The 49,406-nt window shown below is 36.1% G+C and carries 48 protein-coding genes, 1 pseudogene and 2 riboswitches; of the genes and pseudogenes, 33 read left to right on the forward strand and 16 right to left on the reverse strand.

Annotated features, from left to right (window positions below; genetic code table 11):
- Nucleotides 1-262: 262 nt before the first annotated feature.
- Both ACQKIM_RS17285 and ACQKIM_RS17290 read right to left on the reverse strand, forming a co-directional pair.
- On the reverse strand, nucleotides 263-727 hold the full coding sequence (locus tag ACQKIM_RS17285; RefSeq protein WP_427546111.1) for a hypothetical protein: 465 nt from the start codon (nucleotides 725-727) through the stop codon (nucleotides 263-265).
- Nucleotides 728-868: 141 nt separating this feature from the next.
- Nucleotides 869-1,039, reverse strand: coding sequence for a Spo0E family sporulation regulatory protein-aspartic acid phosphatase (locus ACQKIM_RS17290; protein ID WP_427546113.1), 171 nt, complete (start codon nucleotides 1,037-1,039; stop codon nucleotides 869-871).
- Between the two features lie 828 nt (nucleotides 1,040-1,867).
- Between ACQKIM_RS17290 and ACQKIM_RS17295 the strand changes: the two genes are divergently transcribed.
- A complete protein-coding gene (locus ACQKIM_RS17295) occupies nucleotides 1,868-2,020 on the forward strand; it encodes a hypothetical protein (protein WP_427546115.1) in 153 nt (50 codons plus the stop codon).
- A 426-nt stretch (nucleotides 2,021-2,446) separates the two neighbouring features.
- On the opposite strand, the gene ACQKIM_RS17300 is transcribed toward ACQKIM_RS17295, so the two are convergent.
- Complete coding sequence (locus ACQKIM_RS17300; RefSeq protein ID WP_427546117.1) at nucleotides 2,447-2,995, reverse strand: GNAT family N-acetyltransferase; 549 nt, start codon at nucleotides 2,993-2,995, stop codon at nucleotides 2,447-2,449.
- 366 nt (nucleotides 2,996-3,361) lie between these two features.
- On the opposite strand from ACQKIM_RS17300, the gene ACQKIM_RS17305 reads away from it, so the two are divergent.
- The 4 genes from ACQKIM_RS17305 to ACQKIM_RS17320 are packed head-to-tail and all read left to right on the forward strand — an operon-like array spanning nucleotide 3,362 to nucleotide 5,441.
- Nucleotides 3,362-3,895, forward strand: a complete 534-nt coding sequence (locus ACQKIM_RS17305) for a GNAT family N-acetyltransferase (RefSeq protein WP_427546119.1) — start codon at nucleotides 3,362-3,364, stop codon at nucleotides 3,893-3,895.
- Nucleotides 3,896-3,927: 32 nt separating this feature from the next.
- Nucleotides 3,928-4,518: an SMI1/KNR4 family protein gene (locus tag ACQKIM_RS17310; protein ID WP_427546121.1), complete on the forward strand. Its 591-nt coding sequence runs from the start codon at nucleotides 3,928-3,930 to the stop codon at nucleotides 4,516-4,518.
- Between the two features lie 14 nt (nucleotides 4,519-4,532).
- Nucleotides 4,533-5,003 (forward strand): GNAT family N-acetyltransferase, encoded by a 471-nt coding sequence (locus ACQKIM_RS17315; protein ID WP_427546123.1) that lies wholly within the window; start codon nucleotides 4,533-4,535, stop codon nucleotides 5,001-5,003.
- A gap of 15 nt (nucleotides 5,004-5,018) precedes the next feature.
- Entirely contained in the window at nucleotides 5,019-5,441 is a 423-nt protein-coding gene (locus ACQKIM_RS17320) for a GNAT family N-acetyltransferase (protein ID WP_427546125.1), read from the forward strand.
- A gap of 55 nt (nucleotides 5,442-5,496) precedes the next feature.
- On the opposite strand, the gene ACQKIM_RS17325 is transcribed toward ACQKIM_RS17320, so the two are convergent.
- Nucleotides 5,497-6,234, reverse strand: coding sequence for a class I SAM-dependent methyltransferase (locus ACQKIM_RS17325; protein WP_427546127.1), 738 nt, complete (start codon nucleotides 6,232-6,234; stop codon nucleotides 5,497-5,499).
- A gap of 666 nt (nucleotides 6,235-6,900) precedes the next feature.
- Here ACQKIM_RS17325 and ccsB point away from each other — a divergent pair.
- The gene (gene ccsB / locus ACQKIM_RS17330) at nucleotides 6,901-8,070 is read left to right on the forward strand and encodes a c-type cytochrome biogenesis protein CcsB (protein WP_427546129.1); all 1,170 of its coding nucleotides are present in this window, start codon (nucleotides 6,901-6,903) and stop codon (nucleotides 8,068-8,070) included.
- 11 nt (nucleotides 8,071-8,081) lie between these two features.
- Entirely contained in the window at nucleotides 8,082-8,510 is a 429-nt protein-coding gene (locus ACQKIM_RS17335) for a hypothetical protein (protein ID WP_427546130.1), read from the forward strand.
- Between the two features lie 70 nt (nucleotides 8,511-8,580).
- On the opposite strand, the gene ACQKIM_RS17340 is transcribed toward ACQKIM_RS17335, so the two are convergent.
- The 3 genes from ACQKIM_RS17340 to ACQKIM_RS17350 all read right to left on the reverse strand — a co-directional run bounded on the left by ACQKIM_RS17340 (nucleotide 8,581) and on the right by ACQKIM_RS17350 (nucleotide 11,832).
- On the reverse strand, nucleotides 8,581-8,781 hold the full coding sequence (locus ACQKIM_RS17340; RefSeq protein WP_054771532.1) for a cold-shock protein: 201 nt from the start codon (nucleotides 8,779-8,781) through the stop codon (nucleotides 8,581-8,583).
- Nucleotides 8,782-9,020: 239 nt separating this feature from the next.
- Nucleotides 9,021-9,647, reverse strand: coding sequence for a response regulator (locus ACQKIM_RS17345; protein ID WP_427546132.1), 627 nt, complete (start codon nucleotides 9,645-9,647; stop codon nucleotides 9,021-9,023).
- A complete protein-coding gene (locus ACQKIM_RS17350; RefSeq protein WP_427546134.1) occupies nucleotides 9,640-11,832 on the reverse strand; it encodes an ATP-binding protein in 2,193 nt (730 codons plus the stop codon). Before ACQKIM_RS17350 ends, ACQKIM_RS17345 begins: the two co-directional genes overlap by 8 nt.
- 207 nt (nucleotides 11,833-12,039) lie before the next feature.
- Here ACQKIM_RS17350 and ACQKIM_RS17355 point away from each other — a divergent pair, with 207 nt between their 5' ends.
- The 13 genes from ACQKIM_RS17355 (at nucleotide 12,040) to ACQKIM_RS17415 (ending at nucleotide 27,760) form a co-directional block, all read left to right on the forward strand.
- A complete protein-coding gene (locus tag ACQKIM_RS17355; RefSeq protein ID WP_427546136.1) occupies nucleotides 12,040-12,960 on the forward strand; it encodes a hypothetical protein in 921 nt (306 codons plus the stop codon).
- 90 nt (nucleotides 12,961-13,050) lie between these two features.
- Nucleotides 13,051-14,028, forward strand: coding sequence for a thymidylate synthase (locus ACQKIM_RS17360; protein WP_427546138.1), 978 nt, complete (start codon nucleotides 13,051-13,053; stop codon nucleotides 14,026-14,028).
- A 218-nt stretch (nucleotides 14,029-14,246) separates the two neighbouring features.
- Nucleotides 14,247-14,441 (forward strand): hypothetical protein, encoded by a 195-nt coding sequence (locus tag ACQKIM_RS17365; protein ID WP_427546140.1) that lies wholly within the window; start codon nucleotides 14,247-14,249, stop codon nucleotides 14,439-14,441.
- Between the two features lie 44 nt (nucleotides 14,442-14,485).
- Complete coding sequence (locus tag ACQKIM_RS17370) at nucleotides 14,486-14,692, forward strand: thymidylate synthase (protein ID WP_427546142.1); 207 nt, start codon at nucleotides 14,486-14,488, stop codon at nucleotides 14,690-14,692.
- Between the two features lie 403 nt (nucleotides 14,693-15,095).
- Nucleotides 15,096-15,509, forward strand: coding sequence for an Rrf2 family transcriptional regulator (locus tag ACQKIM_RS17375; RefSeq protein WP_427546144.1), 414 nt, complete (start codon nucleotides 15,096-15,098; stop codon nucleotides 15,507-15,509).
- Nucleotides 15,510-15,578: 69 nt separating this feature from the next.
- Nucleotides 15,579-16,208 (forward strand): NAD(P)-dependent oxidoreductase, encoded by a 630-nt coding sequence (locus ACQKIM_RS17380; protein WP_427546146.1) that lies wholly within the window; start codon nucleotides 15,579-15,581, stop codon nucleotides 16,206-16,208.
- Between the two features lie 233 nt (nucleotides 16,209-16,441).
- Nucleotides 16,442-17,863: an aspartate ammonia-lyase gene (gene aspA, locus ACQKIM_RS17385; protein WP_427546148.1), complete on the forward strand. Its 1,422-nt coding sequence runs from the start codon at nucleotides 16,442-16,444 to the stop codon at nucleotides 17,861-17,863.
- 144 nt (nucleotides 17,864-18,007) lie between these two features.
- Nucleotides 18,008-19,252 carry a methyl-accepting chemotaxis protein gene (locus ACQKIM_RS17390; protein ID WP_427546150.1) on the forward strand — a complete coding sequence of 415 codons (1,245 nt, stop codon included), beginning with the start codon at nucleotides 18,008-18,010 and terminating at the stop codon, nucleotides 19,250-19,252.
- Between the two features lie 665 nt (nucleotides 19,253-19,917).
- Nucleotides 19,918-21,123, forward strand: a complete 1,206-nt coding sequence (locus ACQKIM_RS17395; RefSeq protein ID WP_427546152.1) for a DUF2399 domain-containing protein — start codon at nucleotides 19,918-19,920, stop codon at nucleotides 21,121-21,123.
- Nucleotides 21,105-22,514 carry a hypothetical protein gene (locus ACQKIM_RS17400; protein ID WP_427546154.1) on the forward strand — a complete coding sequence of 470 codons (1,410 nt, stop codon included), beginning with the start codon at nucleotides 21,105-21,107 and terminating at the stop codon, nucleotides 22,512-22,514. Before ACQKIM_RS17395 ends, ACQKIM_RS17400 begins: the two co-directional genes overlap by 19 nt.
- Nucleotides 22,468-23,133, forward strand: a complete 666-nt coding sequence (locus tag ACQKIM_RS17405; RefSeq protein WP_427546156.1) for a hypothetical protein — start codon at nucleotides 22,468-22,470, stop codon at nucleotides 23,131-23,133. Before ACQKIM_RS17400 ends, ACQKIM_RS17405 begins: the two co-directional genes overlap by 47 nt.
- Nucleotides 23,133-26,330 (forward strand): hypothetical protein, encoded by a 3,198-nt coding sequence (locus tag ACQKIM_RS17410; protein WP_427546158.1) that lies wholly within the window; start codon nucleotides 23,133-23,135, stop codon nucleotides 26,328-26,330. Before ACQKIM_RS17405 ends, ACQKIM_RS17410 begins: the two co-directional genes overlap by 1 nt.
- A gap of 240 nt (nucleotides 26,331-26,570) precedes the next feature.
- Nucleotides 26,571-26,753: riboswitch (cobalamin riboswitch) on the forward strand.
- Nucleotides 26,754-26,998: 245 nt separating this feature from the next.
- Nucleotides 26,999-27,760, forward strand: a complete 762-nt coding sequence (locus ACQKIM_RS17415) for a hypothetical protein (RefSeq protein WP_427546160.1) — start codon at nucleotides 26,999-27,001, stop codon at nucleotides 27,758-27,760.
- A 412-nt stretch (nucleotides 27,761-28,172) separates the two neighbouring features.
- Here the strand turns inward: ACQKIM_RS17415 and ACQKIM_RS17420 are convergent, their stop codons facing one another.
- A complete protein-coding gene (locus tag ACQKIM_RS17420; RefSeq protein ID WP_427546162.1) occupies nucleotides 28,173-30,113 on the reverse strand; it encodes a GTP-binding protein in 1,941 nt (646 codons plus the stop codon).
- Between the two features lie 252 nt (nucleotides 30,114-30,365).
- A riboswitch (cobalamin riboswitch) is annotated at nucleotides 30,366-30,552 on the forward strand.
- 181 nt (nucleotides 30,553-30,733) lie between these two features.
- Between ACQKIM_RS17420 and ACQKIM_RS17425 the strand changes: the two genes are divergently transcribed.
- From ACQKIM_RS17425 to ACQKIM_RS17435, 3 genes are all read left to right on the forward strand, one after another.
- On the forward strand, nucleotides 30,734-31,729 hold the full coding sequence (locus ACQKIM_RS17425) for an ABC transporter substrate-binding protein (RefSeq protein ID WP_427546164.1): 996 nt from the start codon (nucleotides 30,734-30,736) through the stop codon (nucleotides 31,727-31,729).
- 50 nt (nucleotides 31,730-31,779) lie between these two features.
- Nucleotides 31,780-32,457 carry a precorrin-3B methylase gene (locus ACQKIM_RS17430; RefSeq protein ID WP_427546166.1) on the forward strand — a complete coding sequence of 226 codons (678 nt, stop codon included), beginning with the start codon at nucleotides 31,780-31,782 and terminating at the stop codon, nucleotides 32,455-32,457.
- A 164-nt stretch (nucleotides 32,458-32,621) separates the two neighbouring features.
- Nucleotides 32,622-34,610, forward strand: a complete 1,989-nt coding sequence (locus ACQKIM_RS17435) for a S9 family peptidase (RefSeq protein ID WP_427546199.1) — start codon at nucleotides 32,622-32,624, stop codon at nucleotides 34,608-34,610.
- Nucleotides 34,611-34,684: 74 nt separating this feature from the next.
- Here ACQKIM_RS17435 and ACQKIM_RS17440 read toward each other — a convergent pair whose 3' ends face one another.
- The 3 genes from ACQKIM_RS17440 to ACQKIM_RS17450 form a co-directional block, all read right to left on the reverse strand.
- Nucleotides 34,685-35,227, reverse strand: coding sequence for a GNAT family N-acetyltransferase (locus tag ACQKIM_RS17440; RefSeq protein ID WP_427546167.1), 543 nt, complete (start codon nucleotides 35,225-35,227; stop codon nucleotides 34,685-34,687).
- A 108-nt stretch (nucleotides 35,228-35,335) separates the two neighbouring features.
- Entirely contained in the window at nucleotides 35,336-36,532 is a 1,197-nt protein-coding gene (locus ACQKIM_RS17445) for a class I SAM-dependent rRNA methyltransferase (protein ID WP_427546169.1), read from the reverse strand.
- 62 nt (nucleotides 36,533-36,594) lie between these two features.
- Entirely contained in the window at nucleotides 36,595-37,518 is a 924-nt protein-coding gene (locus ACQKIM_RS17450; RefSeq protein WP_427546171.1) for an alpha/beta hydrolase, read from the reverse strand.
- A 174-nt stretch (nucleotides 37,519-37,692) separates the two neighbouring features.
- Here ACQKIM_RS17450 and ACQKIM_RS17455 point away from each other — a divergent pair, with 174 nt between their 5' ends.
- Nucleotides 37,693-38,172, forward strand: a complete 480-nt coding sequence (locus ACQKIM_RS17455; RefSeq protein WP_427546173.1) for a dihydrofolate reductase — start codon at nucleotides 37,693-37,695, stop codon at nucleotides 38,170-38,172.
- A gap of 192 nt (nucleotides 38,173-38,364) precedes the next feature.
- On the forward strand, nucleotides 38,365-38,781 hold the full coding sequence (locus ACQKIM_RS17460) for a hypothetical protein (RefSeq protein ID WP_427546175.1): 417 nt from the start codon (nucleotides 38,365-38,367) through the stop codon (nucleotides 38,779-38,781).
- A gap of 162 nt (nucleotides 38,782-38,943) precedes the next feature.
- Here the strand turns inward: ACQKIM_RS17460 and trhA are convergent, their stop codons facing one another.
- Nucleotides 38,944-39,579, reverse strand: coding sequence for a PAQR family membrane homeostasis protein TrhA (gene trhA / locus ACQKIM_RS17465; protein ID WP_427546177.1), 636 nt, complete (start codon nucleotides 39,577-39,579; stop codon nucleotides 38,944-38,946).
- 274 nt (nucleotides 39,580-39,853) lie between these two features.
- Between trhA and ACQKIM_RS17470 the strand changes: the two genes are divergently transcribed.
- From ACQKIM_RS17470 to msrB, 5 genes are all read left to right on the forward strand, one after another.
- Nucleotides 39,854-40,696 carry a DegV family protein gene (locus ACQKIM_RS17470; RefSeq protein WP_427546179.1) on the forward strand — a complete coding sequence of 281 codons (843 nt, stop codon included), beginning with the start codon at nucleotides 39,854-39,856 and terminating at the stop codon, nucleotides 40,694-40,696.
- A gap of 158 nt (nucleotides 40,697-40,854) precedes the next feature.
- The gene (locus ACQKIM_RS17475) at nucleotides 40,855-41,805 is read left to right on the forward strand and encodes a GDSL-type esterase/lipase family protein (RefSeq protein WP_427546181.1); all 951 of its coding nucleotides are present in this window, start codon (nucleotides 40,855-40,857) and stop codon (nucleotides 41,803-41,805) included.
- Between the two features lie 4 nt (nucleotides 41,806-41,809).
- Nucleotides 41,810-42,391, forward strand: a complete 582-nt coding sequence (locus tag ACQKIM_RS17480; RefSeq protein WP_286926659.1) for a YpmS family protein — start codon at nucleotides 41,810-41,812, stop codon at nucleotides 42,389-42,391.
- Between the two features lie 12 nt (nucleotides 42,392-42,403).
- Nucleotides 42,404-42,934, forward strand: a complete 531-nt coding sequence (gene msrA / locus ACQKIM_RS17485; RefSeq protein ID WP_427546183.1) for a peptide-methionine (S)-S-oxide reductase MsrA — start codon at nucleotides 42,404-42,406, stop codon at nucleotides 42,932-42,934.
- Nucleotides 42,931-43,359 (forward strand): peptide-methionine (R)-S-oxide reductase MsrB, encoded by a 429-nt coding sequence (gene msrB, locus ACQKIM_RS17490; protein ID WP_427546185.1) that lies wholly within the window; start codon nucleotides 42,931-42,933, stop codon nucleotides 43,357-43,359. The genes msrA and msrB overlap by 4 nt, the downstream gene beginning before the upstream one ends.
- Nucleotides 43,360-43,446: 87 nt before the next feature.
- Here msrB and ACQKIM_RS17495 read toward each other — a convergent pair whose 3' ends face one another.
- The gene (locus ACQKIM_RS17495) at nucleotides 43,447-45,288 is read right to left on the reverse strand and encodes a methyl-accepting chemotaxis protein (protein WP_427546187.1); all 1,842 of its coding nucleotides are present in this window, start codon (nucleotides 45,286-45,288) and stop codon (nucleotides 43,447-43,449) included.
- Between the two features lie 260 nt (nucleotides 45,289-45,548).
- On the opposite strand from ACQKIM_RS17495, the gene ACQKIM_RS17500 reads away from it, so the two are divergent.
- Nucleotides 45,549-45,767: a YozE family protein gene (locus ACQKIM_RS17500; protein ID WP_427546189.1), complete on the forward strand. Its 219-nt coding sequence runs from the start codon at nucleotides 45,549-45,551 to the stop codon at nucleotides 45,765-45,767.
- 94 nt (nucleotides 45,768-45,861) lie between these two features.
- On the forward strand, nucleotides 45,862-46,569 hold the full coding sequence (deoD, locus tag ACQKIM_RS17505; RefSeq protein WP_427546191.1) for a purine-nucleoside phosphorylase: 708 nt from the start codon (nucleotides 45,862-45,864) through the stop codon (nucleotides 46,567-46,569).
- A gap of 72 nt (nucleotides 46,570-46,641) precedes the next feature.
- Here deoD and ACQKIM_RS17510 read toward each other — a convergent pair whose 3' ends face one another.
- From ACQKIM_RS17510 to ACQKIM_RS17520, 3 genes are all read right to left on the reverse strand, one after another.
- Nucleotides 46,642-46,944, reverse strand: coding sequence for a tyrosine-type recombinase/integrase (locus ACQKIM_RS17510; protein WP_427546193.1), 303 nt, complete (start codon nucleotides 46,942-46,944; stop codon nucleotides 46,642-46,644).
- 235 nt (nucleotides 46,945-47,179) lie between these two features.
- The gene (locus ACQKIM_RS17515) at nucleotides 47,180-48,229 is read right to left on the reverse strand and encodes an Ig-like domain-containing protein (protein ID WP_427546195.1); all 1,050 of its coding nucleotides are present in this window, start codon (nucleotides 48,227-48,229) and stop codon (nucleotides 47,180-47,182) included.
- A 109-nt stretch (nucleotides 48,230-48,338) separates the two neighbouring features.
- Complete coding sequence (locus ACQKIM_RS17520) at nucleotides 48,339-48,470, reverse strand: hypothetical protein (RefSeq protein WP_427546197.1); 132 nt, start codon at nucleotides 48,468-48,470, stop codon at nucleotides 48,339-48,341.
- Between the two features lie 265 nt (nucleotides 48,471-48,735).
- Here ACQKIM_RS17520 and ACQKIM_RS17525 point away from each other — a divergent pair.
- Nucleotides 48,736-49,406: pseudogene (locus ACQKIM_RS17525) on the forward strand (transposase); the annotation flags it as partial.

Raw genomic sequence — 49,406 nt, forward strand, 5'->3', positions numbered from 1 at the left:
GTTCAAAATAGCCAGCTATCTGAAAAAAACTCAGATAGCTGGCCATTCGTCATGCGTACCGATAAGGTGCGCTTATTTTTGTATTTCGGGCTTACCTTATGACCAAGGGTATGTGTCTTAGGGTAATTATTAAGCGATAGAATTTGAATTTTTTGTTAAAAATATTTTTGGGATTTACTTAAAAAATTCCATTATTTCATCATATTTGCTACTATTTCATAACTTTCAAGCATACAATGAAATAAATGACGAGTAATTGAAATTATGGAGCAATATGATTGTAATGGCTGTTTCCTAATAAAATGGATTGTGTCTCAGCGTCGATGACAAAATATTTATGATAGGTCTCCTGTTCAGTTTGTTTAAAGGATGCTAAAAAATATACTTGTCGATTGGGATGAATAAAAATATGTTGAGTGAGGTCTATTTGTTCACCTATAAAATTAGTTTTTACATGAAATGTTTCTTCAACCTTTGGAATGTCTTTAAAGGCTATTTTTTGACGAATGTTCAAGCTAGCATCAGAATATTCCTCATATAGTGCTGGATTAATTTTTTGATAAAACTCGTCCTCATTTTGAAATGACTGATATTGATTATTTGGATACTTATAGGAAGTAGCTGCAATAGGTGTACAGAGTGTGGGTGCAGAGTTTTCTACTAGATGTTGAGGCTGCTGTAGTAAAAAGCTTGAAACAAACATCAATGACATGAATAATACCTGCATCATTTGTCCTCCTTTTATAAATTATATTTCCCAATTACTTGTTATGTATACGTATCATGACAATAACATCAGGATTTGGATTGAAATTTATAAAGGGAACCTAATACAGGTTAATAGCTTGGGTATTTATTATAATGCTGGTTAGGAAACTTGCGCCTGTTTTGAATATCTATTTAATAATACATCCAATTCTTGACTACAATCTACCACAATAGGATGGGTGAAACCTAGATCCTTTGCCTTTCTATACATAGTTCTTCTCTTCATTTCGATTTTCACCTTCAAGAATTGTTTAAGCGATAATTGTACCAAGATACTTTCCTCCTAATTTTTTCTCCATTTTCTTGTCATAAAATCCATATGACCTCGATTCAACTTTCTCATTGTATACCACATAAAATAAAAAACATGTCATATTGTGTTTAGTATGCTAAATTCGTAATTTAGTCATAGAAGATCACCTTAATTCTCAGTGAGGGATAAAAAACTAAAATTTTGAATTAAATCTTTTCGCCTATTTTAATTTACTTTAATTGTAATATGTTTAAAATTTAAGACCCTGAATCCAAAGAGGTCAAGGTTTGGTTCATATGGCTTTTTAGAAAATATTTAGATCTCGATTAACTGAATTTGCATCTTTTTTACTAGTGAGTTTACTAGCTGCAATATTTGCACTTTTCTTTCACTTTTCTCAAATTTCGTATCTTGTCGTAATTTATCAAATAAACCTCTTTGTTGTTTTTTGCTGAGGATATTTTCAATTATTTGAAAAAATGTTAGGGATTTTTAAAAAATAAAGTAAAATAATGAAGACATTGATGTTGAAAGTAAAAAAGCTAAGGTGAACGAATTAATAGAGGCTATTAAAAGGTGTCTTCAAGGAAGATCAATAAATTGGATTAGGTCATAATTACATTATGCATGATTAATCGGAAAGATCTTAAAGGAAAGAATGCGCTCTCAAGCTATACTTTTTTGAATCAAAATATGTAAACGCCCACTCTATCAGATGTGGGCGTTTCATGTTGTTGAAATACTATTATGTCAAAGAAATCAAGGTGACAAATTAAAAAGTATAGCCCTTTTTCAAAACGAGGGGTTGATCTCCGTTCCGACTGAGTGCTTTCCTGGGGGCGTCCGATGAGCCGCTTCACTCGCGTTGCTCGCTCCAGGGTCTCATCTGTGACGCTGAATCCCCGAGGAGTCACTCAGTCTACACTCCAATCAACCTTTGCTCATAGTATTTTTTCTGGCAATTCACACAAATATATAGTGATAAATTTGAAGTCTTAGCCATCATTATATTGTGCAAAAATGGAGCTTTGATAACATTTTTCTATGCGAAAACAGAGGAGTACTTTATGTAAAGTGAAAAAGTAGTTTTACGCATAAAATGTAGGTTAATAGCTGTAGAATTGTACCAATATTCTATCCATTTAATGATGGTGAGTAACATGCTTTTACTTTACTTTTCTTTTGAGGGAAGAAAATATTTAAAGTTCTACACTATTGCTGATTGGAGTGCAAGGCTACTCGACTCCCGCTCGCCCACAGGAAGCCTTGCTCTGCGCGAAAGCGAAGCGTCAGCAGCAAAGCGAGTAGCCTGGAACGGAAATCACCTTCATTTTAACTAAATATTCACAAAAAATCCCTTGACTATTTAATTTTTCAACACTATGAAACGCCCACTCTATCAGATGTGGGCGTTTATTATTTATCTTAATGTGTCCATTCTTCTCGTAATAGACCAAATAATAATAGATCATAAAACTTACCGAATCGGAAAATCTCATTTCTTAAAATACCTTCTTTTGAAAAGCCGCATTTTTCATAGGATCGAATAGCTGCTGTATTAAAGCTGAAAACCTGCAGTTTAATTTTATTGATAGCAATGTAATTAAAAATAAAATCGATAAGGGTTTTCATAGCATCTGTTCCAAGTCCTTTGCCTTGCCATTGCTCACCAATCGAAATGCCTACAAAGCAAGTACTATTTTGCCAATTAATTGAAAATACAGCACATGTACCAATAAGTTCATTTGTAGATTTTTCAAATATACCGAAGAAAAAATCTTCCTTCTTTGCACTAATACTTTGGAAGAATGATGAGTGATCCTCGAAGGTTTTTGGAAAGGGGATTTCGTCATTAGCTAATAATAACGACTTCTTTTCACTTTCAATCTTGACAAACGTCTCTAAGTCAGACGAGGTCATTTGCTGTAAAGTAATTGTTTGACCTGTAAGAAAGTTTTTCATGTAATGATCCATTTGTGTGTTCTCCCTTATTCAAGGGCTGCAGCTAATATGACATCCCTTGTTTGATCTGTTGAATAACCAAAACGTCTACTGCACTTGCCGCACTCATTGGCACAACTCCTTTTAATTGAATACTTTTATAGTAGCATTTTTAAGGATTAGTAGAAATAAATATTTAAAATAAGAAGGACTTCAATTAGTTTCGTTTCTTCTGAACATTTAATCTTGTATTTTATCAAACAGCCCACATATCAATAGTTCAAATTTCTGATAGTGTTTGCTGATAGAGTATTTTACAATGGTTTAAAAGAAAATTCCAAATTATAATGATTAGCTCAATGGAGTTATGAAACATAACGAAAAAAGAGGAGTATTACAATGAGTATTCAGCTAAAACAATGTACACTAGAAGACTTAGATGATCTTCAAAAAATCAGTAAAGACACTTATATGGATACCTATTATGATAAGCAATTTAGACATATGATTAGTCTGGAAACGATTAACACTCATTTAGAGCGAGCATTTAATAAAAATCAGCTAAAAAGTGAGCTTTTCAATGTATCCTCTAGATTTTACTTTATCTATTTCAATGATGAATTGGCGGGCTATATAAAAATAAATGTGGACGATGCTCAATCAGATTCACTTGGGGATCAGGCACTTGAAATAGAACGTATCTATGTAGGACAATCCTTTCAAGGACGTGGACTTGGAAAAGTACTATTAAATACAGCGTTAGAACTTGCACAGCAGCTAGATAAGAAGGTTGTCTGGCTAGGGGTTTGGGAGAAAAATTTATCAGCTATCCAATTTTATGAAAATACAGGGTTTTCTCGATTTAGTACCCATGATTTTCAATTTGGAAATGACGTACATACCGATTTTATTATGCGTAAATTAATGGATTAACTTACAATAACAATTAGAAAGAGGAGAATTCAATGTGTTTATTTACAACTTATTTTAATGGCTTGATGGCAAACTTACCTGAAGAGGAGCAAATCCAGCTGCAACAAGCAAAAGGAGCAACTGATTCTCAAATTCAAACATTATTAGATATATTTCCAGAATGTCCAAAATCTTTGATTAAACTACTGCAAGATATTAATGGAACCTATTATTGTAAGCATGGAGAAACAACGATTAGTGTACTAGTATTAGGCTCAGATCTAGGTGATTATCCATATTATTTAAAGTCTATTGAGCAAATGATAAAAGATGCCCAAGTAGTGAATAGTGAAAGTATTTATGAACGTTATCGAGATTTTTTAGAGCATGTTGAAGTGGATGGTAGAATTCAGATGCATATACCATTAAATAAGCATTTATGCTTTGCGGATTGTATGAACAATGGCGGTACATCTAGCCTATATATAGATTTTCATCCCAATGATGGTGGACAGATAGGGCAGGTCGTTCGATATGTTCATGACCCAGATAGCTATGAGGTTATTGCACCATCCTTTGATGACTATTTACAACAGCTAATAGATGGAGAGTATGAATTTACAGCAATCTATGAGGAGGAATAGGAGGGAGGGCATTTATGAGATTAAAATTTTATGAAACGTGTGATGACCCGTTAATAGAGAGATATGCAATAACAACAGAGCAGTTAAGTTTTACAAAGTCTCCAAAAGAAAGTATTGAACTGGCGAAATTGGACAGAAATCGTCATGCCATATTGGTGCTTGCAGAAGATAAGCTAGTTTCTTTCTTTGTATTACATGAAAAAGATGGGGTAATACCATATTCAACAAATGAAGCTGCCTTGTTAATTCGCTCCTTTTCTACTGATTATCATGAGCAAGGGAAAGGCTATGCAAAAGCAGCATTACAGCTCTTACCAGAATTTGTTCAGACGCATTTTCCTCATATTAATGAGCTCGTGTTAGGAGTTAATGTCCCAAACAAATCCGCACAGGCACTTTATACTAAATGTGGCTTTGTTGATGAGGGAAGGCAAGTAACCGGATTTAATGATGAGCTTATTGTAATGAGTTATTATATCAAGTAGTGTTAGGAGATTCTGATGACATTGGTAATGAACGCAGGGATAGAGCAGTTGGATGAAATATGTGCGATAGATAAAGAAGTACTAGGTGATTTTTCAAGAAGCAAACAAATAAGTATAGCCATTCAAGAAAAACGCTGTATCATCCAACAAAATGAACAAGGGATTGCGGGCTTTCTGATATTTACAAATAATTTTTTTGAACATGGCTTTATCGACTTAGTGATAGTAAAGCCATCTGAACGGAGAAGGGGAGTTGCTGCCTCTTTAATAGAGACTTATGTAGAATTAGCTATCACGCCAAAGATTTTTTCCTCTACTAATCAATCAAATACGGCTATGCATCAAGTATTTGACAAGACAGGATTTATAAAAAGTGGGTTTATTGAGAATTTGGACGAGGATGATCCAGAAATTATTTATGTGAAACTAAGTAAATAAAGTATGAGAGGTCTCGAAGATGAATAATTACTTCGAGACCTCAAGGTTTTTTTGATTATTTTTTCGCTCTAATTACTAAAAAGGAAGGACGACGAATTTCTTTTTCTAGAGAGGGAAGTTTCTCTATTGCCTCCAAATTAGGAAGCGGTTCTACCATTTTTTCGATAGTGAGGCCATGTGCAATTAATGAATTGATAATCGTAGAGATACATCGATGATATTTAACTACACCATCCACAAACCATGTCTGTTCACGTAAGCCCTCATCCTGGTAATTGTCAATTGCATAATGATTTCTATGACCGTTATCATCATACATCCAATTATCCTCGAATGTTTTCCTAGCTGTTGCAATTGGATGTTCTATGGAAAATATAAAGATGCCATTTGAACGAAGTATGCTTGCAATTTTACTGATCACAGCATCAAAATTTTCAATGTAATGCAAGGAGAGGGAGCTTGTAATACAATCAAAGCTTTCTGGAGCTATATGATAATTCTCTATTGCATGCAAACAATAATCGATATTTGGATGTGCATATTCACGACGTACAATCGCCAGCATATTTCTGGAGACATCGATGGCAGTAACATGTTTTGCATCGTTTTCTATACAATAATACGCAAATTCGCCCATTCCACAGCCGATATCAAGCATCTGTAAATTCTGTAAATTTGGCAGTAAGGATTTTATCGCGGGCTGCTCCAGCAAATTATTATAATTATAAGATCTTTGACGTAAAGCTTGATACTGACAGAAAAATTCAGGATTGTCATAAATATTTTGTTTCATGTAAAACCTCCACTTGTTTTACATAACGTTATGTAGCATTTGCGCATAATCATTGTCTCACAGCTATGAAAATAGAAATAGACTTTTTATTCTATTTTTAGTAGGATGTAGATAGAGGCATGTCAACTTTAATATTTTAAATGACCATCTATTTACATAGTGTTGAAAAACTAAATGGTCAAGGGACTCTTTGTGAACACTACTAAGTCAAATGAAGGTGATTTCCGTTCCAGGCTACTCGCTTTCCAGTGGGCGAGCGACGAGCCGCTTCCTGCGCTGACGCTCCGTGCAGGGTCTCGTCTGTCTCGCTATCCCACGGGAGTCGAGTAGCCTTGCACTCCAATCAGCAATAGTGTAGAACTTTAAATATTTTCTTCCTTCAAAAGTAAAGTAAAAGTATGTTACTCACCATCATTAAATGGATATAATGGCACAATTCTATAGTTGTTGCCCTACACTTTATGTATAGAATCATTTTGTTGCTTTACATAAAGCCACTTATTGCTATTTCTCTAAACTTTGACCTTTTACGCCATAAGTTTGTAACAAATTGCAAAAATTAAAATATTTAATGGCATATGTTGGCACTTCTTTTTATGTTCGACGTTCTTTTTAGTGGAAGCAATATTACCGTTTCCTAAAAAAAGACGTTGGGGGATTTTTAAAGTGAGTACAGAAGCATTGTTAAATCTAAGTAGTAATTCATTGTTCATCGCTTTTATTTTATTGCTAGTCGCCATTTTACCGATTGGGCTGGCTGTAAAAGCGAAAAGAAAATTGTTTGGCATAGTAGGGATATTACTAACCTACAGTGCCTTTACTTTACAATTAGTATATTTCATTTTAAGGTGGATAGCTGTTGATCATGCACCGGTAAGTAATATGTATGAGTTTATGACATTTTTTGGAATTATGCTTACAGGAAGCTATTTAATTATTCATTTCCTCTATAAACAAATCGTAGTGGGCTTGTTTACTATTCCTGTATCCTTAATTATTCTTGGGTATGGAAGCGTTTTTACAAAGGAGGTTTCACCACTAGTACCATCTCTACAAAGTCATTGGCTAACAATCCATGTAATGACCGTGGCTTTTTCAAGTGCTATCTTATCGATTTCGTTTGCAACAGGCATTATCTATTTATTAAGAACATTAGACGTTACAAAGAAATCAATCAGTACCTTTGCTTTGGAATTTGTCATGTATTGTCTAATTGTCGTAATTGGCTTTATTGGTGTGTCTACGTACTTTAATCTCACAACAGATGATGTGAAGGTACATTTTGAAAATTCGCAAGGAAAAGAAGAAACAGAAGTTTATACAATGAAGCCTCTTATTGTCAATGATGCTGCTCAAACCACTGATGGAGAACAAATAGGTGTTTTACAGATTACTAACAAGGTAGATGCAAAGAAATTAAACTCAATTGTGTGGGCATTTCTAATTGGAACGATATTATATGCGGTACTGATGCTGATTACAAGAAGACCATTAATTGTTTTATTAAAGCCATTAACAAATCGAGTACAACCGGCTTTAATGGATGAAATTACATATCGGGCTGTGGTCATAGGTTTTCCGTTGTTTGCTCTAGGAGGACTATTATTTGCCATGATTTGGGCACAAATTGCTTGGAGTAGATATTGGGGCTGGGACCCTAAAGAAGTATGGGCACTCATAACATTTTTATTTTATGCAGCTTTCCTTCATTTTCGACTATCAAAGGGGTGGGAGGGTGAAAAAACAGCTTGGTTAGCGATTATTGGCTTTGGCATTATCATCTTTAATCAAGTATTTGTAAATTTAGTGATTGCTGGTTTACATTCGTATGCATAAGGAGCTAAGAAATGAGTTATTTTCTTAAGCTGAATCTAGTGAGTATACTATATGGACAGATGTTCTTTATTTCGATGGAATTAAATTTGAATTATTATCGAATGCTAAGACTTACTGGCTGGGAGGGGCAGCAGATTGATATTTTTTTATTACTGGTGCACTCAATCAGTTGGATAGTAGCGAGTATTGTTATGTATAAATTAACAGCTAAATGGATTGCCCGTCGCCGATTAGTTTATGTAACAACCATACTTTGGCTGCCTTATACAATCATCTTTACTTTTCTATTTGCAAGTATTTTTCCAATCACCAATCAAGGTGATTCACCAGCACCTGTGCAAGGATTAACCCTTTTTGCAATGATCTTTTTATTTCCGTTCTATATTGCTATTTTGAATTTTCTGTGTCGTTTTTTAAACGTTGATCATGCACAGGAGTAATAACTAGAAAAAGAGACATCCAAATAAAGGATGTCTCTTGAATTTTGCACTATAAATGCTAAGGCTAACATTAAATCTTTACAACATTAGTTGCTTGTGGTCCACGGTTACCTTCTTCTACGCCGAATTCCACTTTTTGGCCTTCTTCTAAAGTTTTAAAGCCATCTGATTGAATAGCAGAAAAATGTACAAATACATCATTTCCACCTTCAACTGCGATAAAGCCAAAACCTTTTTCTGCGTTAAACCATTTTACTGTACCTTGTGTCATGAGTGAACACCCTCCCAAAAAAATTCAACAATCATATTCCTTCTATCACTTGCAAAGAATCACATATTCAAAAGCTCGTATTACCTTTTGAATACGTGATTTTAATGACATAAAAGAAGTAATGTAATTATTATTTTTAATTATATAACAGTTTTATACATTTATCCAGTATATTCCGTTTTTAGAAAGGGAAAATTTACTTTTTGTTCTATTTAAAATTTTACGAAGTTGATTCTCGTTTAATCAATCCATGCTTTCTCTTTCGCTACAATTACTGCCTCAGCTCTCGATTCTACATTGAGCTTAACAAATAACTTAGATAAATAGTTTTCTACAGTTCTCTGTGTTACGCCAATGGCAGATGCAATGGCTTTATTCGTACAGCCTTGTGCAACCAGCTGTAAAATTTCTTGTTCTTTGTCACTGAGTAAAACTTCCTGCTGCCTATTTGGCATATTTGTGCGCTGCTGAACGAAATCTAAAAAATCTGCTGACAGTAGGATTTCACCTCTTAATGCAGCTAGAATGGTTTGAATCACTTGTTCTTTGGTGGCTAGCTTTGAGAGTAGTCCGTCAATTTTTTTTTCCACTAGTAATTCGTAATAATCGGATAGCTCGTATCCTGTATACAGTAAGATAATGCCTTCAGGGTGTTTTTTCTTAATCATCTCAGAAAGTTGAATGCCATTAGTTGGTTTCATATTTATATCGATTAAAAATAATTGGAAAGCTTGAGCATCCATTCTAGATAATACTGCCTCACAATTCTGCTCTGTTTCGATATTAACATCTGTTAAATCCTGTAATAGCGTTTTGGTACCATCTAAAACTACAGGATGGTCATCTACAATAAGAATATTAATCATACGAATCTCCGTCCTCTTGTATTTGTATAAATATATGCATTCCTTCATTATGGCTGGATGCTATGTTGATCTCACCATTAAATGCGCGTACACGCTCACGAATTCCGTTTATACCCATTGAAGCTGAGGATTGCATTAAATCTTCAATATTACAGCCAATGCCATTATCATCGTATTGTAGGATAAAACCATGTGGAATAGCTTGTAACTTTAATGATACTTCAGTTGCCTCAGCATGCTTTATTGCATTATTTAACAATTCTTGTACTAGGCGATAAACGACTAAATGTAAGGTGACATCCTGAAATTGGACACGTTCTATATGAGCATTTAACAGAAAATCTGCCCGTATTTTGACCTTTTGTATTAATTTTTTTAAAGCCATTTGTAATCCAAATGTGTCAAGTAAAGGAGGGCTTAGATTTTCGCAATATTCTCGTAAATCTTTTGTGGCATTCAGCAATTGCTCTCGAATATCTAATACCTTTTCTTTTTTTATAATCGGTGATCCAGCAAGCACGTCTAGCTCTCTCGCTAAATGAAGCTGTTCCTGTAAAATGGTGTCATGTAATTCTTGCGCTAAAATACTTTTTTCTTTTTCGATAATATTCCACAATAATTTATCAAGCCAAGGTAGCTGCGTATCATTGGAATCCTTCATATGTTGGATTTCTTGCACTAAATCTTCGATGAGCTTTAAATTATCTATAAACATAGAGACATAAAGTGATAATAACTCTAACCAAAGAAGTTCTTCTTTCTGTAGGGAGTGTCTTATCTTTAAAACAACTTTTTCTTCACCTGTATCGTGTAGCAGCAGTTGAATCGTGCCCATTTTTTCAATAATCTCACCGCGAACGAATGGTACAATTTCTGTTACAGTTGTAATCGTAAAGGCTGTGGTGCCGAGTTTTTCGGTAATTTCATATTTGAATAGTTGTAATAATTCTTGTTGATTTATTGCTTTTCCCATTCTGTTAACCGCTGCATATAAATTATGTACATAATTGCCAGTGGATGAAAAAATAATTTTTCGATACTTAAAATCAAGCTGCTCTTTTATATAGAAACTCGCTATGATAACGATAAAAATAAGAATAAAGATACTCGTCATTTTAAAAAGCGAAATTTCCCTTAAAAATACGAAAAATATACTTGAAGTCAGTATTACAGCACTAAAAAAAGCAAGGGTAGAATAATAACGAAATCGAGATAATTGGTATTCAATATCGAATAGCCGCTCATTCACTTGAATGAAGATAAAGGAAAATGGAATAAATAATAAAAACAGAGCGGCTAACTCCGCATGTAAAATGGGTTTGTGATCTAAAATTTCAGGTATAACAAAAAAAAGTAAAAATGGTAAAAACGGTGTGATGAAGGCCATAGCAATTAGACGGATTTTTGCCAATTTTGTGCGTAAATAACTTGTAAGTAATATATAGATAGCATAAAGGACAAGTACTGTAAATAAGCCTAAAATAAAAGAGGCAGTTAATCCTCTCAAACCTTGATCAAAGAATACAATGACATAACTACATAGAACTGCAAATGGAATAACATAAAGCCATTTCGTATTAAGATATCGCCATTCTATATGTAAGTAGCGGAAATATAGTTGCAAAAAGTGAATAAAAAGCACCAAGCATAAAATGATGCCTATTCCTATAACTAACATACCGAGAAGATTCTCTCTAGAGGAAGCGCCTGAACTAATATAGGCTAGAGAGCAGGTTAATAGAAATAGTATTAGTAGCCTTGTTTGTTGATTGTCTTTATTTTTTCTCCACAAATATAGTGCAATCCCAAAAGATAACACGAAATAAAATATTGGAAAAATAATTTGCAAAAATAATTCCTCAGGTATATCCTGATGCTGGACTGTTATGGAATGAACAACGCCACTAGGCTTGATAATCGTTAACTCTCTGCCACTTTTTGCGACTGAGTGTAATTGAATGGACCTATTATCTTGTGCAGGTTCTCCATCGATTGTCAGTAAAATATCACCTGTTTCAAGATTTTGCTGCTGTGCCCAATCAGGATAATAGAGATTTTCTATAACTAATTGCCCGCTAGATGCGTCCACCAAAATGCCGATAAAAGGAACCTTTATTGTTACTGCGAGTACATAAATTCCTAGTACTAAATATGCGATGAAAATACTATATATCCATTTATTCATCTTTTTCTCTCATTTATTTTCATCGAATAAACCCCGTTTCATTAAATAGTATGCTATACATTATCCATAATTAATGGCAATTATGGAATACCGAAATCAGGTCTTTCGGAAAACCACTATTGCTTTTTCGGAATAACGAAATAGTCTTTTCGGTAAAAGCTATGATAGTGTAAATCTAGCATATATGACGGAAAGGGGGAGCATTGCGTGAAAAAGTGCGGATTGTCACTAATCCTGTTTTTCCTAGTCGCCATAATGTTGTATCCAATGACAGCAATTGCTAATGCCTTTGAAAAAGATAAGGTTGAAGTTGATATTTGTATTATCGGGAGTGATAATCATTTTGTCTATAAAATTCCTAAACGTTTACATAAAGATAAGCCTTATGTTGAGATGAGGAATAAAATTGAATCCTCGTTAGCAAGTCATTGGAAGGTAGAGGATGCTCGTTATGAAGCGATCCAATCAGATGTTGCGTATACTTTCTTCATTAAGGATTTATTTCAAGAAAAGCAAAGCGGACAAATGAAAGTATCGATTCCATATAGCATCCTAGTAGGAATGTTTGGTGAAGATGAAGCTATTCAATTACGTATTTTAGCTAGTAAATTAACGAATTGGAAAGTCAATGCAAATGAATGGGCAGCATTCGGCTTCGTAGCACCTCTCACGCTTTTAAGCGACCAGGAATATGTCTATGAGGGAGCTGTCTACGAGCTTTTACAGCAGCGGGTAGGTCATTTTGATGGCACCGTCATGAAAGGTCAATTGGTGCTGAATAGTGTTATCTATTTTAGCTTTACTTTAGTGCAATTAATGACTTGTATAGTAATGTCAAGACGCTTGAAAAAGAGAATCGTTAATGATCCAGAAAATATGCATCAGTTCCGAAAGTTAAACTATCTGTATCAAATAGTTCCGTTAATGGTAATCACTGCACAAATTGTTTTTCTAATTATGTCTGGGCTGTTGACTGCATTTGGTCTTTATTTTAATCCAGGCATTGATTTATTATTTATTGTTGGACCAGTTTTATTGAATATTATTTTGCTACCTACGTTTTTCGTCACGACAGAGAGTGAAATTTCTAAAGAATTAAACAATAATTCCTTTGATTCAGGTATGTGATAGTACGATTTATTTTGAAGGTGTTTTTTCCTTTTGCTCATTAGATGTTATAATGGTCAACAGCAAACATGAAGGAGCTGTTGAGAAACGATGACGCATCCAGAAACTGCGTACTTACATTTATTACAACATATATTAGAGAATGGCATTAAAAAGGAAGATCGTACAGGTACAGGAACATATAGTGTATTTGGCTATCAAATGCGATTTGACCTTAGTAAAGGCTTCCCGATTTTAACGACAAAACGTATCCCGTTTAAACTTGTAGCCAGTGAACTCCTTTGGTTTATTAAAGGTGATACTAATATTCGATATTTGTTACAGAATAATAATCATATTTGGGACGAATGGGCCTTTAAAAAGTGGATTGAATCTGACGACTATTTAGGTCCTGATATGACCGATTTTGGTAGACGTTGTTTAATAGATGAATCGTTTAACGCGATTTATCAAAAAGAGCTAGCATCATTTTGCGAGCGTGTATTATCAGACAATGAATTTGCACGTAAATATGGAGAACTAGGGAATGTTTATGGCAAGCAATGGCGCAATTGGACAACATCGACAGGGGAGAGCCTTGATCAATTGCAGGATGTAATCCATCAAATTAAACATAATCCTGATTCAAGACGAATCATTGTCAATGCATGGAATCCAGAAGATGTGATTGACGCTGGAGCAAAAGGCAGTAAAGCGGCATTACCTCCATGTCATGTGATGTTCCAATTTTATGTTGCAGATGGTAAGCTGAGCTGTCAATTGATGCAAAGAAGTCTGGATACGCTATTAGGCTGTCCATTTAATATTGCTTCCTACGCATTATTGACACATTTAATTGCTCATGAGTGTGGATTAGAAGTTGGCGAGTTTATTCATAGCATTGGGGATGCTCATATATATATAAATCACGTGGAGCAGGTAAAAGAACAGCTTTCTCGTGAACCAAAGGACCTACCAACCTTGAAAATTAATCCGAATAAAACGTCAATTTTTGATATGGAGCTTGAAGATTTAACAATTGAGGGCTATGATCCACATCCAGCAATTAAAGCACCCATCGCCGTTTAACTGTAGCAGCAGCCGATTTGGTTGCTGTTTTTTTAACTGAAATTTCCGGAAAATAGTAATGCCATTAGTAGAAAAAGTTGACAAAAGTTTTGGAAGAGAATTTTCCATTATATTGAATATGGCAATTATAGGATATATACTAATAATAGTTAGGAATGTTGAGTACTCTTTAGGACTCAAATAAAAATGTAGAGGTGAATAGTGTGAGGAGATTAATGATGTTTCAAATAGATGGAAGAGGAGAAAAACCATGTAGAAAGAAGTTGCCTATCCATTCGCCTCAACCAGAAATAAATGCTATTCGACAACATGAGCAATCCTATATCTCTACAAAATTAACACAGGAGCAAATTAAAAAAATGATGCGGGTGATTGATGAAATTCGTCTTAGAAGACATGAGGATATATTATAAATGTAAGCGCCTTCTAAGTTATAATTGCCTAGGAGGTGTTTTAGATGAACGTGATATTTGTAGAAACGTTTACAGGTACAGAGCTTTTACATATTGTGTCACAGGATGTGGCTGGCATATTAGCAGCAGCACAAGGGGAGAGTGTAACATTCCCATTAGGTCACTTTAAGTATGATTTTCATAACTTAGATTTTTATGAGGACAATGGAGAAATCCGGCAAGAGCTAGTTATTTACGTAAAGAAAATTTAAAGTTGAATTTCAATTTGTAGCCCAATTCACTTGAACCTTTACATGCGGTAAATGTCTTACTCTATTTTTAGGTTAAATTTTATCTTCATTCAGCAGTAGACTCCCACCTCTGCAGGTGGTGAGATGAATAAGGTATTGGTTTCTTTTCAGTGGGTGTCCTAACACCTACTGAATGAAGATAATGCCTCCGGCGGATGTCACGGATTTTCAAAGGGATGAATTGTGTGGGCACAATTCAAAATCCGGACGCAATTACGCCAAGGCGAAATTGATTTCGTGTTTACACGAGTGAAAAGAATAATAAGCATTCAAATGGAAAAAATAAAGGCAGGTGTATATAAAGCAGTTTACTTGCTTTTATCTACACCTGTAACTATAATAGTTACAACAGGTGGTGATACATATGGTGAACAGTCGATTTTCGGTAGCGATCCATATACTTTCGCTCATTGCAACTACATCTGATAAAAGTCAGTTAACATCTGATTTTATGGCAGGGAGTGTCAATACAAACCCAGTTGTGGTAAGACGCATGATAGGTACTCTCAAAAAAGCAGGATTGCTGTCATCACAAACAGGCATCGCTGGTTATGAGCTATTAGTAGAGCCAAAAGATTTAACATTATTAGCTATCTACCAGGCAATTGATGGACCAGAGCAGCTTTTTGCGATTCATGATGAGCCAAATCCAGCCTGTTTGGTGGGTCGAAAAATCCAACATACATTGGAGGGTGTTTATACATCTATTTGGCATGCAATGGAAGAACAGTTACAAGCACAAACTTTACAGGATGTGCTAGATCAACTTCGTCTATAAACGAAGTCGATCTTTTGTACCCTACCTGTAACTTAATTGGTTACAACTATAAACTAGGAGGAACACATAATGAAGATTGGTGTAATTGGAGCAACAGGGAAAGCAGGACAAAGAATAGTAGAGGAAGCATTGCAACGTGGTCATGATGTAACAGCCATCGTACGCTCTGCATCGAAAGTGGTAAATAATATTTCTATTATGGAGAAAGATGTATTTGCCTTAACGCAAGAGGATGTAAAAGGCTTTGATGTTGTTATTAATGCGTTTGGCGCTCCATTTGGTCAGGAAGAATTACATGTAAAAGCAGGTCGTCATTTAATTGATATTCTGACTGGCATAGATACAACATTATTTGTTGTCGGTGGAGCAGGCAGCTTGTATGTAGACCCAGAAAAAACGGTGCGCGTAATGGATACACAAGACTTTCCTGAAATGTTTTATGCAACAGCTAAAAACCAAGGTGAAAATCTATATGATTTACAACAATCATCAATTACTTGGACTTTTTTAAGTCCATCTGCATTCTTTGATCCAGAAGGTCCAAGAACAGGAAGCTACAAAGCGGGTGCTGATCACTTATTGGTGAACTCTGCTGGTGAAAGCTATGTGAGCTATGCGGACTATGCGATAGCTGTAGTAGATGAAATTGAAAATCCAACACATAAAAATAGTCGTTTTACTGTCGCTTCAGATAAATAATAAAAGAAAGCTTGGATTTATCGGTAAGGTTGGGCAGTTGATCACTTGCTTCTTTTATTATTACACTCACATTTTAATATGGAATAATGGACCGAGCGTACAGAATGCGCTCGGTTTTTAGCGAATAATTTACTTTTTTAAAGGATTTTTTTATTTTACTGAAAAATGACTGTTTACAATCCGCCATTAATTAGCTACTATCAAGTGTGAGTATTGCATAAAAGGAGACGACAATGATGTCAACACAACGTATAGAAAAAGATTTTTTAGGTGAACGCGTATTACCAGCAAATGCTTATTATGGGATTCAAACGCTACGTGCGACTGAAAATTTTCCTATTACAGGCTACACAATTCACTCTGCTTTAATTAAAGCAATGGGAATTGTTAAAAAAGCTGCGGCATTGGGCAATATGGAAGTACACCTACTATCAAAAGAAATTGGTGAGGCAATTGTCGAAGCAGCACAAGAAGTGATTGATGGAAACTGGGATGCAGAATTTATTGTAGACCCAATCCAGGGCGGTGCGGGTACATCGATCAACATGAATGCCAATGAAGTAATTGCAAACCGTGCCCTAGAAATTTTAGGGAAAGAAAAAGGGGACTATCAATCAATCAGTCCGAATAGCCATGTGAATATGTCTCAATCAACTAATGATGCTTTCCCAACAGCTATTCATATCGCTGTTTTAAATTTAATAGATGAATTACTGCTAACAATGGATAATATGCAAGCGGTATTCCACCAAAAAGCAGAGCAATTTGCACATGTGATTAAGATGGGACGTACACATTTACAAGACGCAGTGCCAATTCGATTAGGACAAGAATTTGAAGCTTATTGCCGCGTTATCAACCGTGATATTGTGCGCATCCGTCAAACTCGCCCTAATCTATATGATGTGAATATGGGTGCAACAGCAGTTGGTACAGGTTTAAATGCATTCCCTGATTACATTAAGTCTGTTGATGAGCATCTTGCTGAAATTTCAGGATTACCGTTAAAAGGTGCAACACATTTAGTAGACGCTACACAAAATACGGATGCTTATACTGAAGTATCTGGCGCATTAAAAATCTGTATGATCAACATATCTAAAATCGCGAATGATCTTCGCTTAATGGCTTCTGGTCCACGTGCTGGCTTAGGAGAAATTATCCTACCTGCTCGCCAACCAGGATCTTCGATTATGCCAGGTAAGGTAAATCCAGTGATGCCAGAAGTTTTAAATCAAGTTGCCTTCCAAGTAATCGGTAATGATCATACAATTTCTCTTGCATCTGAAGCAGGGCAATTAGAATTAAACGTGATGGAGCCTGTATTAGTATTTAACTTAATTCAATCCATCAGCATTATGAATAATGTATTCCGTGCATTTACTGAAAACTGCTTAAAAGATATTGAAGCAAATGAAGAACGTATGAAAGAATATGTGGAGAAAAGTGTTGGTGTCCTAACAGCTGTAAATCCACATATCGGTTATGAAGTGGCTGCTCGTCTTGCACGTGAAGCAATCCTTTCAGGTCGTTCAATTCGTGAACTATGTTTAGAAGCAGGGGTACTAACAACTGAACAATTGGACTTAATTTTAGATCCATATGAAATGACACATCCTGGTATTGCAGGGTCAAGTATTATGAAATTGAAATAATAGATTATGAAAGCACTTTGCCAAGCGTAAAGTGCTTTTAATATGACTTAAATCTTACAATAGTGGGGCTTTTTTCTGTGAATCGAAGGAAAATTCAACTATAATAACTACATTGGAATATTATTATAGTTGGGGGAAATTAGTATGAGTTTACGAAAAAGAAGTATAATTGGTTTTTCTGCTTTAAATGTTCTAATGATTATTATATTAGTCATAGACCTAGCAAATCTTACATCATTGGATTGGTTATCCACATTATTAACAATACTAGGAATTGCAATGACACTTTCCTATATTGTCTATGTACAGTATAAAATTATTAAGCCCATCAACCAATTAGCAGCATCTGCTCAGGCAATTGCTGAGGGAAATTTGCATACTGCTCCTATTGAAGTGAATTCCAATGATGAAATTTCAGCGTTAACAAAAGCATTCATAGAGATGAAAGAACAATTACAAATTATCACTCAAAAAATTGCCAATAGCTCTTCAGACTTATCTGCAAGTATAGAGGAGCTATCTGCCAGTACAAATGAAATTACGATGGCTGTTGATGAAGTCGATTCTCAAATGGAAAAAACATCAGATGGTCTTAAACATGCGGCTCAATCAGCCAGTGAAAGTGCGGTGGCTATGCAAGAAACAGCTGATGGCATCGAACGAATTACTGTAGCAACGCAAGATGTTTTCGATCATGCGAAGGAAGCAAATGATGTTGCAGGGAACGGTGCAGAAATTTTACATGTGGCTAAAAATCAGATGCAATTTATCTCGAATTCAACTGAAAAAACAAGTCAGTTAATGCAACAGTTAACAAATAAAATGATGGATATCAAATCTATGATTGATATGATTACAACTATTACAGATCAAACGAATTTACTAGCATTAAATGCAGCGATTGAAGCAGCACGGGCTGGAGAACATGGTCAGGGCTTTGCAGTGGTAGCAGAGGAAGTTCGTAAATTAGCAGAGCAATCCAAACATTCAGCGCATCAAATTGTTGAACTAGTTGTTGGAATTGAAAATGATACAGCACAGGTTGCGTCATCAGTTGAAGAGGATTTAAAAAATGTTCAGCAGGGTGTCTATGTCATTGATGAAGCAACAAAGTCATTTGGTACGATTTCTCAGCATGTAAGTAAAATGACGAGTCAGCTGGAGGATATTTCTGCTACGGCTGAGGAGCTTTCAGGCAGTGCTGTTGAGGTGACAAAATCTGTTATGACAATTGCAACTGGAATGGATAAGTTATCACAATATACAGAAGTTGTTCTACAATCGGTGGATGAGCAAAGCGCCTCCATGCAAGCAGTCAATACAGTATCACAAGATTTATGTGTGCAAGCAGAAAATTTACAGAAGCTTACACAGCGATTTCAAGCTTAATCACATAATATAAGAAACTAAGGAAATGTGAATTTTGAGATTCTGCTATAAAGAATAACGAATGAAGTTTATAGCGTTTTTATAATGATAAATAGAATGGTCCATTACCTTTAACACATTTATGATTATGAAAAGCCCGTATTTATGCGAGAACACTAAAAAAGTCGATTTGTCACAAAAAATGTGATGCAAATCGACTTTTTTAGTTTTAAAGTGCCCTCCATTTATGAGAGGCTTTTTTGTTGTGCAAAAGAAATAGGGGTGAAAAATGGAAAGATCCTTTGTGAAGAGTGTAAAGAATTGTGCTGTTGATTTGTTCAAATCACAGAAAATAAAAATGAGAATTAACAAAGAGATTCAAGTACATGAATTTTTTATAATCTCAGTAAGGATCTATGTTTCGGCAAAATCTGAAATTCGTTACGTTTTATCAGGACTATTTCATAAATATCAATTTGAAGGTAACCAAGGTTCACAGGGATTCTCTACTTTAAATGGAGAGTCTAGCAACTTGACAAGGTCTGTTTTAGATTACTAGTTAAATATAGAAAGCAACTCTTGATAAAATAACTCCCAATGCAGAATCTCCCAAAGAAATAATTTCAGCAAAATAGTATAATAAAACAATATATTGTATCATGGAAGCTTTAAAAGGAGGATATTTGATGCAATACGAAGAAAAAAAAGTGATTGATTTTATTCACCAAGTAGTTTTGAAGGCAGGTGAGAAAATTGATAAGGTTGAAGACCAAGGGAGCATTCAAACATTAACTGTTGTGAAACAATCTGCACGTATTTACAAAAAAGTTTCTCAAATAAAAGTGACAAAGCAGCCATCTTATGAAATAGACATACCACAAGAGCTTATGAAATACAAATTTTCTCCGAAAGCTAAACGTCAGCTGGATGAACCATTTGAAACGATTCATAATTGGCTTCAGGCGGGATGGGTTATTCGTGAAATTTGTTACCATGTAGACGGCATAAGCGTCAAAGATGATGTTTATCGAATGGGACCAAACTATATCTACGCACTTGAACAATGTAAAAATAAAGAACAGCAGCAATATGAGTTACAACTAGAGCAGTTATGGAGACAAGCAGAAGTTTTGCAAATGACTAAACAGTTTCGATCTGCACTATCAATCGAATTACTGCCTAGCCAGTGGAGTCGTGTAAAACAATTTAAGTTTATGCAGTTTTGTATCGCATTTTATCAACTTACACAGCAAAAGGACTTATTTGATTTTAAAGAGATTGGTGCGACATATGAGGATCGAATCGGTGGTTCAAAAATGTTTGACCAGGAACGAGAGGAGTTTTTGGCGCACCTTGCACAATTGGGTATTGATGCACCGTCATATGGACTTGTTAGTTCTGGAAAAATTGTGCCGATTTATTTTGCTGGGCATGCACAATCAGAAATTGCTACCTATCAACTGGGAGCAGTGCATGCAACGACAGATAATGCAATATTACAGACAACATATACAACTGCTAGCACAACGCTATGGCTTGTAGAAAATCGAGCTATTTTAACACGAATGGCGACAGAAAGTGCATTTTTACGAGAGAGTCAATCATTTGTGCTTTGCTTGGATGGGCAAATTCGTTCTGCTCATAAGCAGTTTATCAAACAGCTTCTTAATAGTTCGATTCAGCAAGTATTGATTTGGACGGATTATGATGGGGCTGGGTTAACGATTGCCAAAAATGCAATTAATCTTCTTACTTGTTCATATAAAATTATTGGACGAAATTCGCAAATATTTACGGATATTGTGTCTTATGAGCAATGGCTTCAGCATGAAAACCTACATGAGCAGGAGCAGCAATTGGGGGGAGTGAAAGAATGGAAAATGTGGATATAAATGCATCAATTTCGATATTCCATAGTGATTATTTTTCCGCTGAATTTATGAAATCAATGCGAGATTTAGCGTCACTGTCATCAGTGTTGAAGGATTTAAGCACAGAAAAGATGTATGATTCACCAATGGAAATTATTCGCTTTTTAAATATTATACAATTATTGAACGAGGCATCATTAGGCATTGGTGACTCTATCGACAATGAAGATACCCTTTATTACCGGTATCGCCATACATATGGAGATGATTTGGAGCCACCAACAATTCAATACATTCAGCGTGTGCTGCATATTTTAGAGCGCAATAATTGGGTTGTAAGGCAGACACGACAAATTAAGTTAATGGACCGCGGCAAGCGTATGATGGATGGCTTAATTCGTATGGGTAACGATGCACTTGCTTATTATTTACAAGATGATATTGGACGTTCATTATTCCAAGCGAGGCGAGATGCAGAGATTAGTGCAGCGTATGATGATAAAGGAATTTCAGGTGGCAATAAGATTGCGTCGATGATCTATAATGTAGATCAAGCAATCGAGCAATTAGAAAAAAGGCAGCTTGAATTTTTGGCTGACCGAAATGCATTACCGCAGTTAGAAAAAATAAATCAATTGATGCTGGAACTAGAAGAGAAAATGACGGAGCGCTTAGCACAATTCCAAACTGTAGAGGAAAGCCTAGTGATGAGTAATTTGATGCATCGTGGGACGGCAGCTATTACAAAGGGCACAACATTAAGTTTAAGTATACTAACAAAATATGTGCGTTTCGTTAATATGCAATTAACGCCAACGGAAGAGGCTATTTCCCCTGAAAAGGTACGAAATTTTATTTTGTCAATGTATAATCCACCGCTACATGCTAATATTCCGACAGCACATGATATATTTAGCTTTATGGAGCAAAATCAGTATGAGGGGGAAACATTCGATGGCTTATGGATGCCGATAAAATTTGCTGCGCCAATTGGGGGGCAGGATATTCAAGATGCTGTGCATTATTTAGAAAATTACGAGCCAAAGCGTGAGGGCGATATTGTCGAGCTAGACGATCCAGCCTATAGTGACGTTGAAGTGGTAGGCAACTCGATTGAGGAAATGTTTGAGATAGCAGCATGGCAAATGACGAAGGCGCAAATTGATACGACGCAAATTGATAATTATTTAGACAAACATGGAGAGAGTGAAATCGAGGAATTGATTGTACAATCTAGCTCGAATAAATGGCATGATGCAATCTTATCAATGCTCGCCGTTTCTGCATTGACGAGTAGTAAAAAAATAGACAGAACACCTAAAACTGAAACGAAAAATTTTGAGAAAGAATGGGAATGGGTTGACGATGACGACAAACGATATACCGTACATAAACTCTCTAGCGATGATTGATCATCTTAAGGGTTATTTAACGACAGAGGAAGAATTGACCTTTATGCAACTGCTATTTTCCTCATCTGCCTCCATTAAAGGAGCGAATTATGGATTACGTCGAAAAGAGTTAGAAAAATTATTAGGCATTAAAAATGATGACAGTGCTTTTCAATCCTTTATAGACCGGATAAATGGGGCTTTAAATCGCTATTTCAAAATTGTTTATGATGAGCGTCGTGATCGCATTGTTGTTATGATGCGCATCACAGCGAATAACGCAAAATCTACATTGAGTAGCGAGGCATTGGCGATTTTACTGTATATGTTTTACCAGCAAGAAGTGTTAGGGCATGCATTTACATTATTGCATCAAATTTTAGTCGATTTTGGGCATGAATCATTAAATGCAAATCGAAAAATGAAGAGCAATATTGATCAATTGAAAAAGGTAGGCGCTGTCGAAGATTATGAAGCATCTTCAGAAGAGGCATACCAGTTAACAACAATTGGTGTACATCTATTTTCTGAATCATTTTTACGTCGCACAGTGGAATTTGCGCAGGAGACAAAGCTAAATAAAGAAGAAGTGATGAAATTTTTTAATCGCTATAATTTACATGTTGAGGAGGAGGATTAATGATTCCTTACGTGTTAAAAATACAAGGTGTACGTGATTACTCGCCGACACGGATTGTGCTTGGTGAAAGCGATGAACACATATTAATAACAGGACCGAATGGTGTTGGAAAATCGACATTAACATTTTGTATCGGTGCTATCTTGTATTCTGCAAAAGTAGATGTAGAGGGTTTGCGTTCAAGTAATTTACAGACGAATGAAGCATGGAACGCAAAATTGTCTTTACTGTTTAAAAATGAAGGAGCGACACGCATCGATGCACCTCCGTTTATTGCGTTTGAACTCATTGTGCATCAAGCTGTCAAAAATGGTGCTTTACAAAAAGAATACCGAATAGTAACAGGAGAAACTGAGGATACGTTAACCAACTGTATCACCTATACTTCTGGACAAACTGTAGGGCGCAATTTTAGTGCTTATAAGGAAGATTTACAAATTAAATATAAAATTGACCCAGATTTATATCATCTCATTTGGTATCAACAAGAAGTCAATCAATTTGCTGCGATGAACCCAGAGGAACGATTTCGACAATTTAGCAATATGTTTAATATTGCAGAGATGCAAAAAGATTGGGAGGTAGCTTTAGAAAATGTGAAGGAAGTGGAGCGGGAAATTCAGCATTTGATGTCTATTGTGAAAACAGCTAAATATAATTTAACGATAGCAGAAAATGAGCTTACTGCTTTTTTAAACAATAAAAAACGACTTATTGATTATGGTCGTCAGCATTATTCTTATACGAGTGTACTACTACAAAAATATATAAATGAATGGGAGGTTTCACAGGCCAACCGTCAGCAATTGCAGGAAGAGCATGAAAATATGCTGATAGAGCAGCAAACGAGCATTCAAGAACAACATATGGTGCAAAAAAATTTAGAGCAGCTGCGAGAAGAAGTAGTAAAAATAGAAGAGTTGCTTACATGGAAGAAAAATCAATTCAAAGAATTACAGGAGCAGGAAAAAAGCTTACAAAATGACTATCATCAGCTAGGGAATCAATTAGAGACGGTTTCTGATAAGGCAAAGCAATTACGTTTTGATGAAAAAACAACATTTGAAATGCGTGACGCAACAAAACAATTGCTCTACCAATTAGAAGAAGAGCGAAATAAGCTAAAGACGCAGGAACAGCAATTAAAAGAAAACGACAAAAGAGTGAGAGATGAAAAAGCACGCGTAACTGTGCATTTTGAGAATTTACAGCAGGATATTGTAGACGCACGTAAAGCGGTGCATTTATATAAGAACAGCAACTATATTACAGGTCAATTAGATGCAGCAAACAAAAAGCAGCATCAGTTATTAGAACAAAACCAATTGTTAACGTCAGAAATAAATACACTTCAAAAAACAATCCAACAGCTTCAGCAAAATCGAGTAAGGTCTGAACGCCAGCAACAAGGCTTAAATCATTTACAGAAGCTGGGCATTGAAGCGTATACATTACGCGATTTAATTGAATTGATGCCTGGTGTGCCTTTAAAGCTAGAAGAAAAAATAGAAACTATTAAATATGCTATATTTTACAATGCTTCAAGCTATCAACCATTGAATGATGTATATTATGTATCGTTAAAGCAGCTCATTCCAAATCGTATCGTTGTCAATATCCCTCATTTAGGCTTGCAGATGCGTAATGAACTAGCAGAGTCTCTACAAAACTATGCCAATAAAGCATTATGGTGGATTGAGCAATTTTTCACTTCAATGCCACAAATTGAGTCAGGGGTACTTGTTGATAAGCGCGGTCGTAGAGGAGCACAAGAACCATTGCAATTTATTTTAAGTGATGTAGCGATTCAGCAAACATTGCAGGAGCAACTGGGTAGGCTAGAAGCACTACAACAACGACAAATACAAGTAAATAGGCAATACGATGATACAATAGAGCAAATCAATCAATTACATGGCTATTTGCGAATAATTAGGCAAGCAGAAAGTATATTGCTAAAAGAGAATGAGCTACATGCTTTTAAAAGTCAAATAAACGATTTTGTAAAGCAATTATTGGATATTGATGACGAGCAAAATAGCGTTGAAGCGCATCTAGAGAATATAAGAAAGAATATCGCAGGGAATTTATATGAACTCAATGAATTGGAGAAGGCCTGTCTCGTCTATGAAGAGTTAGGAGCAGTAGCAGAACAACAAATTGAGTTGCAGCAATTAGCTACAGCTTTGCGAGAATTGCAGCAATCGATACGCAAGCTTAAAGTAGAGCTCAGTCAGTTAACAACAGAATTTGAAGAGAAAAACAGTATTATACGTCAGCAAAACTTAAACTTACAAAGTAAGAGAATGGAAGCTGAATTAATTCGTGGTGATTTAACCGCTTATCAATTGAAAATGAAAGAAACAAACGAAAAGATGGAGCAATTAGATGCTGATAAAACAAGTTTGATGATTAAAATAAACGAATTAGAGCATATTTTACCAGGCGAATCGTGTGTAGTGGATGAAACGATTTCAATGAATTGGTCTAAAACAAAATTAATTAGTGATAATGAGAAAGCTGTAGCAGCGTTCGAAGCAGCACGTTCGGAAAAAGTGAATATATATGCTGAAACAAATTATGAAAAAATGAAAGAAGATTATGAGCGTAAAAATGCAGATCTAGCAAGTGCAGAAATACTTCTTGAAACAAACGCGATTCGTGCGACAGAGCTAGAGGATAAGCTAGAAACCACGATTAATATGTATTTAACAAAAATCAATTTGCTGTTCCAAAAATATATGGACATCTTTCATTTTGAGGGACTTATTGACAAGGAGAGAATTGAAGAGAAATCAGGACGCATAAAATATTTACTTTATGTTAAAGCGCGAAAAATCGGTCATCAGGGCACGATGGAGGATGTGAGCTTAAAAGCACGCAATGGCAAAGTGGGTAAAGGTGTTTCTGGTGGAGAAGAATCTTTAAGTTCGCTGCTTTTTGCCCTTGCATTATTACAAAATTTATCAATTGCACCTAGCTATATAGTACTTGATGAATTTGACAGCGCATTAGATGATGAACGAAAGGACAAAGTATTTCATTTATACGCCAAAGAGCTAAATCGAAAGCTAATCATTCTATCTCCAAAAGCACATGACAAATCCTACTATGATCATTTTTCTAAGGTATTTGTTATTGAGCATAATTCCTCTATTCCGCAAAGCAGGATTGTTGGGTTTCAGAAGGTGAAATAGAGAAGGAAAATTGGGCATAGAAAGGGAATTTGAGCTTATTAAAGAAACTTGTGAAAAAAGGCTGATATTGCCTCAATGAAGAACGGTGATGAACTTTGCATAATTTTCGGGTAATACCTTAATATGATTTAATGATATGATTAAATATTCTCTTGAAAACTAACAATAATTGACTTCTAAATTACTCTCCTTTACAATTGATTTTAATAATCTAATAGGAAACTCAATTCCTATACAACTGAATAGCGTGTAATAATAGGTGTAAATTGCGTGCAATTTGCTGAAAAGGGAAGTCGGTGCAATTCCGACACTGTCCCGCAACTGTAAATGTGAGCGACTTTTCAAATACCACTGTTTTCAACGGGAAGGGGAAAAGAAGCGATGACCATGAGTCAGGATACCTGCCTATTATGAGTACACACCATAACCCTACGAGGAATAGGAGGTGGCATGTTGACAAAACAGAATGCTCTGTTTGTCACAGTACGTCAAACGCCCAAATTAAATAAAGGTATGTGGATAAATTCCCATACATTTAGATTTGGGTACTGTTTGACCTTTTGTGATGAACGATAACAATAAATTGAAGGATTTCCTCGAATTGAAGGAAATCCTTTTTTTACTGATAACTTCCGTTTTGAAAATATGTACGAAAAGAGGATGCACATATGACGAATATTCATGTATGGCCAGCACAGGAAATGCACTTTGAGGATATGAAAATTTGTAAGCAACCACGCACTGAAGTTGCCAAGCAAGCAAAGACAAGAATGGTTGTGGAATCTCTTATTGATCAATTACTTGCAACCAGTCTTATAAGTAATCAGCGACTATTTGAACAAATTTTATATAACAAGGATATTATTTGGATTCAAAATGAAGAATATAATGGACATCTTTTCGCAAAGGCAGAGATAACAGAAAACCTGAAAACGAAAACAAATAGCTTTAAGATGTATATGCCCACGAATCCAATTGTGTATGAGGTAGATGGTGAACTTTATCATTTGATTACACGTATCGATTCAACCCGTGCCAAACCAAATCTAGAACGCCTTTCTATAGAGCCTAAGCCTATATTAAGTGCTGCTCGTGTCAATGATTTATTGTGCTCGATTGTTATGCGCTTTTATGAAACTTATTTGGACGATTTATCACGAATCGCTCAGGATAACAAACTTATTAGTTTTGTAGAGCGTGAGTATAGGCATTTTTTACAGGCTGTGAAGGAACTAAATGATTATCATTTAAACTGGCATCCGCGTGGTAATGGTCATGAGCTGTTGCTGCAATTAATTGATAATTTGCAACTTTTGAAAAGTCGGCCAGGCAAAGTGTTGACAAATTTTTCTGATTCACATAGCTATGCTGTTGTAGAACCTTCTTATAGTCTTTTTAAAGAAACAAGGCAAACTGTACGAGCTTTATAGGAAAAAGGAGCTACTTAAATCCAAGAGGAAACGGCTCAAGTTCAGGAGCAAACCGCTCCGGCCCACCCAAGAACAGCTCGGGTTCAAGCGAAAACTGCTCCGGTTCACCCAAGAATAGCTCATGTTCAAGAGGGATCCGCTCAGGTCAACCCAAATATAGCTCGGGTTCAAGAGCAAACTGCTCCGATCAGTCAAAGAACAGCTCGGGTTCAAGCAAAAACTGCTCTGGTCAGCTCAAGAAAAGCTCGGATACAAGAGCAATACGCTCCGACCAGCCAAAGAACAGCTAGGGTCCAAGTGCAAACCGCTCATATTAGTCAATATCTTCTCAATGAAGAAACAATTAATAGAATCTCAGTACAGAAACAGGACATGGTATCAATTCCACATGTCCTGTTTCTACTATTCTAAATTATTTGATACAATGCATTGCTGCTTGTGCCTCATGCCATGGAACGGAATAGCCTTTCCCCTTTGCACAAAAAATGCTGGCGGAAGTATATTCAGGGTCGGCATTTTTATCGTAGCCGACTTGCATAATTATTTCTTCAGCATTATGACACACATCGTAGCCATCAAATTGCAGAGAAAGCACACCCTTACCATTGGTGTAGGCAGCAAAGATCGTACTATAGCTCATAAATGTCGCGACAGGGGCACGACCAGTAATAATGACAGCATCTTCAGAAATAATTGGTGGGTCAAATGTACCGGATGCTTGCTGAATATCTGTCATCATGCGACCGATAAAATCGGTAGATGCTTTTAACTTAAAGCGGTAGTAGGGCTCCAGAAGGACAGACTCTGCTTGCTCGAGCCCTTGCCGTAATGCCCGGAATGTAGCCTCGCGAAAATCGCCGCCCTCGGTATGCTTAATATGTGCACGCCCCGTTAAAAGCGTGAAACGAATATCGGTCACAGGAAAGCCTGTTAGTAATCCATGATGTTCGCGCTCGAATAGATGTTTTTCAATTAGTCGTTGATGCCCAACGGATAAATCGTCCGTATGACATGCATTAACAAATGTATTACCAGTACCGCGTGAACTTGGCTCCATTAATAAATGCACTTCCGCATAGTGCTTTAAAGGTTCAAAATGACCATAGCCTGTAACAGTTGATGCAATTGTTTCCATATATAATATCTGTGGCTCTCCGAATGAAATGGCAAGTGAAAAACGCTTGTTGAGCACTTCGATAAGAACCTCAAGCTGGATAAGACCCATAATATGTACTTGAATCTCTTGAAATTTTTCATGCCATATTACACGTAATGACGGCTCTTCCGCTTCAAGGATACGAAAGATTTTTAGGACTTCCTTGATATGCTGGTCACCCTCGTATTGTACTTTGGCCTGCAGGGTTGGCACTAACTCATAGGGCTGTGGGTTACTGGAGCTTCCAAGGATTGCACCAATATTTGCTAAACTAAGCCCTTTCACAGCGAAAATTTCTCCAGCTGTAACTTCTTGTACGGTATCAAAACGATGTCCGTTATATAACCGTATCTCCGTCACTTTTTCGGTTACATCGCCAAATGAAAATTCATCTCGAATATGCAGGGTTCCCTGTAATGCTTTGATAAAAGTTAAGCGTTGATGGCCATCATGTCGAATTTTAAAGACTTCACCTTGAAATGATGCAGCAGCATCGAAATGTGTTTCAGTAAGCAGTGGAAGCTGTGCTAGGAGTTCCTGTATCCCCATATCTTTTAATGCAGAGCCAGTAAAGCATAAAAAGGCCTTTTCCTGTTTAATCATCACTTGGAGGTGGGCAAGACAGCGAGCACTATCTAATGTTTCATTAAGAAAAGCATCCAAAAGATTGTCATCACGTTCAGCTAGCCATTCCATTATGTTAGAAGGAATATAATCCGAATGGAACATTTCATTTACTAGTAGTACATCCTCAGAGCAATCTTTTTGAAGCTGTGCCATAACATGATTCACCACTGCACCTTCACGATCAATTTTATTGATAAAAAAGAAGGTTGGAATGTGATACTGACGTAATAGGTGCCAAACTGTTTCAGTATGCCCCTGTAGCCCCTCAACTGCACTAATCACAATGATGGCATAATCCATAACACGAATCGCACGCTCCATCTCAGGGGAGAAATCGACGTGTCCAGGTGTATCGATTAATGTATATGTGTCGTTGCCAATTGTCATACGACCTTGCTCCGCAAAAATAGTGATGCCGCGTTGTCGCTCTAGCTCATGATTATCTAGGAATGTATTCTGATGATCTACCCGCCCGCGAGCCTGAATACTTTTGGTATGAAATAATAATTGCTCTGAGAATGTTGTTTTTCCTGCATCCACATGAGCAAGGATCCCAATAGTTTTGTACATAAATTAATCCTCGTTTCTATAAATCCGTCTATTTTATTGTAACAGAATTTTAATAAATTCAAGGTAAATAGTTTTAGAATATGTCATAATAGTGTTCCAAATCTAATGATTGCGAAAATAATTTAATGTAAAATAGTTCTCGTTTATGTATGAATATTTCTGTAATAATAAATATATTTAGTAAATGGATTATTTTGTGAGATTGCGAACGGAAATTACTTTTGCTAGTCTATCAATAATATTTATAACAATACATAATACCTTTATATTGGTGCAAATGGCCTTTGTCATTTGCTTAAAAGGGAAATCGGTGAGAATCCGATGCTGTCCCGCAACTGTAAATGGGGAGTCTATACAATATGCCACTGTAATCACACTATGGGAAGGCGTACAGATGATGAACCTAAGCCAGGATACCTGCCAATAATATTCTTTACTTCAACCACGAGGATGGGGATAGTGAATCAGGTCAAAAGCCGTCTTTTCACTATGCGTACCTCTTGGAAACAAGGGGATTTTTTTATGCCCTTTTTCAATTTGTTATACAGTTCATCACGAATCATGGTAGCAAAGAAGTCTACTGATTTCTTACTATATATAACATCAAAGGAGATAAAGACATGAAGAAATGGAACAGCATGTGGCTTGTCTTTGCACTGGCATTGATGGCTATTTTAGGTGCATGCAGCGCGAAGGAAGATAATGAATCAGCAGCACAAGGGGAAAAGGTTGAACCATCACAAGCGGCAACGACAGAAGTAACGATTGACAATAATGGGACAACGCAAGTTTATAAAGAAGCTCCCAAAAAAGCGATTAGCTTAAACCAACATGTAACAGAAATTATGCTAGCTTTAGGCTTAGAAGATTCAATGGTTGGCACAGCCTATTTAGATGATAAAATTTATGAGCCTTTACAAGCTGCTTACGACAAGGTACCTGTATTAGCTGACCAATATCCTACAAAGGAGCAGGTAATTGATGCAGAGGCAGATTTTTTATATGGGGGATGGAAAAGTGCCTTTGGTGAAAAAGGTGTCGGCACTCCAGAAGAGCTTGAGGCATTAGGGATTCACACATATCTACATACAGCATCCAATATGACAAAGCCAACTTTAGAGGATATTTTCATAGATATTCGTAATATCGCAAAAATATTCCGTGTCGAAGATCGTGGAGAAGCTTTAATCGATCAAATGACGAAGGATGTAGAGGCTATTCGGGCGAAATTACCCCAGGATGGCAAAGAGCTGCCTGTTTTAGTTTTTGACAGCGGTGATAAGGATGTCTTTACAGCAGCGCAAAACTTTATGAATGAGTTGGTAACGATTGCTGGAGGCAAAAACGTTTTTGGTGATGTCGAATCTGGGTGGACAACCGTTTCAAAGGAAGAGGCAGTTGCGCGTAATCCAGAGGTGATTGTTGTTATTGATTATGGAGAGACATCTGCTGAAGAAAAAATTAATTTCTTAAAGAATGACCCAGCATTAAAAGAAACAGAAGCCGTGAAAAATGAACATTTTGTTATTTTACCACTATCTGCAGCATCTGAAGGAGTTCGTGCCGCAGAAGCCATTCAAATTTTGGCAAAAGGCTTTTATCCAGATAACTTTTAAAATTTGAGCTAGCATTTTGCTAGCTCCTTTTTCATAAGGAGACATTATACATGAATGCATTTAATATGAACATACCAGAGAAAACCTTTGAAAAGCTAAATCAGCAGGGAGATTTTACTCGACTTGCAGTAAGCCCTGGAATTATTAATAAGCATTATACGCCAACACAATTTCAAATAATTGCAGAGGTCGTTGGGGAGACTGGTGCTATTAAATATTCTGCATCCTACAGTATTTTATTATCAATTCCAACTGTTGATGTGGCGGAGTCCATTAACGAATTACGAAAAGCTGGCCTGTACGTGGCAAAGCAGGGTCCCATCGTTGCCATGAAGGCATGTGATTTCTGTGATGGTGATAAAATGGAGGCCGCCCCTATAACAGAGCAATTATATTCTTCATTAGAAGGGATGACAGTTCCTGCAAGATTACGTTTAAATGTCAATGGCTGTGCATCAGCTTGCTATAATGCTGTCTATGATGATATCGGTCTAGTTTATCAAAAGGATAGCTTTGATGTTTATTTGGGGGCGGTACCGATGGGGGCAAATGCTCAAGCAGGAACATTGTTTGCTAAACGAATCCCAGTTAATCGTATTGAAAGCTATCTCCATGCGATTATTCTACTCTACAAGGAACATGCTCGACCAAATGAACCTTTTTATAAATTTTATCGTAGAACAAAAACGACTGACTATTGGGACAAGCACTTGAATTCTGAAAACTAGTTATCGTTATATATTCCGGTCCTTTGATACTAACCACCTTATCGTAAAATACTTCTTCACATATAAAAGATTAATGAGCTTAAAAATATTTCTCTTTTAAGCAGGGAAAATCCTTAGTGTATCGAAATAAAGTACTATGTAAGAATTTCAACAAGAAGGAGCGAATAATAGTGAGGCATGGGATTCAACCAGAAGATTTATATCGATTAAAATCAGTATCAGATCCACAAGTATCACCAGACGGAACAGAAGTTGTTTATGTAGAAACTTATATTGATGAAAAGAAGAAAGATTATGTATCTAATTTATTTTATATAAATTTCAATGAAAAAAATCCTCAACAATGGACATTCGGTGATGATAAAACGAATTCACCTGTATGGTCTACTGACGGAAGTAAAATTGCGTTTGTCTCAACGAGAACTGGTAAGCCACAAATTTTTGTGCTTGCTAAAGCAGGTGGAGAGGCCAAACAAATTACAAATTGTAAAAACGGTGCGACATCACCTGTATGGTCTCCGTGTGGTAAGAAAATTGCCTTCTCTGTAAAGCTTGGTAAAAATGAAGACATCTTTGATAAAGTCGAAGGTGAAAAGAAAGAGGAAAATGAACTCAAACCACTTGAAATAAACAACATGAAGCATAAATCAGATGCAGCCGGATTTCTGGATATGGAGCAATATACTCACATTGCCATCGTTCATCTTGAATCAGGAGAGTTGGAACAAGTGACTAAAGGAAACCATCATTTCCATCTGGATACATGGTCACCAAACGGAAAATATCTGGCTTATATGGCTGATTTAACAGAGGATGTAGACTTTTCATTCAATAGCGATATTTACTTATTGGATGTAGAAATGAAACAAACACGCAAGCTAACAGAAGGAACAGGGATGTTCTACCAAACTTCATGGTCTCCGAACAGCCGCTTCATCGCTTTTCTTGGAGGTGAGAGAGAATTTGAAAACGCAACACAAGCAAAGCTATGGATGTATGATTTAGAACAGACTAATTTAACCAGTGTAACTAGTGATTTTGACGCCCCTATTGGTGATTGTGTAGTCGGAGATTTTCTACAAGGTGTCATGGCTCCACGTGTCCAATGGATGGAGGATAATCACAGCTTTTACTTCCAAGTATCAGATCACGGAAATACAGCCATTTATTTTGGAAATACTGCTGGTGAAATATATCCAGCAATTCATGACGATCAGTATGTCTATGGTTTTTCACTTGATTCACAAAATGATAAAGCAGTCGTTGCCATCAGCACGACAACAAATCCTGGTGATTTATTTTACGTTAATTTACAAACTGGTGAAAAGGAACAGCTCACTAAAGTTAATGAAGAGTTTTTAAAGTCGAGAAAATTATCTGTTCCAGAAGCCATTGAATATGAAGGGGCAGATGGCTGGAAGGTAAACGGCTGGATAATGAAGCCCGTCGGATATGAGGAAGGGGAAAAATATCCACTTATACTTGAAATCCATGGCGGTCCGCACGCAATGTATGCCAACACCTATTTTAACGAATTCCAAATTCTTGCTGCACAAGGTTTTGCGGTACTGTATACGAATCCTCGCGGAAGCCATGGATATGGTCAAAAATTTGTGGATGCTGTCCGTGGTGATTATGGTGGCAATGATTATAATGATTTAATGGCCGCTGTTGATTACGCATTGGAGCATTATGATTACATTGATCAAAACCGACTCGGTGTTACAGGCGGAAGTTATGGGGGCTTTATGACAAACTGGATTGTTGGTCATACGAACCGTTTTAAAGCGGCCGTTACGCAACGTTCCATCTCCAACTGGACTAGCTTTTATGGTGTAAGTGATATTGGCTATTACTTTACAGACTGGCAAATCCAAGCGGGACTAGAAGATATTGAAAAGCTATGGCATCATTCACCGCTGAAATATGTGGAAAATGTGCAGACGCCACTGTTAATTTTACACAGTGAAAAAGACTATCGCTGCCCAATAGAACAGGCAGAACAATTGTTTATCGCCTTAAAGCATCGTAAAAAAGACACAAAATTTATTCGCTTCCCAGAATCTAACCATGAACTTTCAAGGAGCGGAAAACCAACGTTAAGAATAAAGAGATTAGAATATATTAGAGATTGGTTTGTCAAATACCTATAAGAATCATAGAGGGTGGTGGCTTAAGGGCTAAAAAAGCTTCTTAGGCCACTTTTTTAAAGAACAAAATTACTAAACTATTGATTAATAATTCCATAAAATACTAAATCCTCGTATTTACCGTCTTTTATAATATGATCCTTTAATATTCCTTCCTGTGTCATACCAATTTTCTTCATTACTTTTCCAGAAGCAGGGTTCGATGAAAAAAATCGAGCAAACACTTTGTGCAGTTTCTTTTCTTCAAAAGCATATTGGACAATCGACTGCGCTGCCTCTGTTGCATAGCCTTTTCCCCAGTATTGCTCACCAATCCAATAAGCAATTTCTCCTTGATTAAAACGTTTGTTATTCGATAATGCTATTGCTCCATATAATTCTCCAGTTTCTTTATCAGTTACTGCAAATTCGTACGAAATATCCTCCATAAAATGATCGTAATGGCGTTCTATCCATGACAACGCATCATTCAAACTATACGGATAGGGCAGGTACAATGTACTTTTATAAATATTATAATTATTGCAAAGCTGTGTCACCGCTTCTGCGTCTGATGCTTGAAATAATCTAAGGACTAGTCTTTCAGTTGTAATCATTAACTTTTCACGACTATACGCCATTCAATCAGCTCCCATTACCTATAATTTGTAAGTACATTATATAATAAACGAGAATTTTATCCGAACAAAAAGACAGAATCATAGGAAAGTGATTCTGTCTCATTACATTTAGTCCAGTTTCTTAATAAAAACTACCTTTAAGTAATTAAATTCAGGATATTCACGTGGTACACGGAAATCCTTCGGCAAGCTGTATTCTTCAACAATTTTATAGCGTGTACGGGTTTCCTTAAAGGCCTGATCAATAAAGCTTTTAAACTTTTTCATTCCAAAGCTTGCATTATTGGTTGAAGCAACGATGATACCATTTTTCTCTGTGATGGCTATCGTATCAATTAGCAATTTTGGATAGTCTTTCGCTGTTGAAAATGTTCTTTCCTTCGTCCGTGCAAAGCTAGGAGGATCTAAAACAATAAGATCGTATTTTAATTGATGGCGCTGTGCATATTTAAAATAGTTAAAGACATCCATGACTTTAATATCCTGCGTTTCATAGTCAATTTGATTGACACTAAATTGTTCAATTGTTTTGGCTAGACTACGTTTTGCTACATCAACACTTGTCGTTTTGATTGCTCCTCCGAGTGCTGCCGCAACAGAAAATGCGCCAGTATAGGAGAACGTATTGAGCATGTTCCTATGGTCTGCGTAACGTTCACGAATCGCAAGCCTTATTTCTCGTTGATCGAGGAAAATACCTGTCATTGCTCCATCGTTTAAATGAACAGCATAGCTCATGCCATTTTCCAAAATAATGATTGGAAATTCGCCAGGCGTTCCCATAACGAAATCGTCCTGTTCCATATATTGCCCTTTAAGATCAAATCGCTTTTTCTCATAAATGGCTGCATAGCTTACCGTCTCAGCAAGTGCTTCGTATATCATATCCTTCCATAAATAGATCCCTGCACTATACCAGCTCACTAGAAAGTAAGAATCAAAATAGTCAATGGTGATACCACCTATGCCATCGCCCTCACCATTAAAAATACGAAATGCTGTTGTATTAGAATTGTCAAAGAAGGTCTGACGATTTGCCAATGCCTTGGTAAATTTTTTAATAAAAAAAGCTTTGTCTATTTTTTCGTTAGCATCAGTTGTTAGCACCCAACCAATGCCTTTATTTTGTACACCATAGTATCCTATGCCAAGAAAACGTTGATGGCTATCCAGCAGTCTTAATAGGGAACCTTCTTCTTTAGGAAGCTGACCCGCGTCAACAGCATCCTTTGAAATAAGAGGATAGCCTTTTTTTAATTGATCCGCAAAGGGATTTTTAATTTGTAAAACAATCATTTGTGTCATGTTGTCATCCTTTAAAAAGCATTTTGCTCTATTATCGCACTCTTTTATGGTGATAGACAAACTTATTTCACAAAATTAGCAATTTTTTCAGCTGTTTGTATTGTTGCCTCTTCAAAAAAGTTCATTTTGCTAAAATAGCTATGGATTAATCCAGTCATGTTGATATGCTCAACGGTTACGCCTGCGTCAGTAAGTTTTTGTGCATAAGCAAGACCTTCATCATAGAGAACGTCTGCTTCTGCGGCAATAATAATTGTTTTTGGCAAAACACTTACATCCTCAATCTGAAGTGGCGAAACAAGTGGATCTTTAAAGTTTTGTCCATCTGTGTAAAGTCCTGCAAACCATTGCATCCCTAGTTTGTCTAAACCGTAGTGTTCTCCATAAGCATTGTAAGATGCTGTTGTAAAATCTACATTCACGACTGGATAAATAAGTGCCTGTGCCTGAATTGCTGGGCCATTTAATGTGGAAGCTAGATAGGCAACAACCGTTGCTAAGTTTCCACCTGCACTATCACCAGCTACGCTTAAACTTGTTGCATCCCCACCAACTTGCTGAATGTTTTCGTAAACCCATACTAAACTGTCATAGGCATCGTGAAGCGGAACAGGGAATGGGTACTCTGGCGCTAAACGATAATCAACTGACACAACAATTGCCTGAGCCTTTTCTGCCAATACCTGGCACCCCGCATCAGAAGATTCTAAATTGCCAAATACCCAACCACCTCCATGATAATAGACAACGACAGGGAGTATTTTGTCAAAAGTAGGTTTATAAATACGAACATTTATTTTTGCGCCATCTCGTACAGTTATTTTTCTATCCGTAATAGAAGAAAGCTGAGGAGCATGTGCCGACTCCCATTTTGGCACTGTTCGAATAGCACGAGCCTCAGCAGGTGTTAAATTATAATACGGAATAGAAGAATCATTAGCTTCAATATAGTGAATCGCCTCATTTGTTAGTTTTGTCATCATCATCCATCTCATCCATCCTTTTTTTATATTCGATAACATCATTATAAACTATTCTTATAAAATTACTATGATTTAGTGTCGAAAAAGAAGATTATTTTATGAATGAGCAGAAAAATGCTAATTGTCACGGTAAAATTTGATTATAATAAGATGAATGAAAGTATTTGGAGGGACAATATGATTTCTTTAATTGTGGCACATGATATTAATTATGTGATTGGTTATGAAAATGGTATGCCATGGCATTTACCAGGAGATTTACAATATTTTAAAAACAAAACGATGGGCAAGCCTATGATAATGGGACGTAAAACATTTGAATCGATTGGCAGACCATTACCTGGGCGTCGTAATATCGTGATTTCTCGTGACGAAAGCTATCATGCAGAAGGGATTGAAACAGCGATAAGTTTAGAGGATGCCCTCGACCTTGCTGGAGATGTTCCTGAAATTATGATTATAGGGGGCGAACAAATTTTCCGCCTGTCGATGGCTATCGCTGACCGTTTGTATATTACACAAATTAATCATTCCTTTAATGGGGATACCTATTTCCCGAAATATGAACAGGATTTTGTACAAATATCCTCAGAAAAGCCAGAAACGGCACCAGAAGGTTATACATTCGAATATCAGATTTTTGAACGTAAAAAATAGGAAATATGCTGAATAGGGAGATTCCAGTAAAAATATTGATTTGGGCAATAGCGGGTGAATTCATTGAAACAAATTGAGTTACAAAATATATCTACAATCGAAGAGGCTCATAAGTATTGATTAAAAGAATGAACCTTGTTTTTGTGAAAAAAGAATTATCTAAATATAAATTTTGATGACGATATAAAATATATGAAAATTGGGTGTTTTAAAGATTGGGGGATGAATGTTCTGAATGTTCAATTAGGGAGCAGTAGTTATTTTAGTGTATTAAAAAAAGATGGATCTAATAGGTTATCGGATGATTTATTTCTTAGAAACAATAAAAAGAAAGCAACATATGAAATAAAAAAAGAAAATGGTTATATACGCCATATAGTAACGAAAGAAAATGGGGATAAAATAATTATTAGAGAAGTGAAATTATCAAAGAAGGAAGAAAAAGAAGTGTCTTCTGGCGATATAAAAGATATGATTACGCAAAAATTAGCAAATCAATTGTTAAAATCATTTGAAGATACACAGAACCATCAGAAACTTCTTAAAACTGGTATAGCTGGTCAAAAGGAAAAAGAACAGCAAATCTCAAAATACATCATGAATGTATAATATTAGATAAAGGACAGAATGATGCTATTGAATTACAATGATTTAGAGTATCATACGGATGGTGCTCCGATATAAATAGATGAACAAATTTGGACAATCTAATACACATTAACGTGAAAAATCGCTCCTTTATCAAAAAAGAGCGATTTTCATGTTGAATATTTATAAGTAAAAATAAACACAAGCATACATTGATCCACAGCCAGCTAATACAAATAAATGCCAGATTGTATGGTTGTAGGGAAGGGAGCGCCAAGCGTAAAAAATGGCACCAATTGTATAGAAAAGCCCACCTGCTAACAGTAAAGCAAAGCCATTAAATCCTAAGTATAGGTAGATGGGCTTTATTGCAAAAATAATCAACCAGCCCATACCGATATAAAAGATTAAAGAAAGTATTTCAAAGCGATTAATAAAGAAGCATTTAAACATAACGCCTAATAGGGCAAGGGACCAAATAATACATAATAAAGTAATGCCTAATGTGCCGCCAATCGCAATTAAAAGAAAAGGTGTATAGGTTCCTGCAATTAAAATATAAATAGAAGAATGATCAAGTATAGAGAAGAAGTACTTGTATTTTTCAGGCATACTATGAAGCAGTGTTGACATTAAAAATAAAATGATAACAGAGGCACCGAAAATACTAAAAGTTGTAATTTGAAGCGCTCCACCTGTTTGTACAGCAGCTAAAATAAGAACAATTAGTGCTGGAATACTCGCGATAAATCCAATACCATGTGTAATGGCATTCCACAATTCTTCTCTCCATGTTTTATAGTCAAATGAATCCATCATTTTAAACACTCCTTTCGTTCATATTTTTACTATACCCCAATAATTTTCATCCTACTATTTACATTTGTCATATTTTCAGTATCAAAAGTGTCATATAATTGTCTAAATCCATGAAGGACATTGTTAGACAAGTATTCGACAAAGCGCTATAGTAGCAAAGGTAGCGTTTTCAAAATAAATACCATCGTATGATACCTAATGACAAATGTCATGTTTACATAATGTTTCATTAGTCTATATAATAAATTTTAATGAAGTAAAAGGATGTGTCGAAGTGGGACGAATTCATATTGTAACGGACTCAACTTGTGATTTAACAAAGGAAGAAGTAGCACAGCATGGGATACATATTGTGCCTTTAACGATTCAAATTGATGGGCAAACATATATAGATGGTGTTGACTTAGAGCCACAGTCTTTTTTAGGTTTAATGAAAAATGCTAAAAATTTACCAAAAAGCTCCCAGCCTGCACCAGGGAAGTTTAAAGAATTGTACGATGAGTTAGGACAAAATGGGGATCAAATCATTTCTATTCATATGACCGGTGGTATGAGTGGGACAGTTGAATCAGCTCGTCAGGCAGCACAAATGACAGATACAGATGTCACAGTAATTGATTCACGCTTTATTGCAATTGGACTAGCCATTCAATTACGTGAGACAATTAAAATGCGTGATGCAGGTGCTACTGTCGAGGAAATTGTGACTCGTCTAGAAAAAGTGCGTGAAAATACTTATTTATATGTAATAGTCGACACACTGGAAAACTTAATTAAGGGCGGACGAATTGGAAAAGGAACAGGCTTTATTGGATCATTACTCAATATTAAAGTAATTGCAAATTTAGAGGGCGGGGTATACAACCCTGTTTCTAAGGTAAGAAGTCATAAACAGGTTGTAAATTACTTATTTAAACAATTTCAAGCTGATACTGCTGGTAAAACCGTAAAGGCAGTAGGAATCTCTCATGCTGATGGGCTAACAACTATGGGTGAACCATTAAAAGCGTTTATTGAAGGAACAGGCTTCAATGACGTAGAAATTGCCTTTACCTCACCTATTATCTCAACACATACTGGCCCAGGCGCAATTGGTTTTATTTATTTTGCAGAATAATAGATATGAGCTGCTACATAAGTATTGTAGTGGCTTTTTATTTTCATAATGCTGGAAAAGTAGACATTACAGTAAAAACACTTATTTTTTTATGGAATACCTAGGTATCGTCACTTTTCTTTGCGGTATGAACTATTCTATAATAGAAGAAACAGCAAATGATGGAAGGTGGTCAAATGGGCATTTGGCGAATATTTATTTTGTCATGTTTGACCGTCTTAGTACTAAGTGGTTGTGCTATATCAATAGATGAACCGAATCCGCAAGCAGAACCTGAAGGTGAGCAAGCAGGGACGGAGCAAGATATGAAACAGGATGAGCAACAAACAGAAGATGAGGGAAAAACCTCTAAGAATATGTTGACGCAAATTTTTGAGCATTTTTTTGAGCCATCACCAGAGGATTTACGGAAAATTGATAATGAAAACGCAAAGCAACTACATTACTTGGCACTGGGAGATTCATTAACAGATGGTGTCGGTGATGAGTATAGTCAAGACGGTTTTGTAGGCAGATTAAAAGATTCATTGCTAGCTTGGCCCTCAATTTCTGATGTAGAGGTCGACAATCGGGGGAAAAGGGGAAGACGCAGTGATCAGCTATTAAAATTAGTGAAAAAAGGGCATTATGATGAAGAGTTGCAAAATGCACAGCTTATTTCAGTAACAATGGGCGGAAATGATGTCATGAAGGTAGTTAGACAGGATTTGTTTAACTTGAAAAGGGATGCTTTTGATAAAGAATTGCTGGCGTATAAGGAACGTTATAGTAAAATCGTAGCTGGCATTCGTGCGAAAAACCCAACGGTGCCATTATTGCTGATTGGTTTTTATAATCCATTCTCTATCGTGACAAATGAGGCCAATGAATTTGATACAATTATCACGGAGTGGAATAATGTCATTAAAGACATCGCAAGTGAGGATACGAATGCATGCTATATCTCTGTAGAGGATTTATTTGATTCAAACAAAGAGCTCGTATACCATACCGATTTCTTTCATCCAAACGCAAAAGGTTATGAAAAAATGACGGAGCGAATACTAGCAGCAATGGAGCAGTGTGAAATGGAACAAAAAATTAACAAGGAAATAGGCTTCGGGGAGTGACAAAATGAATAAATGGAAAATCGCATTTTTCGCCTTAGCAGGCACAGTGCTGTTTGCAATCCTCCTCGTCGTGTATTTAGCAACAAAACCTGTTGATGGAGTAATTGTAGCAAAGAGTTCAGAAGGTGAAAGTGAAGTAAAAGGGAATGTCCTTGTTGTTCAAACAACAACGAAGGAGTTAGAATCGATATCAAAGAAATATTTAAAGGATGCGGCAAAAGGATCGCCTCTGCCCTTGGATTTTACGATTGGTGATGATATTCAGCTAAGAAGTAAGCTGACGGTTTTTTATACAGAAATACCAATCACTATGAATTTTGATCCCATCGTCGATGACAAAGGAAACATCATTCTAAAACAAACAGGTATGAATGTAGGACTGTTGAATATTCCACCTGAGACGACTATGAAAATTATGCGTGACTCGGTGGAATTTCCTTCTTGGATTACGGTAAATCCAAATAAGGCAGAAATTTATATTGATTTATCACGTATTAATATAGCTTCTGGGTCTCGCATTCGAGCAAAAGAGTTAAATTTACCGAAAGATAAAATTTTATTGGAAATTATTGTTCCTGGTGAATAAGGAGTGACATGAATGGCAAAGCAATACGCAACATTTGCAGGTGGTTGTTTTTGGTGTATGGTCAAGCCCTTTGACGAAACACCTGGCATTGAATCAGTGATTTCTGGCTATACGGGTGGACATGTTATGAATCCTACGTATGAACAAGTATGCTCTGAAACAACAGGACATGTGGAAGCAGTACAAATTACGTTTGAGGATGATCTCTATTCTTATGAGCAATTATTGGCGACATTTTGGACATTAATTGATCCAACAGATGTTGGTGGTCAATTTTATGATCGTGGGGAGTCCTACACGACTGCAATTTTTTATCATAATGAGGAACAACGTGAATTAGCAGAACGTTCTAAAGCAGATTTAGAGGCATCTGGTAAATTTGACAAGCCGATTGCAGTGAAAATCTTACCAGCAAGGACATTTTATCCAGCTGAGGATTATCATCAATATTATTATAAGAAAAATCCAATGCACTACGAGCGTTATTCGATTGGTTCTGGTCGCAAAGCGTTTCAGGAGCAACACTGGGGGCGAAAAAAATGAATAAAGAACAACGATTAAAAGAACTAACTGACATGCAATATTATGTAACACAAGAAAGTGGAACAGAGCCACCATTCCGCAATGAATACGATCAACACTTTGAAGAGGGCATTTATGTCGATATCGTTTCAGGGAAGCCGTTATTTAGCTCCCTTGATAAATTCGATTCAGGATGTGGCTGGCCAGCATTTGCAAAGCCAATTGAAAAAGAGGAAGTAACCGAACATTTTGATAGTTCTCATGGAATGCGTCGAGTGGAGGTTCGCAGTAAGAACGCTGATTCACATTTAGGGCATGTCTTCCCTGATGGACCAACAGAGCTTGGTGGCTTACGTTATTGCATTAACTCAGCATCGTTACGCTTTGTACCAAAAGAGGATTTAGAAAAGGAAGGCTACACTGAATACCTTTCATTGTTTAAATAAAGAAAACTCCTAGCATAAAATTTTGTGCTGGGAGTTTTTTTGTGTTCGTTGTGTCAGTTAAAACTATCGCCCCGTTAGTTCAGGTAATTAAACTTTAAATTCACTCACTAAACTACGAAGATTATCTGCTTGTTGGGCTAGTTCTACGGCAGCAGCATTAATTTCTTGCATAGAAGCGGAGCCTTGTGTTGCTGCTGCAGCGGAAGTGACTGTATTAGCAGCGGATTGTTCAGCATACGCATTAACATGAATAAAATCATTTGCTACGGCATTACTATACTCAAGGGTTAATGAAATTTTTTCCGCCATAGCTGTAATAATGGATGTAGTTTCCTGTGTATGCGATAAAATATTGGCTAATGATTGATTCGTTTCATTAGTTACTTCTACTCCACGAATTACTGAAGTTACCCCCTCATAGTTTTGGGTAATAATAGAGGATACTTCATCCTGAATGGACGTTACGATTGTTGTAACTTCCTTCGCAGCATTTTGAGATTGCTCAGCTAACTTACGAACTTCATCAGCTACAACTGCAAAGCCTTGTCCATGCTCACCAGCGCGTGCAGCTTCAATTGCGGCATTTAGTGCCAGTAAATTAGTCTGTTCGGATATAGCGGTAATCGTACCAATGATTGATGTTATGTCAGCTGATTTTTGTCCAAGTGCTTCCACCGTAGTTGTTGTAGTGGCCATTGTTTCTTCAATTGCCTGCATCACTAGCGAGGATTGCTCAACTGAGCGACTGCCATCATCAGCTGCGTGCTGCATAGCTAAGGATGCACGTTGAACAGCATTGGCCTGTTCATTTAAATGGTGCATAGAATGCTCAAGGTCACTCATTTTTTGTTGGGCGCTATTCATGCTGGAAATTGTATTGTCACTATCGCTTGCAATATCAGCTGTTGCATCAGCAATATCCTGAATAGTACGTGCATTTTCATCCGCTAATGACATTAATTCCTGACTGCTGCTGGAAACATGATCAGCAAGCTCACTGACACGTTTTATGAGATTTGAAATGGACTCTATTAAAGTATTGGTGGAAGTGGCAATCGTTGAAAACTCATCATGATTACGTACTTTAACGCGTCTTGTCAGATCACCGCCAGCCTGTGCGATATCCAGAATAGAATCGTTAATTGCTTGTGTATTATTTTTTAATGATTTAAATAACATATAACCAAATATAATGATGGCGATAAAGCCGATTATTGAAATGATAAAGAAAGAAACAATAGAGATATTGACTTCCTGGTTCAACTTATTTAATTTAGTTTTATTTGCTTCATCCATCACTGTATTGATGGATTCGATATTTTTATCAATATGTGTCTTCATTGTTTCCCCAACAGCACTCATCATCAGCTTTCGAGCCTGTTCAAGCCCAAACTCATCACGCATTGTCATGACTTTTTCAGAGTAATCGAGGTAATTTTTATAATATTGACCAATTGCCTGCATATGGCCAAGCTCAAGCTCTCGATCTGAAAACTGTTTTTGTAATTCGCTGATTTTTTTATTGATCGAATCTATTTTCATGTGGTATGAAGTGGAATAAGCGCCATTGCCAGTAATTAAATATGTTTGCTCTAAATTTGTGAGTTTTGCAATTTCATATGCAAGTTGATTAACAGTTAATTGTTCTTGGACATTTTTCTCAGTAAAATCATCCATCTGACGTTGAAGATTCCGTATATCGACATAAGACAAAATACCCATTATTCCGTTAATAAGAATTAAAAGTGTAAATATAATAAGTACTTTACCCCGTATTAAATGATAAAAACGTTGTCGTTTTTCTTTAATAGGAGGGAGATTATGCCTACTATCCTCTAAATCAATTGCATTCTCTTTAGCGGAAAAGCTAGTTTTAAAGAGAGACGGGCGTTTTTTCGCAGAGTTACTGGATTTTTGTGAGTTTTTCATCGCCATCACCTTCCTATTTTCAAATAGTCGATTTCAATTTTATCTTATTTTACTAGATTTTTCTATTGTTATTTCGCAAAATTTTCACTTTTCAGATAAAAACACCTATTAAATTTCTACGACATAAGTCGAAAGGTGTGAAAAAGTAGTTGAAAAAGCTTTAGTAGGAAAAAATACTTAATTGCTATTTTTATGACGGGAATGTGATTCTTTGATAAACTAGCGGAAAGCAGATAAGTATAAAAAGGGGAATTTCTAGTATGAACAAGAGCTTTTATTTATATGTATTAACTTTCCGTGGTGGGGATTGGTCAGATCAGAAGGTACGATTTGCAGAGGAGATGTTTCATGAACATAATTTTCCTAAGCAAAGCACAGATTTTGAAGAGCTTTCAACGTATATTGAATCGTTTGCTACTGATAACCTTACTACTGAAGCATTTGATGAATTGTGGGCATTATATGTCGAGCAAGGGTAAATTTATTTTAAGTTGCTAGACGTCTAGCATTGATAAAATGGCAGAAACACAGTATCATTTAAAGTGATAACTGACAGAAAAGAGGGATTGCAGTATGAGTGTTCATATTAATGCAAAAAAAGGCGAAATCGCTGACACAATTTTACTTCCAGGAGATCCACTTCGTGCAAAATACATCGCAGAGACGTTTTTAGAGGATGTAACTTGCTATAACGAGGTACGCAATATGTTTGGTTATACAGGCACGTATAAAGGCAAACGTATTTCTGTACAAGGAACTGGTATGGGTGTGCCATCTATTTCCATCTATGCAACAGAATTAATGCAAGAATATGATGTTCAAAAATTAATCCGCGTAGGTACTTGTGGTGCAATTCAAAAAGATGTGAAAGTGCGTGACGTGATTTTAGCGCAAGCAGCAACATCTGATACACGTATGAACCAAATCATTTGGGGCGGTGCAATTGACTTCGCACCAATCGCTGACTTTGACCTACTATTAAAAGCCTATAATGCAGGTAAAGCTGCAGGGCTAAACCTACAAGTAGGAAATATCTTCACAGCAGATTTGTTCTATTCTGATGAGCATCAAAACGAAAAATTAGCTCAATATGGCGTACTTGCAGTTGAAATGGAATCTGCAGCTCTTTACACATTAGCAGCAAAATTTGGTCGTAAAGCTCTTTCTGTTCTAACAGTAAGTGACCATATCCTAACAGGTGAGGTAACGACTTCAGAAGAACGCCAAACAACCTTCAAAGATATGATGCTTGTAGCGTTAGAGGCTGCTATTCAAGAGTAGATGATATAGTAGAGTTTTCAACGTATATAAAATACCGTAAATAAGAGCAACCGACCAAAAACCGACCATTTTTTATAAAATGGGATTGAAATAGTCGGTTGCTTTTTCTTTATCTTTCTTAGTTAAGTGGCTATAGGTATTAATCACTTCTTGAATGTTAACATGTCCAGGTTGTTCGTGAATAATTTTAAAATTTACATTTTTACTAATCATAAAAGATGCGTAGGTGTGCCTTAGACCATGAAATGTTAGTTTAGGCAAATTGTAACATTCTACAATCTCACGCCATCTTCCAGACATATTATCTGGATGTGAAGGGAAACCATTTGTTTTTGTAAATAGTAGATTTATTGGGTTGCCCTCATTATCTTTCATCGATGTCCAAGCTTCACCTGATGCAAGTTAAGATACTAGATGTTTTTGAATTAGTTGACGATTTAAGTGAGTCTTTAAATTTAAAAGAGGTATTACAGTCGATATATAATATTTGAAAATCCTTCTACTACAGCAGCAGAGGCAATTGAAAAATATTCTTTAGACAAATAGATTAAAACAACAATGCCAAAGCCCTGGTACTCAATATTATTTTTGAGCCAGGGCTTTTTATGGTTTAGTATTCTCTTACTTCAAATGAAGCAATTTTATCATGTACGACATATTCAGTAACCTTTTTATAAGGTGAAATTGTTTTTGAGAATTTGAAAGTAGAAGTACCTTGTGCACTATCAAACCAATTTAAGTAATTGTTTAAAACTGCATTCGTTACATCATATTCTTTTGTTATACCATTCACCAAAGTAATGCTTAGAATAGCACTGGAGAAGTCATTATTTGGTTTCTTAACAATAACCGTGCTTGTTGCTGAAATATCTGTATTTTCTATTGTTGCTGTAATAATTGATTGACCTTCACGAATAGCAGTTACATTCCCATTCTGATCTACAGTTACAATAGATTCATCACTACTTGTCCAAATTATTTTTGCTGTATCTGGAGATACTGTAGCTGTTAATTTATCTTGACTGTTTTCTATTAGCTCTAATGCGTTTCTGTCTAATGTAATAGATTCTATTGAAGAATTTTTTACAATATATCCGCCTTCATCTATATCAATAGCGTCTGCTACTATATGACCAGTACTTTTACTTTTAATAGTTACTTCATGTATTTTATCTTCTAGACCAAGTTTTTCATAGATTAAAGTTAGTCTTTGTTGTTTAGTGCTATAAGCAGAATAAGTTTCAACGATATCCCCATCTATTGTAACTTCTATTTGTGATGAAGAAGTCGCCCATTGTGGAGAGATAATTCTAAATTTCGTTCCTTTAAAGTTAAAGCTATAGTAAGAATCTTTAGCAGCTTGAGTTCCGTAAGTAGTATAGCTTTGAGTTTTATTGTAATCACCATAGACAGAAGCTATACTCCACCATCCAATATAATTTATATTGGGGTTGCTATCATCATATCTTTTCCATCCTTTTTCAGGTTTAAGTAACAGATCTCCGATTTTCGCACTATTTTCAGGAGTATTATTTAAATTTGTCACGCCTTCTTCATAATCAACAATATCTGCTGCAGATGCATTTTCAACACTAATACTAACTAGTACTAATAACGTTAATGCTAGAAAAATAAAACCTCTTTTAAAAGAATTAATCATTTATGTAGCCTCCTTTAAAATTGTTGAAGGTCATTACTTTAAATAACCTATAATAACAACTTTAACCATATATATACTTATTTACCATAATAAAAAACAGACAACATTGTTAGTTATCTGTTCCACGTACTGTATTGGACTGTTTAGCTTGTTCAATGACTTCCTCAAAGGCTGCTTTAATTTCCTCGATTGTATAACCAGCTTCCAGTAATTCTTGGGTTGTTTGTTCTAATCTGTTCATTTAATTATCCTCTTTTATGTTTTTTATCTCCAACATTAATAATATTGAAATTTGCTTGAAATATCAAAAGAGCCGTATTTGTAGGGGTGTATAGTAAGGCTGTAGAGCGTTCTAAAATAAAGAATACTAAATCATCTTATATACTCTAAATGAGCAAATACTCTTCAAATAATTACCATCAAGCAAAATAAAAAGACAGAATTCACCCTTTTGGTTAAAATGAAAGCTCTGACCCAATCATCCACCAAAGGAGCGTATCTGTCTGATGAATAGATTAACATATCACCAACAAATCAACAAAGGGTTTCTTGATTGGCAATTGCCTTTTTACTTTTCAAAGCCCGTTTTACGGCATTTGACTCATTTTATCGATGGGATGTCGAGCATTGGTTTTACAGGTAAACTAACAGAGATTCATGCCTTTAGCCACCACCAAAAGCATCGTACAATACTTGGGCATTTCCTTAAAAATAGCCCATGGAATGAAACCTATCTTCTAAGACAATCACAAAAATACGTGCGCGAAGCATGGCTCAAGATGAACCTGTATTTCTCTTACTCGACGACACGATTGCCAAGAAAGCAAAGCCTTCGTCACGGGCAGCCCAACCAACTGAAAGCTGTGGCTACCATTCCTCGCACACAGATGGGAAAAGTGTTTGGGGGCATCAAGTCGTGCAACTGATGATGAAATCAGGGCAACACGCATATCCATATGATTTTCGATTATTCGATAAAGAAACAACCGACAGTAAAATTCAACTTTTGTTAGAGATGATGAATCAACTGCCGTTATTCAAACAGCCATCGTATTTTTTGTGCGATAGCTGGTATAACATCACGTACGATCATCGAAGCCGTGCTCTCAAAAGGCACACATGTCATCGGAGCACTCAAAACGAATCGTATTTTGTATCCTCAAGGTATCCGTATTCA

The organism is Lysinibacillus sp. NPDC047702, from assembly GCF_050272555.1.
In the GTDB taxonomy this organism is placed as follows: domain Bacteria; phylum Bacillota; class Bacilli; order Bacillales_A; family Planococcaceae; genus Lysinibacillus.

Coding starts and splice junctions, on each gene's coding strand:
- ACQKIM_RS17310 (WP_427546121.1), top strand. CDS start 3,928: ATGTGTTTATTTACAACTTATTTTAATGGCTTGATGGCAAACTTACCT.
- ACQKIM_RS17450 (WP_427546171.1), bottom strand. CDS start 37,518: ATGATGATGACAAAACTAACAAATGAGGCGATTCACTATATTGAAGCT.
- ACQKIM_RS17405 (WP_427546156.1), top strand. CDS start 22,468: ATGACGACAAACGATATACCGTACATAAACTCTCTAGCGATGATTGAT.
- ACQKIM_RS17350 (WP_427546134.1), bottom strand. CDS start 11,832: ATGAATAAATGGATATATAGTATTTTCATCGCATATTTAGTACTAGGA.
- ACQKIM_RS17445 (WP_427546169.1), bottom strand. CDS start 36,532: ATGACACAAATGATTGTTTTACAAATTAAAAATCCCTTTGCGGATCAA.
- ACQKIM_RS17325 (WP_427546127.1), bottom strand. CDS start 6,234: ATGAAACAAAATATTTATGACAATCCTGAATTTTTCTGTCAGTATCAA.
- ACQKIM_RS17360 (WP_427546138.1), top strand. CDS start 13,051: ATGACGCATCCAGAAACTGCGTACTTACATTTATTACAACATATATTA.
- trhA (WP_427546177.1), bottom strand. CDS start 39,579: ATGATGGATTCATTTGACTATAAAACATGGAGAGAAGAATTGTGGAAT.
- ACQKIM_RS17425 (WP_427546164.1), top strand. CDS start 30,734: ATGAAGAAATGGAACAGCATGTGGCTTGTCTTTGCACTGGCATTGATG.
- ACQKIM_RS17415 (WP_427546160.1), top strand. CDS start 26,999: ATGACGAATATTCATGTATGGCCAGCACAGGAAATGCACTTTGAGGAT.
- ACQKIM_RS17420 (WP_427546162.1), bottom strand. CDS start 30,113: ATGTACAAAACTATTGGGATCCTTGCTCATGTGGATGCAGGAAAAACA.
- ACQKIM_RS17305 (WP_427546119.1), top strand. CDS start 3,362: ATGAGTATTCAGCTAAAACAATGTACACTAGAAGACTTAGATGATCTT.
- ACQKIM_RS17390 (WP_427546150.1), top strand. CDS start 18,008: ATGAGTTTACGAAAAAGAAGTATAATTGGTTTTTCTGCTTTAAATGTT.
- aspA (WP_427546148.1), top strand. CDS start 16,442: ATGATGTCAACACAACGTATAGAAAAAGATTTTTTAGGTGAACGCGTA.
- ACQKIM_RS17400 (WP_427546154.1), top strand. CDS start 21,105: ATGGAAAATGTGGATATAAATGCATCAATTTCGATATTCCATAGTGAT.
- ACQKIM_RS17285 (WP_427546111.1), bottom strand. CDS start 727: ATGCAGGTATTATTCATGTCATTGATGTTTGTTTCAAGCTTTTTACTA.
- ACQKIM_RS17430 (WP_427546166.1), top strand. CDS start 31,780: ATGAATGCATTTAATATGAACATACCAGAGAAAACCTTTGAAAAGCTA.
- ACQKIM_RS17510 (WP_427546193.1), bottom strand. CDS start 46,944: ATGAAAGATAATGAGGGCAACCCAATAAATCTACTATTTACAAAAACA.
- ACQKIM_RS17475 (WP_427546181.1), top strand. CDS start 40,855: ATGATGGAAGGTGGTCAAATGGGCATTTGGCGAATATTTATTTTGTCA.
- ACQKIM_RS17365 (WP_427546140.1), top strand. CDS start 14,247: ATGTTTCAAATAGATGGAAGAGGAGAAAAACCATGTAGAAAGAAGTTG.
- deoD (WP_427546191.1), top strand. CDS start 45,862: ATGAGTGTTCATATTAATGCAAAAAAAGGCGAAATCGCTGACACAATT.
- ACQKIM_RS17500 (WP_427546189.1), top strand. CDS start 45,549: ATGAACAAGAGCTTTTATTTATATGTATTAACTTTCCGTGGTGGGGAT.
- ACQKIM_RS17345 (WP_427546132.1), bottom strand. CDS start 9,647: ATGATTAATATTCTTATTGTAGATGACCATCCTGTAGTTTTAGATGGT.
- ACQKIM_RS17515 (WP_427546195.1), bottom strand. CDS start 48,229: ATGATTAATTCTTTTAAAAGAGGTTTTATTTTTCTAGCATTAACGTTA.
- ACQKIM_RS17395 (WP_427546152.1), top strand. CDS start 19,918: ATGCAATACGAAGAAAAAAAAGTGATTGATTTTATTCACCAAGTAGTT.
- ACQKIM_RS17340 (WP_054771532.1), bottom strand. CDS start 8,781: ATGACACAAGGTACAGTAAAATGGTTTAACGCAGAAAAAGGTTTTGGC.
- ACQKIM_RS17320 (WP_427546125.1), top strand. CDS start 5,019: ATGACATTGGTAATGAACGCAGGGATAGAGCAGTTGGATGAAATATGT.
- ACQKIM_RS17495 (WP_427546187.1), bottom strand. CDS start 45,288: ATGAAAAACTCACAAAAATCCAGTAACTCTGCGAAAAAACGCCCGTCT.
- ACQKIM_RS17335 (WP_427546130.1), top strand. CDS start 8,082: ATGAGTTATTTTCTTAAGCTGAATCTAGTGAGTATACTATATGGACAG.
- ACQKIM_RS17375 (WP_427546144.1), top strand. CDS start 15,096: ATGGTGAACAGTCGATTTTCGGTAGCGATCCATATACTTTCGCTCATT.
- ACQKIM_RS17480 (WP_286926659.1), top strand. CDS start 41,810: ATGAATAAATGGAAAATCGCATTTTTCGCCTTAGCAGGCACAGTGCTG.
- ACQKIM_RS17455 (WP_427546173.1), top strand. CDS start 37,693: ATGATTTCTTTAATTGTGGCACATGATATTAATTATGTGATTGGTTAT.
- msrA (WP_427546183.1), top strand. CDS start 42,404: ATGGCAAAGCAATACGCAACATTTGCAGGTGGTTGTTTTTGGTGTATG.
- ACQKIM_RS17300 (WP_427546117.1), bottom strand. CDS start 2,995: ATGGATCATTACATGAAAAACTTTCTTACAGGTCAAACAATTACTTTA.
- ACQKIM_RS17295 (WP_427546115.1), top strand. CDS start 1,868: ATGAGCCGCTTCACTCGCGTTGCTCGCTCCAGGGTCTCATCTGTGACG.
- ACQKIM_RS17520 (WP_427546197.1), bottom strand. CDS start 48,470: ATGAACAGATTAGAACAAACAACCCAAGAATTACTGGAAGCTGGTTAT.
- ACQKIM_RS17380 (WP_427546146.1), top strand. CDS start 15,579: ATGAAGATTGGTGTAATTGGAGCAACAGGGAAAGCAGGACAAAGAATA.
- ACQKIM_RS17315 (WP_427546123.1), top strand. CDS start 4,533: ATGAGATTAAAATTTTATGAAACGTGTGATGACCCGTTAATAGAGAGA.
- ACQKIM_RS17370 (WP_427546142.1), top strand. CDS start 14,486: ATGAACGTGATATTTGTAGAAACGTTTACAGGTACAGAGCTTTTACAT.
- ACQKIM_RS17460 (WP_427546175.1), top strand. CDS start 38,365: ATGAAAATTGGGTGTTTTAAAGATTGGGGGATGAATGTTCTGAATGTT.
- ACQKIM_RS17440 (WP_427546167.1), bottom strand. CDS start 35,227: ATGGCGTATAGTCGTGAAAAGTTAATGATTACAACTGAAAGACTAGTC.
- msrB (WP_427546185.1), top strand. CDS start 42,931: ATGAATAAAGAACAACGATTAAAAGAACTAACTGACATGCAATATTAT.
- ACQKIM_RS17410 (WP_427546158.1), top strand. CDS start 23,133: ATGATTCCTTACGTGTTAAAAATACAAGGTGTACGTGATTACTCGCCG.